Here is a 56,637-nt window from a genome sequence, read left to right on the forward strand (position 1 = left end):
GGGCGCATTAAACCGTAAAGGGCCGTTGGCGTCAACGGGTTTCAGCGAAATAAGTGATAAAAACGCGTTAACTGCATGCTTTTCGCGCAAAGTGCCTGAAAAGAGCACACTCAGGTGAGTGCGCCACCCTGACGACACTGAGCAAAGCGCAGGATATCTTCTGCAAGACGATGCGCCGTATCGACATCTACCTGGCTACGATTCACCAGCATCCGGCTGAGGCAGCCTTCCAGTACCAGTTCCATCTGTTTTGCCACCATCGCTGGGTCATCGACTTCCAGTTGGGTTAGCAGCTCATGACTGAACGTATATGCCGCTTGCTTCTGTTGATCCGCCAGTTGATGGATCGGGTGATCCGGGTCCGGATAAAACGTACAGGCGGCGATGAACAGGCAGCCTGGATAACGCTGATTACTGACGCAGTCCGTCAGGGCGTTATAGCGCGCCAGCAATTTTTGCTCAGCGCTCAGTTCATCGTCCAGCATCAGTTGGCGGCGCCAGATATCCACCTGCTGACTGAGATAACGTAAGGCGTCATAAAGCAGGGCCTCGCTGTCCGGCCAGTAACGTCTCAGCTCGTCGAGCGGACGATCGACACGTTCAGCAACCATCTCAAGCGTAGTGCTGGCTATCCCTCTGATCTCAAGTAAATGCAGGGCTTCTCCCAGGACATCTTCACGTTGCACAGTGTTCTCCTTCGTTCCCAACGGTTTTTCCCGTCTAAAGTGTTGTCTACGGTTGGCGATCGCGCAAATGCGCATTGAATGCGGCAGCATCCATAAAGCCGGTTACCCGTTGTGTTGGCTGTTCCTGCCCCTCTTTATCGAAAAAGAGGATGGTGGGCAGGCCCAGTACGTTTAAATGTTTCAGCAATGCGGTATTCTGTGCGCTGTTGGCGGTGACATCCGCCTGCAACAATACCGTGTTGCTCAGCGCCTGTTGAACCTGCGGATCGCTGAATGTGTATTTCTCAAACTCTTTGCAGGCCACGCACCAATCGGCGTAAAGATCTAACATCACCGGCCGACCTTTGGCTTTCGCCAGCGCCTGGCTGAGTTCTTCGACGCTGCTAACTTTTGTAAAGTTCAGGTGCGATCGTTCCTGTGCGACTGCCGTGCTGCCGAAGGCCCAGTCCTGTAACGGGCGTACGCTGATTAACGCGGCGGCAAGCAGGATAATCTGCCCAAGCCGCATCCACGGCTTTTGCGCGCCAAGGCTGGTGATAAAGGCCCAGCCAAAGAAGGCGACGCCGAGCAGCGACCACAAACGTAGCCCCCAGACGTCACCAATAACGCGTTCCAGCAGGAATACCGGTAATGCGAGGATCACAAAGCCAAATGCTGTTTTGACATGCGCCATCCATGGCCCACTTTTCGGCAACAGACGGTTGCCAAAGACAGTGACCAGAATCAGCGGCAAACCCATCCCCAACGCATACAGATAAAGCGTACCGCCCCCCAGCAGAAGCTTGCCACTTTGCGCGATGTAAAGCAGGATGGCGCTCAGCGGCGCCGTGGTGCACGGCGAGCAGATGAGCCCGGCTATTGCGCCCATTGCGAAAACACCGCCCAGAGAACCGCCCTGCTGGCGGTTACTCATCAGTGTTAATCGCGTCTGTACAGACGATGGCAGTTGCAGAGAGAACGCACCAAACATTGATAACGCCAGCAGGATAAACACCACAGAGAGGCCAATCAACACGTACGGATGCTGCAACGCGGCCTGGAACTGCATACCTGCGGCGGCGACAACCAGCCCCAGCGCGGTATAGGTCAGCGCCATCCCCTGGACGTAGATAAACGCCAGCAGCAGCGCGCGCGCCGTGGAGAGGCGCTGTTTACCACCCAACACAATTCCTGAAATTAACGGATACATCGGCAGCACGCAGGGCGTGAACGCAATGCCTATACCGATAAGCAGCGCCCAGAGCGCGGAGAAGGGCAAATTCGCGCTGGCGGGTGCAGATGTTGCGGCAGGGGCGGACGTCGCTGCTACGGCACTCAGGGGGACGGTTCGGGTTTCTGGTGGGTAACAGAATCCAGCGTCGGCACAGCCCTGATACGTTACCGTCAGTGTCGCTCCCTGGGACGCCTGATTAATCGTCACCGGGACAGTCAACTGTTTACGATAGATTTCGCTCTTGCCGTAAAATTCATCTTCATGCCACTGCCCCGCAGGCAGCACCAGCGGCGATGTTTGCGCCTGATTAGGAACGACTTTAATTTGCTGGCGATAGAGGTAGTAGCCCTCTTTTACCTGCCAGGTGAGGTTAAGATCCTGTTGGTTCTGCTGAAAATCGAAAGCGAACGCCTGGTCCGCCGGAACAAAATTAGTGCGGCCAGGGGTGTCGAACAGACCGGCAAAGGCGGATGTGCTGCACAGCAGCAGAATCAGCGTAAGGATGCGTTGAGCCATGAGAGATAATCGCTGTCTCCGTGAGTAACGGGTAAAACCAATAATTCGGGGGTCTGATACGGGTGGTGAGACTTCAGGCAATCAAGCAGCGCCTGCTGATGCATCAGGTTGGTTTTGAGGACCATCTGCACTTCGTACTCCTGCTCCAGCTTTCCTTCCCAGTAATAAAGCGACGTCGCGCCGGGAATAATCGTTGCGCAGGCGGCAAGTTTTTCCGCCAGCACTTTGGCCGCTAAATCCTGGGCAGTTGCTTCATCCGGGGCAGTACAGAGAACAACAACAGCGTCGGTAGTGCTCATCATCAACCTCGTATCGGTGAAAGAGGCAACTATAGCACGGTGTGGAGGAGGGAAGGCGCGAATCGGGCCGCAGAGCGGCCCGGGTTTAAGGTTTTTTACTTACAGCATGATCCCGCCGAAGATGAAACCTAAGATAACGCACAGGGCGATGGCGATGACGCCAGGCACCAGGAAGGCATGGTTAAAGACGTATTTGCCGATACGTGTCGAGCCGGTGTCATCCATTTCCACCGCAGCAAGCAGGGTTGGGTAGGTTGGCAGAACGAACAGCGCAGAAACCGCAGCAAAAGACGCAATTGCCGTCAGCGGGGTAACACCCAGCATCAGAGCGGCAGGCATCAGCGCTTTAGTGGTTGCCGCCTGGGAGTAGAGCAGGGTCGCGGCAAAGAACAGAACCACAGCCAGCAGCCATGGATAGTTGTGCAGCAGGTCACCCGCTACTTCCTGAATATCGGTGATGTGCGCTTTCACGAAAGTATCACCCAGCCAGGCCACACCCAGTACGCAGACGCAGGCGCTCATACCGGATTTAAAGGTGCTGGCATTAAGGATTTCGCCCGTATCAATTTTGCAGGTAAAGCAAATCAGCGTGGCGATAGTCAGCATGAAGACCACAATCGCTTCGTTACGCGGCAGAACCGGGTTCTGAATCAGGCCAACCGTGTCGCTGATGGCGGTGGCGTAGAACATCACGGCGACGATACCGATCAGGAACAGCAGAACGGAGCGTTTCGCGTGTGGTTTCAGTTTGAAAACCTGGCTTCCGCGCAGTTTCACTTCGCCTTTAGCCAGACGTTCCTGATAAACCGGGTCGTCTTTCAGCTCGCAGCCCAGGAAGTTACACACGCAGGCGGTGATCATGACGGCAATCAGCGTAACCGGAATACAGATAGCCAGCAGTGTCAGATAGCTTACGCCCATCGGCTCCAGAATACCGGCAAAGAAAACGACGGCAGCGGAGATAGGGGACGCGGTGATCGCAATCTGTGAGGCGACAACGGCGATAGAGAGCGGACGAGATGGGCGAATACCCTGTTCCTTCGCCACTTCGGTGATAACCGGCAGCGTGGAGAACGCGGTATGCCCGGTCCCGGCCAGAATGGTCATAAACCAGGTGACCAGCGGGGCCAGAAAGGTAATGTACTTCGGATGACGGCGCAGCATACGCTCCGCCAGGCTCACGAGGTAATCCATCCCCCCGGCAACCTGCATAGCGGCGATAGCCGCGATAACCGCCATGATGATTTCAATAACATCGAACGGGATAGCTCCCGGGTTAATCTGGAAAATAAGGGTGAGGATAAGAACGCCGAAACCACCGGCAAAACCAATGCCGATACCGCCGAGTCTTGCGCCGAGATAGATCGCGAGCAGGACAATAACGAGCTCTGCACCAAACATATTAGCCTTCCTTGTGTTTACAAGTTGATATTAGAATGTTGTAGGTTGGTAAATCATAAAAAGCAAAAAGGGCATGTCATTGCTGACATGCCCCTTGTATATTAACCGCTACTGTTACTGTTCGCTTTCATCGGTATAGCGTTTCGCTTTGTAAGCCGGATGCATCAGGTTTTGTGCCGAGAAAATATCGTCCAGCTCAGCTTCTGTGAGCAAGCCGCGCTCCAGAACGACCTCACGTACACTCTTGCCGGTTTCAGCACAAATCTTACCGACGATATCGCCGTTATGGTGGCCGATGAACGGGTTCAGGTAGGTTACAATCCCGATGGAGTTGTAGACGTAACCTTCGCAAACCGCTTTGTTGGCAGTGATGCCATCAATGCATTTTTCCAGCAAGTTGTAGCAGGCGTTGGTCAGAATATGGATAGATTCAAACATCGCCTGGCCAATCACTGGCTCCATCACGTTCAACTGCAGCTGACCAGCTTCAGAGGCCATGGTAACCGTAATATCGTTACCGATGACTTTGAAGCACACCTGGTTAACGACTTCCGGAATGACCGGGTTGACTTTGGCTGGCATGATTGAAGAACCCGCCTGCAGTTCCGGCAGGTTGATTTCGTTCAAACCAGCGCGCGGGCCTGAAGAGAGCAGGCGCAAGTCGTTACAGATTTTGGACATCTTCACAGCCAGGCGCTTGAGCGAGCTGTGAACCATCACGTAAGCGCCGCAGTCAGACGTCGCTTCAATCAGGTCTTCCGCCGGAACCACCGCCAGGTTGCTGACTTCCGCCAGTTTCTGTACAGCCAGTTGCTGGTAGCCATCCGGGGTGTTCAGGCGCGTACCGATAGCCGTTGCACCGAGGTTAACTTCCAGCAGTAATTCTGCGGTGCGCAGCAGGTTTTTGGTTTCTTCATTAAGAAGCACGTTGAACGCGTGGAATTCCTGGCCGAGGGTCATCGGTACCGCATCCTGCAACTGGGTACGACCCATTTTCAGGATATCCTGGAACTCAACCGCTTTACGCTGGAAGCCTTCGCCCAACTGATGAATTGCATCCACCAGTTTTACAATGGAGGTGTACACCGCAATGCGGAAACCGGTCGGGTAAGCATCGTTGGTGGACTGACATTTGTTAACATGATCGTTCGGATTCAGATACTGATATTCGCCTTTCTGATGTCCCATCAGTTCAAGGCCAATGTTCGCCAGCACTTCGTTGGTGTTCATGTTAACGGATGTGCCCGCGCCGCCCTGGTAGACGTCAATCGGGAATTGATCCATGCATTTGCCGTTGTTCAGGACTTCATCACATGCCGCAATAATCGCGTTAGCAACGCCTTTTGGAATGGTCTGGAGTTCTTTGTTTGCCAGCGCAGCGGCTTTCTTCACCATCACCATACCGCGAACAAACTCAGGGATATCACTGATTTTACTGTTGCTGATGTAGAAGTTTTCAATCGCTCTCAGAGTATGAACGCCATAGTATGCGTCCGCAGGGACTTCCCTTGTACCTAACAGGTCTTCTTCGATACGAATGTTGTTTAACATGTGAACCTTCTTTTGCAATCTGCCAATGAATTCACCAAATACGCAGAATTTACGAGGTAATGCGTATTTTCTGGCCGACGATTATGTCCTTAATCGACCCGGTGCCCGTGATCATATGCTGATGATAGCGAATTACAGTAATCTTGATCACTTATTACGAGGCGATTCTTATAAGATTTATTGATTTGTGAAATAGGTCACCGCTTGACCATCACTGACAAAAATTTCTCGACTGTCTGATTGAAAAATGACAGGCCGCCACCATCTACACTGGGTGACAGCAGCAAAATTTTTACGTGGAGGCGACTGCCTCCGCGATTAACAGGAGAAGCCAGTGCGCTGGATACCGTTTATTGCTATTTTTCTCTATGTTTATATAGAGATATCGATTTTTATTCAGGTCGCCCATGTCTTTGGCGTCCTGCTCACATTAGTTTTGGTCATCTTTACTTCCGTGATTGGTATGTCGCTGGTGCGTAACCAGGGCTTCAAGAATTTCGTGCTGATGCAGCAGAAAATGGAAGCAGGAGAAAGCCCGGCAGCAGAGATGGTGAAAAGCGTTTCTCTGATTCTGGCAGGTTTACTGCTGTTGTTGCCTGGCTTCTTCACCGACTTCCTCGGCCTGCTGCTTCTGCTGCCGCCAGTGCAGAAACATCTGACCATGAAACTGTTGCCGCATCTGCACTTCTCGCGTATGCCGGGTGGTGGGTTCCGCGCCAGCAACGATGGCGGGCAGACGTTTGATGGTGAATATCAGCGTAAAGATGAAGAGCGCGACCGTCTGGATCACAAAGACGATCGCTAGTCGTTTCTGATGTGGCGCGGTTTACGCGCCACTGCTTTTTGGCAGGAACAGCCAGAACACCGCCAGCATCACCAGCGCGTACAAACACTTCCATCCCACCATCGCCAGCAAAACGACGCAAAGCAGTGCGCCCGTCACCGCCAGCGCTTTATAACGCCCCTTCAGCAAGCGGCATCCCGCCAGCATGCACAGCAAATAGATAACAATGAAGATGCCGTTAGCGTAGACGATCAGCGCATCAAGGTTAATATCGAGCCAGAAAATTGCCAGCGTGCTGATCACACAGCAGCCTAATACCGCGTTCAGCGCATTAACGGGAAGCTGCTTTTTCGACAGGCGTGAAAGCGGGCTCTGCGGCTTATTTTGCGCCTGTGTCCAGACCAGACGCGCGAAGCTCTGGATATAGATGTTCAGGCTGGCAAAGCAGGCGAGATAGCCTATCACGCAGGCAACCCACAACGCCTGAACGCCAAAGAGTTGCACCACGATAGTGGGCAGTGAGGCGGCGGCCGCCAGTTCGCTGTTATAGGCGTTGAAGTGCAGCACCACCACTGTACAGGCCCAGTAAACCGTACCCGCGAGCAGCAGGCCTATCATCAGTGCGCGCGGGAAATCGCGCTCAGGATTTTTAAATTCAGAGGCCAGATGGGCGAACGCTTCCAGCCCGACGAAGCACCAGAACATCACGGAGAGCGCTGAGAACAAATGGTCGGGTGCAATTTGCGTGACGGGCGGGAAGGGGATTGCGCCCAGACGAATATCACCAAACCACCAGATGGCGGCAATGAGCGCCACGATGAGTACTGCAACCAGCGTTTGCAGGTTAGCGCTGGAACTGGCCCCACGCGAGCCCAGCCACCAGACAATCGCCAGCGTGCCAATCTCCGCCAGCAACAACTGGCTGTCGTGCCAGCCAAACAGCGCCTGGCCAAAACCGGTGGCGATGTGCAACGCCGCAGGGAGACCCACGGGGATAACCGAAAGGAACATCCAGCCGGTCACGCGCGCCAGCCGCGGGCCAAACGCCCTGTCGACAAAGTGCGCCACGCCGCCCGCGCTGGGGAAATGACGGCCCAGAATGGCGAAAACAATGGCGATGGGAAAGACAAGAATAATCAGAACGGGCCACGCCCACAGGCTATCTCCCCCGGCAACTAACGCTGCCAGCGCAGGAACCGCAAAGACGCCGGTTCCCAATAATGAAGTTGAAAGTAAACCCACACCCTGAGCCAACCCCAGCTCTTGTTTCAGACCACTCATGACCGCGTCCTGGCATTCGTAAAGAAACGGATAGTATCACACCCCTTATTGGCTGAAACGCAAGCGATTTACCCTGATTTTCGTCGGGCTACACCGTTTCGCAGCGATCGCAATTTTTTCTGAAATTTTTTTCGATTTGCCCCTTGAAGGGCAGAGAGCCCATCCCCATCTCTCTGGTCACTAGCCGGAAAACCGATTGCGGCCCGGCGTCACCCATAACTGATAAAGACTTTCTCAAAGGAGAGCTATCAATGAGTATTCGTCCGTTACATGATCGTGTGATCGTCAAACGTAAAGAAGTTGAAACGAAATCTGCTGGCGGCATCGTTCTGACCGGTTCTGCAGCAGCAAAATCAACTCGTGGCGAAATCATCGCTGTCGGTAAGGGTCGCATCCTGGAAAACGGGACTGTGCAGCCGCTGGACGTTAAAGTTGGTGACATCGTTATTTTCAACGATGGCTACGGCGTAAAATCCGAGAAGATCGACAACGAAGAAGTGTTGATCATGTCCGAAAGCGACATTCTGGCAATTGTTGAAGCGTAATCCGCGAACGACACTGAACATACGAATTTAAGGAATAAAGATAATGGCAGCTAAAGACGTAAAATTCGGTAACGACGCTCGTGTGAAAATGCTGCGCGGCGTAAACGTACTGGCAGACGCAGTTAAAGTAACCCTGGGCCCGAAAGGCCGTAACGTGGTTCTCGACAAATCCTTCGGTGCGCCGACCATCACCAAAGATGGTGTTTCCGTCGCGCGTGAAATCGAGCTGGAAGACAAATTCGAAAACATGGGCGCGCAGATGGTGAAAGAAGTTGCCTCTAAAGCGAATGACGCTGCAGGCGACGGTACCACCACCGCGACCGTACTGGCCCAATCCATCATCACTGAAGGCCTGAAAGCTGTTGCTGCAGGCATGAACCCGATGGACCTGAAACGCGGTATCGATAAAGCGGTTCAGGCTGCTGTTGAAGAGCTGAAAGCGCTGTCCGTACCGTGCTCTGACTCTAAAGCGATTGCTCAGGTTGGTACCATCTCCGCTAACTCCGACGAAACCGTAGGTAAACTGATCGCGGAAGCGATGGATAAAGTCGGTAAAGAAGGCGTTATCACCGTTGAAGACGGCACTGGTCTGGAAGATGAGCTGGACGTGGTTGAAGGTATGCAGTTCGACCGCGGCTACCTGTCTCCGTACTTCATCAACAAACCGGACACCGGTGCTGTTGAGCTGGAAAGCCCGTTCATCCTGCTGGCTGACAAAAAAATCTCCAACATCCGCGAAATGCTGCCAGTTCTGGAAGCCGTTGCGAAAGCAGGCAAACCGCTGGTTATCATCGCTGAAGACGTTGAAGGCGAAGCGCTGGCGACGCTGGTGGTTAACACCATGCGTGGCATCGTGAAAGTGGCTGCTGTTAAAGCACCGGGCTTCGGCGACCGTCGTAAAGCTATGCTGCAGGACATCGCAACCCTGACTGGCGGTACCGTTATCTCTGAAGAGATCGGTATGGAGCTGGAAAAAACGACTCTGGAAGATCTGGGTCAGGCGAAACGCGTTGTTATCAACAAAGACACCACCACCATCATTGATGGCGTGGGTGAAGAAGATGCCATTCAGGGCCGTGTTGCTCAGATCCGCAAACAGATCGAAGAAGCGACCTCTGACTACGATCGTGAAAAACTGCAGGAACGTGTTGCTAAACTGGCAGGCGGCGTTGCAGTGATCAAAGTCGGTGCTGCTACCGAAGTTGAAATGAAAGAGAAAAAAGCACGCGTTGACGATGCCCTGCACGCGACCCGTGCTGCGGTAGAAGAAGGCGTGGTTGCTGGTGGTGGTGTGGCGCTGGTTCGCGTTGCAGCGAAACTGGCTGGCCTGACTGCTCAGAACGAAGACCAGAACGTGGGTATCAAAGTTGCGCTGCGCGCAATGGAAGCGCCGCTGCGTCAGATCGTCCTGAACGCCGGTGAGGAACCGTCTGTTGTTGCTAACGCAGTTAAAGCGGGCGAAGGTAACTACGGTTACAACGCAGCAACTGAAGAATACGGCAACATGATCGACTTCGGTATCCTGGACCCAACGAAAGTTACCCGTTCTGCTCTGCAGTACGCGGCATCCGTTGCTGGCCTGATGATCACCACCGAGTGCATGGTGACCGACCTGCCGAAAGGCGATGCGCCTGACTTAGGTGCTGCTGGTGGTATGGGCGGCATGGGTGGTATGGGCGGCATGATGTAATCGTGCGCTATACCCCATAGCAACAAAGAAACCCCCGGTCAGAAATGACCGGGGGTTTTTCTTTTGGTCATCTTTTTAGTATAAGGTTTACACACGGACGACATGCGTCCAGCTCATTGATTATGGGGAATAACATGCAGGTAAAATATTTAGCAGGGATCGTTGGCGCCGCGCTGCTGTTAGCTGGCTGTAGTTCCAGCAACGAATTAAGCGCGGGCGGGCAGAATGTTCGCTTCGTTGAAGATAAGCCGGGCGCAGAATGCCAGCTGTTAGGTACTGCTACAGGTAAACAGGGAAACTGGCTTTCTGGCCAGACGGGCGAAGAGGGTGGCTCAATGCGCGGTGCGGCGAATGCGCTGCGTAACCATGCGGCGGAGATGGGCGGCAACGTGATCTACGGTGTCAGCAGCCCAACTCAAGGCATGCTTTCAAGCTTTGTGCCGACCGATACCGAAATGAACGGCCAGGTTTATAAGTGTCCGAACTGATTTTTCAGGGGGACTAATCGCCGGATGGCGACGTTATCGCCGCCATCCGACGCCATCAGGCTGCCGTTTTCACCGACTGTACGCGTAAATGATACAGCGCGCGTAAACACTGTTCTTGCGTCAGCTGCTGGCCGTTATTCGCGTTTAAGGTTCTGACATATACCCGGCAAGGCGTCCCGGCCAGTTTTTTCAGTCGTGGGCTGAAATCGAGTAAACGGCGAGAAACCGCCTGCGCTTCTTTACTGCCCGACGGCGTGCGAGTTTTAACGATACTGCCGCTAAAGCACTCTTTACCGTCTTTATCGGTAAAGCGATAAAGTACCGCCAGATAATGATTGAACAGATCGTGTTTCCACTGCGGCTGGTCATAAAAATCATATTCCAGACTGCCTTTTTCCTGGCAATCCGCATCATACAGTGGCAGGAAGTCCAGCAGTGAAGAAATACGCAGTGCCAGTTCTTTCATTCCTGCATTATTAATGGAGTGAATAATAGCTTTGACCAGCAGGTCAATCTGTAATTCATTAATGGTCAGTTCAACGCTTTCCCCGCGATGCAGTTTTAGCGTAATAGTTAACTCATCTTTACCATTTTTAGACAGTTCCAGCCCATCGACGCGGAAATTGATATCGGCATGACGTAACTCATCTTCCAGAAGCGCAGGTACGCTTTCCAGCATCTTTTTACCGGCTTTATCGCGTGCTTTCTCGTACTTCTGCTTTTCATCGCCTTGCTGCTGGTGCAGCGCTGCGAGACGGCTTTCCAGGGCGATAAGGAGGTCTCTGAGTACCAGAGCAGGGAAAAAGAAGAGAGATTCTTTGTTTTTAGGTTCTTTGATTTTTAAGGCCAATGCGACAAATGCATTTCCCTGACGAATAACACCGGTATTAACGCTTTTAATATTCAACGCCATGTTGGTTCTCCATAACCATATATCTTGTAAATGCTTATTTGGAAAATATAGATATATATTATTAATTAGGGCCGTATCAGATGGTGAAGTAAAATATCACAGCTATTACTGATGTCCAGATAAACTCAGTTCAATAACTATTATTAAGTTAATAAATATATTTTAATCGAATAATAATGCCCTCATAATAGAGGGCAGATGAATCAATGTTGGCGAAGTTGCAGATCTAATGGCGTTTTACTGGGCTCGCCGCCAATTTCACGCGCCAGTTTCGGCACCATATAACCGGAAATCAGTGTCAGCAGTTCGCGCATAATTGCACGCGCTTCGTCATCGCTGACCAGGAAGTGGGCTGCGCCCTGCACTTTGTCGAGAACGTGAAGGTAGTAAGGCATCACGCCCGCGTCGAAGAGCGCGTTACTGAGGTCCGCAAGCGTTTGAGCATGATTGTTCACGCCGCTCAGTAGCACACTCTGGTTTAACAGCGTCACACCCGCCTGACGTAATCGCGCCATTGCAGCACGAAATTCATCGTCTATCTCTCTGGCGTGGTTGATGTGATTCACCAGTAGAATTTGCAGCCGACTTTGCGCAAAACGCGCAACCAGCGCATCGGTGATGCGTGCCGGAATAACAATGGGCAAGCGGCTGTGAATGCGCAGACGTTTTACATGCGGGAGGGCTTCAAGGTGCGTGATCAGCCACTCCAGCTCATGATCTTTCGCCATCAACGGGTCGCCGCCGGAGAAAATAATTTCGTCCAGCTCAGGATGCTGCGCGATGTAGTCGAGCGCGGCCTGCCAGTTGCGTTTGTTGCCCTGGTTTTCCGCATACGGAAAGTGACGACGGAAGCAGTAACGGCAGTTCACCGCACACCCGCCCTTCACCAGGAGCAACGCCCGATTATGGTATTTATGCAGTAGCCCCGGCACCACGCTGTGCTGCTCTTCCAGCGGGTCGGTCGAGAAACCGGGTGCGGTGATGAACTCGTCCTGCGCGGTTAAAACCTGACGCAATAACGGGTCATTCGGGTTACCTTTTTCCATCCGGGCGATAAACGCGCGAGGAACGCGAAGCGGGAAAAGACGTTTCGCTTCTCTTCCTGCGAGCAATTTTTCATCAGCGTCTACATTTAAAAGACGTAATAGTTCATCCGGATCGGTCACAACATCGGCAAGTTGCGATAACCAATCTTCTCTGGATGGGGTATTTAGGGTTACAATATGCGCCATTTTGTGGCTAAGCTACCATTTCACAATTTCAGAGGGCCTTATGGCGACTTACTATAGCAACGATTTTCGTGCTGGTCTTAAAATCATGTTGGATGGCGAACCGTATGCGGTTGAAGCCAGTGAATTCGTTAAACCAGGTAAAGGCCAGGCGTTTGCTCGCGTTAAACTGCGCCGCCTGCTGACCGGTACCCGTGTAGAAAAAACCTTCAAGTCTACTGACTCCGCTGAAGGTGCTGACGTTGTCGATATGAACCTGACTTACCTGTATAACGACGGTGAGTTCTGGCACTTCATGAACAACGAAACCTTCGAACAGTTGTCTGCTGACGAAAAAGCGATTGGCGACAACGCTAAATGGCTGCTGGATCAGGCTGAATGCATCGTGACCCTGTGGAACGGTCAGCCTATCTCCGTTACGCCGCCGAACTTCGTAGAACTGGAAATCGTTGAAACTGATCCAGGTCTGAAAGGCGACACCGCAGGTACTGGCGGTAAGCCGGCGACCCTGTCCACTGGCGCAGTGGTTAAAGTTCCGCTGTTCGTTCAGATTGGCGAAGTGATCAAAGTGGATACCCGCTCTGGCGAATATGTATCCCGCGTGAAGTAATCCATGTTATAAATGGATGAATGAGGGCGCAGCACGGCGCTGCGCCTGATGATTTCAGGCAAGGATGATGACTCGTACCGTTAAAACACTTCTACTGCTGATTGTCGCCGGCGCATTGCTGAGCGGATGCAACACCGCCCGTGGTGTTGGGGAAGATATCAAAGATCTCGGTGGCATTATTTCCAACGCCGCCAGCTAACCCTTCATTATTCTTAAATCGTTCTTCTTTTCCGTCGATGTACGGGAATTTGTCTATGCTTAACAGGCTACATGCATAAAACATTGACCATTAAAGGACGATATGATGATTAAGAAAACAATTGCAGCGTTTTTTACCGTGGTAGTGCTTTCATCCGTACTGACGGCGTGTAATACGACACGCGGCGTTGGCGAAGATATTTCTGATGGTGGCAATGCGATTTCCGGTGCGGCCACGAAAGCTCAGCAGTAATTTGCGCCTTTAGCCTTTTAACGGTACGGCGACTTCTCCGTACCGTTCTTCCTGTTTGCCCCTCGCGTTTACGATTGATAAAATAGTCTTTCACCATCGCCTTGCGGGACGACCCGTAAGCGCCTCTTTCATCGGGGACGGCCCCATTTATCTGGAGCCTGTTATGTCCTGGATTATTCTACTTATCGCGGGTTTACTCGAAGTGGTGTGGGCTGTTGGCCTGAAATACACCCATGGGTTCAGCCGCCTGACACCAAGCATCATCACCATCGCGGCCATGATAGTCAGTATGGCGTTACTTTCCTGGGCAATGAAAAGCCTGCCTGTCGGCACGGCCTATGCCGTCTGGACAGGTATTGGCGCGGTGGGCGCCGCCATTACCGGTATTCTCCTGCTGGGTGAATCTGCAAGTCCCATGCGTCTGGCGAGCCTGGGGCTGATTGTTGCGGGGATCATCGGCCTGAAACTCAGCACCCATTAATGGGGTTGTTTGACCCAAATTAGCTTACTCACATCAAACCCCTGCCGGGTTGCGACGGTCAGCATCTGCTGTTTCATCTCATCTGAAATGGTCGGTGTGCGTGAGAGTATCCACAGATAGTCGCGATCCGGCCCGCAAACCAATGCGTGGCGGTACTCTTTATCGAGGGCAATTACGTTATAGCCACCGTAGAACGGGCCGAAGAACGACACTTTTAGGGCTGCGCGGTTTGGATCGCCAGTGAAATACGCTTTCCCCTCGGTTTTCTGCCACATGGCCCGATCCGGGTTATAGCCTTTATTTGTCACGTTCAGACCACCGTCGTCACGCAGACGATAGGTAGCGGTGACTTGTTCCAGCCCGCGTTCAAATCGGTGATCAAAACGGGCAATCTCGTACCATGTGCCAAGGTAGCGAGTTGCATCAAAGGGAGTTACAACAGTAACGCCTTTTGGCGGAGTCGGGGAGCTGCAGGCAACCACCAAAAACGCAGCGGTGACGGCGGCGACAACGGGCAGGATGCGCATAAGAGTTTCCTTACTGGTTTTCTGTTAAGTGTAGATGACAGCAGGAAAATCGCGTGGGAACGGCCTGCCGAAACAGGCCAGAAATCACTTATTTTAGCGAATTCAGAATTTGGTACGCGGCGGCTACGCGTGCAGGGTTGGGGTAGTTCTTATTTGCCAGCATTACAATGCCGAGTTCTTCCTGCGGCACAAAGGCGACGTAGCTACCAAATCCGCCGGTTGCGCCGGTTTTATGCACCCACGATGCGCTTACCGCGGACTCAGGCGGCGTTATCGCTTTCGCGGGCAGGGCGGCGAGGGCGATTTTACTGTCGCTGCCGTTGACGATGGTGTCAGGGTTGACTGGCCAGTTCAGCATTTCCCAACCTAACCCCTGATACATTTCACCAATTTGCCAGTAGCGCGATTGTGCCAGTGAAATACCCTGTCGCAGTGTTTTCTCTTTGATTTTGCTGGCGTTCATATTGAACTGCACCCAGTGCGCCATATCCTGAATACTGGATTTCACACCATAGGCTTCGGCGTCCAGCGGGCCGGGTGAGACGTGCACGGCTTTCCCATCGCGATATCCCCACGCGTAGTGTTTCTGTTCGGCGGCCGGGACGGTGACCCATGTCTGCGTGAGCTTAAGCGGCTGTAACACACGCTCCGTCATTGCTTTCTCAAAGCTCAAACCAGACGGTTTCACCATCATCGCGCCAAAAAGCCCAATGCTGGCGTTGGCATATAAGCGGTGCGTGCCTGGCGCCCATTCTGGCTGCCAGTTTTGATAATAGCGACGCAGTTGCGCATCGGTCGTCACGTCGTCCGGTATCTGTAGCGGTAAACCACCAGCGGTGTAAGTCGCGAGATGCAGTAGCGTAATGCCCTGCCACTGTTTCCCGGTAAGTTCTGGCCAGTATTTTGTCGCCGGGTCGTTCAGGCTAATCTCCCCACGTGCGATAGCGTCGCCGCCCAGTACGCCAGTGAACGTTTTACTGACTGAACCCAGCTCGAACAGGGTCTGTTGCGTGACGGGCTGCTTTTTCGCGACGTCGGCGTCACCCCAGGTAAAGTAATACGGTTTGCCCTGATAGATGACCGCGACGGCCATGCCGGGAATGGCCTGCTCTTTAATGAGCGGCGTAATGGTGCGATTAACGATATCCGTTATCTGTTGTTCAGTGTGAGGGGCGGCAAGTACGGTGCAGGATGCGCCAAGCAGCAGCGCGCAAAGAGACATTTTGAACATGACCAGGCTTCCATACAAAACGGCCCGCCAGTGGCGGGCCGGATTAACATTAGGACTTCATCAGAGGGTGACGATACCAATCAGCGTCACAACCGTCAGAATAGCAGCCAGGCCATAGAAAACCCACTTTCCGTTTGGAACGTGAATTTTCAGATCGTGCATCGCGTGGTGAATACGGTGTAAACCGCACCACAGCGGCAGCACAATCATCAGGAACAGAAATGCGCGGCCAATAAAGCTTTGTGCAAAGGCCAGCACGCGCTCATAGCTCAGCGCATCGCCCGGGAATAGCCCCAACGGAAGCATGATGCCAACCAGCAGGACAATCACCGGCGCGACGATTGCGCCCCACATCCCACCTGCACCAAACAGGCCCCAGAAAACCGGTTCGTCAGAACGTTTTGGATTTGGATTAATCATCCTGGCCTCCTTACCAGAACAGTGCTACAAACAGCACGACCACGGTGACGAGAGCCGTCACAACCCAGAGCCCTTTAATAATTGGCTCTGGCCCCATTTTTGCGTCTTTCACGATAATATTGGCGGCTTTCGGCGCCAGCTCAAACCAGGTTTTGGTATGCAGCAGCGCGCCCGCGAGGGTGATGAGATTCAGGATCACCACAATCGGGTTTTGCAGAAAACCGACAAAATTGGCCCAGGATTCTGGCCCATGTTTCAGCGAAAAAATGCCGCAAATCAGCAAAGCGCTGAACCAGACAACGGTCACCGCCGTTCCTTCACGCAGCATATAGAAGCGATAAAACGGCAGATTTTTCCACCAGGTGGACGGCATTGGCCGCACATAGGGTTTGCGTTTAGTCGTCATGATGCACTCCTTAGCGTGGTTTCAGGGTAGCGATAAGAAAGTCTTTCGAGCTTTCCACTTTACCCTGCTGAATGGCCGCTGCCGGGTCGACGTGTTTCGGGCACACTTCGGAGCAGTAACCGACGAAGGTACAGCTCCAGACACCATTCTGGCCGTTCAGCTGCGCCATACGCTCTTTCTTACCGTGATCGCGGCTGTCTTCGTTATAGCGGTGCGCCAGGGTAATCGCGGCAGGGCCGATAAACTCAGGATTCAGACCAAATTGCGGGCAGGCGGCGTAGCACAGGCCGCAGTTGATGCAGCCGGAGAACTGATGATACTTCGCCATCTGCGCTGGCGTCTGGTTATTCGGGCCCTGATCCGGCGTACGCGAGTTACCGATGATGTACGGCTTAATCGCTTCCAGGCTTTCGATAAAGTGCGTCATATCGACAACCAGATCGCGCTCGATCGGGAAGTTGCCCAGCGCTTCAACCTTAATGCCTTTGGTGTAGTCGCGCAGGAAGGTCTTACAAGCCAGCTTCGGCACCTTGTTGACCATCATGCCGCAGGAACCGCAAATCGCCATACGGCAGGACCAGCGATAGCTCAGGTCTGGTGCAAGGTTATCTTTGATGTAGCCCAACGCATCCAGCAGCGAGGTGGTTTCATCATAAGGCACTTCATAGAATTCGCTGTGCGGCGCGGAGTCCACTTCCGGGTTGTAGCGCACCACTTCGATTTTCAGGTTATGCATCTCAGCCATTCGCTTTCTCCTTTTTATCGGCTGCTTCAGCTTCGCCACCGTAGACACGCTTGGCTGGCGGCAACGTTGTGATTTTCACATCGCTGTAGTCCAGACGCGTGGTGCCGTCGGCATCGCGGAAAGCAAGCGTATGCTTGAGGAAGTTGACGTCATCGCGCTCGGTGCAGCCTTCGTCCAGACGCTGGTGCGCGCCGCGAGACTCTTTACGCGCCATAGCGGAGTGCGCCATACATTCGGCGACGTTCAGGCCGTGGCCCAGCTCAATGGTGTAGAGCAGGTCAGTGTTGAACACGCTGGAAGTATCGGTGATGCGTACGCGTTTGAAGCGTTCCTGCAGCTCGGCCAGCTTATCGATGGTTTTCTGCATCAATTCCGGCGTGCGGTAGATACCGCAACCTTCTTCCATCGACAGACCCATTTCGTCGCGGATCTTCGACCAGTTTTCGCTACCTTCCTGATTAACCAATGCTTTCAGGCGGCTTTCAACGTCAGCAACCTGAGCATCCAGCGCGGCGCTGTTGGCTTCGCCTGCTGTTGCGGCGCGTTCCATTGCCTGTTCACCCGCCATGCGGCCAAAGACCACCAGTTCAGCCAGTGAGTTGGAACCCAGACGGTTTGCGCCATGCAGACCAACGGAGGAACATTCGCCCACCGCAAACAGCCCTTTAATGCGGGTTTCACACTGCTGATCGGTTTCGATGCCACCCATGGTGTAGTGCGCGGTCGGACGAACCGGAATCGGCTCTTTCACCGGATCGACGCCCACGTACGCTTTCGCCAGTTCACAGATGAACGGCAGGCGTTCCAGCAGTTTTTTCTCACCCAGATGACGCAGGTCGAGGTAAACCACATCGCCGCGCGGCGTGGAGATAGTGTTGCCTTTACGCCACTCGTGCCAGAAAGCCTGAGAAACTTTGTCGCGCGGACCCAGTTCCATATATTTGTTTTTCGGCTCGCCCAGTGGAGTTTCCGGACCCATGCCGTAATCCTGCAGATAGCGGTAGCCGTTTTTGTTGACCAGAATACCGCCTTCACCACGGCAGCCTTCCGTCATCAGGATGCCAGAACCTGGCAGGCCGGTTGGGTGATACTGAACGAATTCCATATCACGTAGCGGAATGCCGTGGCTGAGCGCCATACCCATACCATCACCGGTGACGATGCCGCCGTTGGTGTTGTAGCGATATACACGGCCTGCGCCGCCGGTCGCCATCACCACCGCGTTGGCGCGTATCTGCACCAGCGTGCCTTCCATCATATTCATCGCCACCAGGCCGCGAGCCTGGCCGTCATCCACCAGGATATCGAGGACGAAGTGTTCATCGAAGCGTTGAATTTGCGGGAATTGCAGAGAGGTCTGGAAGAGGGTGTGAAGCATGTGGAAGCCGGTTTTATCAGCGGCGAACCACGTACGTTCGATTTTCATCCCACCGAAGCGGCGCACGTTAACACTACCATCCGGACGACGGCTCCACGGGCAACCCCATTGCTCAAGCTGGGTCATCTCTGTCGGGCAGTGATGGACGAAGTAGTCCACGACATCCTGCTCACAGAGCCAGTCCCCGCCGGCTACGGTGTCGTGAAAATGGTATTCAAAGCTATCGTGATCCTGCGCGACGGCAGCGGAGCCACCTTCAGCCGCGACAGTATGGCTACGCATTGGATAAACTTTTGAGATTAAAGCTATTTTGGCGTTTGGATTAGCTTGCGCTGCGGCGATGGCTGCTCGTAGACCAGCTCCGCCAGCACCTATAATGGCAAGATCGGCTTGAAAGGTTTGCACGACATTCCTCCAGATTATTGTTATTCCGCACTCGCTCTAAGCAAAAGGTAGTTCACCTGATTACGACTCGCTTTGGCGGAAACGTTTCCACTGCTCCTTTATGGGTAAAGCAGTATACCCGTAGAAATCTGAGGGAAATTTGATGTGTTCGATTATTTTTGAGTCTGATGGCCTCTAATCATCACTAATTGTGATTAATTTAATTACTAAACTACCCCTCACTACTCCTTTGTACCCACTGACCAGACTAATAATTTCTGCACAAAATTTGTCTCGCTGACGGGTTACGAGTAGACTTCGTGCCCTTGTTTGAATCTGGAGAAAAAACCATGAGCGAGACGGCAACCTGGCAGCCGAGCGCATCCATCCCCAATCTGTTAAAACGCGCGGCTGTTATGACGGAAATTCGTCGATTCTTTGCTGACCGCGGCGTGCTTGAGGTGGAAACGCCCTGTATGAGCCAGGCAACGGTAACCGATGTCCATTTGGTACCGTTTGAGACTCGCTTTGTGGGCCCGGGTCATTCCCAGGGGGTGAATCTCTATCTGATGACCAGCCCGGAATACCACATGAAGCGTCTGCTGGCGGCAGGTTGTGGCCCGGTATTCCAGTTGTGCAGAAGTTTCCGTAATGAAGAAATGGGGCGTCACCACAACCCGGAATTCACCATGCTGGAATGGTATCGTCCGCATTTTGATATGTATCGACTCATCAACGAGGTGGATGATTTACTGCAACAGGTTCTGGAGTGCCAGCCGGCGGAAAGCCTCTCATATCAGCAGGCGTTCCAGCGCTATCTGGAAATTGATCCCCTCTCTGCGGACAAAACGCTGTTGCGTGAAGTGGCTGCGAAACTGGATCTCAGCAACGTTGCCGATGCAGAAGAAGACAGGGACACCCTGTTACAACTGCTGTTTGCCTTTGGCATAGAGCCGCACATTGGTAAAGATCGTCCGACGTTTGTTTACCACTTCCCGGCGAGCCAGGCATCGCTGGCGCAAATCAGCGCCGAAGATCACCGTGTGGCAGAACGTTTCGAGGTCTATTTCAAAGGCATGGAGCTGGCGAACGGTTTCCATGAACTGACCGACGCGCGTGAACAGCAGCAGCGTTTCGAGCAGGATAACCGCAAGCGCGCCGCGCGTGGTCTGCCGCAGCAGCCTATTGATCAGAACCTGCTGGACGCATTGGCCGCAGGCCTGCCCGATTGTTCCGGCGTGGCACTGGGCGTCGATCGTTTGGTGATGCTGGCGCTGGACGCGGAGCAAATTGCCGACGTTATCGCCTTCACGGTCGATCGCGCCTGATTGTCATCGCGCGGCGCATATTGATGAAATATAGCCGCGCGTTATTTAAAAGAATCATAATATTCACGTTACTTAGATGATGTGACCACTTCACCTGTTATTTACAGTCTTTCATTCGTCATTCGCCAATATTGTCACAATAATAGTCTGGTTTTTTGCTACTATCCGCGCTTTCGCCCCTGCCGCCCGGCGTGGGGTAACGTTATTTGAGTTAAGACTCTTTTTGGAACGGCAAGATGAACCAGTCTCTAAAAAAGATGAGCCTCACTGGGCTTATTCTGATGATCTTTACGTCGGTGTTTGGCTTTGCCAATAGCCCGTCGGCATTCTATTTAATGGGCTACAGCGCGGCCCCTTTTTATATTCTCTCAGCACTCTTCTTCTTCATTCCTTTCGCCTTAATGATGGCGGAAATGGGATCGGCATACCGCAAAGAAGAGGGCGGCATCTATTCGTGGATGAATAATAGCGTTGGGCCACGCTTCGCTTTTATCGGCACCTTTATGTGGTTCTCATCCTATGTTATCTGGATGGTCAGTACCGCGGCGAAAGTGTGGGTGCCGTTTTCCACCTTTTTGTGCGGTTCGGATCAAACGCAGGTGTGGGCTTTCGCTGGTCTGACCCCCACGCAGGCTGTCGGTATTCTGGCGGTATGCTGGATGCTGCTGGTGACGTTTGTCGCTTCCCGTGGGATCAACAAAATCGCCAAAATTACCGCAGTGGGCGGGATTTCGGTAATGTGCCTGAACCTGGTATTGCTGGTGGTGAGCATCACCATTCTGGCGCTGAACGGCGGGAATTTTGCAGAGCCGATTAACCTTGTCGCGTCGCCAAATCCGGGCTACCAGTCTGGCCTGGCGATGCTGTCGTTTGTGGTATTTGCTATCTTTGCCTATGGCGGCATCGAAGCGGTCGGCGGTCTGGTGGATAAAACCGAAAACCCGGAGAAGAACTTTGCGAAAGGCATTATCTTCGCGGCGATCGTTATCTCCATCGGTTACGCGCTGGCGATCGTTCTGTGGGGAGTGAGCACAAACTGGCAGGCGGTGCTGAGCAATCGCGCAACTAATCTCGGGAATATCACCTACATCTTGATGCACAGTCTGGGCGAAACGCTGGGGCATGCGCTGGGATTATCGCCTGAAGCGACCACCTCGCTTGGCATATGGTTTGCGCGCATTACCGGCCTGTCGATGTTCCTCGCTTATACCGGCGCGTTCTTCACCCTCATCTACTCGCCGCTGAAAGCCATTGTGCAGGGTACGCCAAAAGCGCTGTGGCCGACGTCCGTCACGCGCCTGAATGCCAGTGGTATGCCGGAAACCGCAATGTGGGCGCAGTGTGGCCTGGTGTGTCTGTTTATTCTGCTGGTATCGTTTGGCGGTGATACGGCTTCCGCGTTTTATAACAAACTGACGCTAATGGCGAACGTCTCAATGACGCTGCCGTATCTTTTCCTTGCGCTGGCGTTCCCGTTCTTCAAAGCGAAAACCAATCTGGAAAGGCCGTTTGTTATCTTTAAAACGCGCGCTTCTGCGCTGGTCGCCACTGCGGTGGTGGTGCTGATTGTCTCGTTCGCAAACATCTTCACCGTTATCCAACCGGTGATTGAAGCGAATGACTGGAGCAGCGCCCTGTGGATGATTGGCGGGCCAATCTTCTTCTCGCTGATGGCGATGGGGATATATGAGAACTATCGCCGCCGGACAGCGAATGCGCCTGAGCTGGCGATGGAGTAAGAAAGAGGATCGGTAGGCCTGATAAGCGAAGCGCCATCAGGCAGTGGCGGGGGCGCTACGCTTGCCCGCCCTACCGAACCTTTACATGTTTTACAAACTTCCCGCCTTACGTCCACGCCCAGCGGACGTTAACGTTCTTCCCGCTGGCGTTTTTGTTCCCCCCAGGCTTTCCAGACGCATCTGGAACGGTGGGAATGGCATATCGATACCGTGCTCGCGGAAGCCGGCAAGAATCAGCTGGTGGATTTCATGGCGTAGTGGCATACGGTGGCCCATCTCCGCTGCGTAGATACGCAGTTCAAAGATTTGAATCCCCTGTTGCAGGTCGACCAGGAAAGCCTCCGGTGCCGGGTTATCAATGACCAGTGAACAACGTTGTGCCGCGGTCAGCAGGATCTGCGTAACCTCTTCGCTATTAGCGTCCGACGGTGCCGGAATGCTCAACACCACGCGGGTAACCGAATCCGACAGCGACCAGTTGATGAACTGCTCGGTGATAAAGGCTTTATTCGGCACGATAATCTCTTTGCGGTCCCAGTCGCTAATGGTAGTGGCGCGGGTGTTGATTTTGGTGACGCTCCCGGTCAAATCGCGAATGGTGACCGTATCGCCGATACGAATCGGCTTCTCAAACAGGATAATCAGGCCAGAGATAAAGTTGGCGAAAATTTCCTGTAAGCCGAAACCTAATCCGACACCGAGTGCCGCAACCAGCCACTGTAATTTCGACCACTCAATCCCAATCATCGAGAAGCCAATCAGCCCGCCAAATAGCATCAGCAGGTACTTGGTGATGGTGGTAATCGCGTACCCGGTACCAGGCGTCAGATTAAGATGTTGCAGCAGCGCCAGTTCAAGCAGTGCGGGCAAATTGCGTACCAGTTGGGTGGTGATGATAAACACCAGGATCGCAATCAGCACCGCGCCGAGCGTAATGGGCTCAATACTTTCCACACCCTGCACGGTCGAGGAGACATCCCACAGTGAGATATTTTCCAGGAAGCCGAAAGCGGAGTGAATTTCGGACCACAGCACAATCACCGAAACTAACGCAATCAACATCAGAATCGAGCGTACCAGACGCAATGACTGGGCGCTGATGGTGTCGAGATCGACTTCGCTGACCTCGGCTTCCACCGATCCTTCAAGGCTGGTGGAGTGCGTCTCTTCTTCGCCTCTGGCGCGGTTAGCCAGCATCTCTGCGCGTCGATGTTTGGCACGGTCAAACGCCAGACGACGGCGCTGTATCAACATCCAGCGGCGGATGACGTGGTAGATCACCAGCAACAGGAACCAGATGGCGACCGAGGTTTCCAGACGTGCGAGCAATGCCTGTGATGTTGCCAGATAACCGACGGCCGCCGCGAGAATTGCGACCATTGGTGCACCGGAAAGCAGGTTCCACAGCAGGCGGTTGACCATGTTATCGCCATCGCCCTCTTTATCGAGCCAGAGGGGAATACCTGCGCGTTTCAGGCTGAGCGTGACCACCGCCAGCGCGCCGCAAATCAGGATGAAACACAGCCTGCCTAATGAGGCGGAAAACTCGCGATCGTTGAGATTATCGAACATGATCAGCGCCATAATCAGCGGCACGATAAGACCGATACTCATCAGATAATAACGCATCGCCCGCAGCACGCGGTTGCGCGGCCAGCCGAAGTGTACGATGAACAAGCCGTTCGGACGGGCAAAGGCAGCGCAGATCATCACTACCCACAGCAGCGGCACGGTGGCGGTTACGCCATCGCCAATCGCCACGGCAAGCGGATAAGGCCAGGCCTCCTGAAGGCCATAACCCAGCGTTGCCCACAGCACGGGCAGGGGAGATGCCACCAGAATCGACCAGAAAACGGTACGCATGGTCAGCCAGAAATGATCCTGGGTGACTTTGCCCACGCGCGCGCTGGAACGTTCCAGAAAACGGGTGAAGTGTTTGCGCGAACTGATACTGAAGCCCACCAGAATTAGCGCCGCAAAGAGCGGTAGCAGCGTCTGCTTGCTGGTGAGCATCATCGCGGTGGCTTTACCTAGCTGGCTGAAGGTATCCAGCGAGATTAAGCGGCGCAGATCCTGCACCACTTCCAGCGGCCAGCTGAAGTCCATTGGCCGCACGTCTGAGGTCCAGAACAGATACCGGTGGGTGGCTTCATTCACCTCTTTTAACGCGTCTTCCAGTTGGCTATTGGAAACTTTCAGTTTGGTAAGTTCCAGAATCAGCGTGTCTCCACCCTGCAACAGCGAGTTGAGGAGTTCACGCTGAGTGCGAAGCTGCGCTTCCAGTATACGATTTTGCTCTGCGGTAAGCGGTTTGCCATCGGCCTGCTGGATCTGGCGCAGTTGCGGCTGCTTATTGAGTAAATCTTCATAGCGCAGCCGATGCACGCGCAGCTGCGCCATTTCGGTATCAAGCTGCTGGGGCTTGGGCATTTCCGGCAGGCGAGCAACCTGCGCGCGTAACGCTTCGCCTAACAGATTAGAGGAACCCAGCCACTGCGACTGCTCGCGCAGCGTGTTCAGCGCCTGACGAACCTGCAAGGTTTGGCTTGTCGCCTGGCGCTGCTGTGAGGCCACCAGGTCCATACGCTGAGCCTGCTGATTGAGCGCCTGAGAAAGCTCACGGTTAACTTTGAACTGATTAACAATCCCGACGGGCAGGTTAGCGCTGTTTTCGGCAAGCAGTTCGGTGCTTTCCAGCGCCCGTTCCGCTTCGCGCTGGCGCTGGCTGTTAAGCTGATTGCGCAGCGCCTGAAGATACGCATCCAGCTGTTCGCCCTGTTTCTGCGCCAGTTCTGAACGCATGCGTGACAGCTCCTGGCGATTGTTTGCCGAAAGCTGCGCCAGTTCCAGTTCATCAACCAGTGCCTTCAGACGCGCAGAATCGGCCTGTAACGCCAGGTTTTGCGCCTGCGCCTGTGGTGTGTTGGCCGTTTGCGTGCCGACGCGGCGTTCCACTTCATTCAACTGGCGACGGGCATCGGTTTGCTGTTGCGGCAACTGATTCAGGGAGTCGGCGATTTCCCGCGCGCGCTCCTGCTCCTGCTGCGCCAGGCGGCTTTTTTCCAGCAACTGGCTGCTGACCTGAAGAATTTCCTGACTTAGCGCGTCAGCGCTCATGCCTTCAGGAACCTCGCGCGGCTCTTCCCGCAGGTTATTCAGTTGGGTGCGTAATGTTTGGGAAAGTTTAGGAAAGTTGTCGATTACATGCTGATACTGCGTGGCGCGCTCAAGGGAGCCTTTTCGCTCCTCGAGCGCGTTCAGCGCACCCTGCAAGGTTTCAACGGTTTCGGGCTGGGCAGGTTTGGCGGATTTAGCCTGCTCCAGCTCCTGAGCTATCTGTTTGCTATCGGGGGCCGTCGCTGCGTACGCCCCCAGGCTGAGGCACCAGGCCATCAGGAAAGTGATAATCAGGCGCACGTCAGAACCCTTTTTGAAGTTAGCTTTCGTCTTTCTTGTCTTCAACCAGCGGGCTGGCTGCAATTTCAGCCGCCACTTCTTCCTCTGGCAGGACTTCCGGCTCTGGAACGACAACGGCTTCGGTTGAGACTGCCAGTGGTTGGCCCAACTTCGTCACAGAGAGGCTTTTCAGCTCTTCAATCAACTGGACTTTACCTGGCGCGAAGAGGTTGATGACCGTGGAGCCCAGTTTGAAGCGACCCATCTCCTGGCCTTTCAGCAGGGCAACGGAGCCTTCGTTGTCGCCAGCCGGCCAGGTCCAGCGTTTAATGACGCCTTCACGTGGCGGCGTGATCGTACCTGCCCATACGGTTTCGATACTGCCAACGATGGTTGCACCGACCAGAATCTGCGCCATCGGGCCAAATTCGGTATCGAACAGGCAAATAACGCGTTCGTTACGGGCAAACAGGTTAGGTACGTTCTGCGCGGTCAGGTGGTTCACGGAGAAGAGATCGCCCGGCACGTAGATCATTTCGCGCAGGATACCGTTGCACGGCATATGGACGCGGTGATAGTCACGTGGCGACAGGTAGGTAGTGGCGAAAGTCCCGTTGCGGAAAAGATCTGCCATCAGGTAGTTACCTGCCAGCAGCGCTTCCAGCGAATAGTCGTGGCCTTTGGCCTGCAAAATTTTGTCTTCTTCGATACGGCCTAACTGGCTGATCACACCGTCGGCAGGCATCACCAGCACGTTAGGGTCGGTATTCAGCGGGCGCACTTCATCGCGCAATGGACGGACGAAGAAATCGTTGAAGGTACGATAGCTGGCGGTATCTGGTTTCTGCGCCTCTTGCATATCGACCTTGTAGTATTTCACAAACAGATCGATAACCAGCTTGGTCAGCCATCCTGCTCGCTTGCTCGCACCCCAGCCTGCGAGGCGGGTAAGCCACAGTTTAGGCAGAATGTATTGCAGTGAAAGTTTAAGATCGTTTAACAAAGTAGCCTCCAGGCCATGATGTGTCGTTCCTGAACCCGCATCAGGCGCGGGTCCCAAAAGAAAAGGTGGCGATTTTAACGACGCACGCGATAAATGTCAGTCGCTAAAGCATAATTCTCAGTTATCACCATCAGAAAAGTTTTTACGCGTTTTTACCTGCGACATACTTTCCAGAATGCGGTGATAATTTTCGAATCGCGTCTCGGCAATTTTACCTTCTTCAACGGCTTCGCGGATGGCGCAACCGGGATCGGTGTCATGTTTGCAGTCGCGGTATTTGCACAAACCCAGATAATCATGGAATTCGACAAAGCCGTTGGTGATTTGTTCCGCCTCAAGATGCCAGAGGCCAAATTCTCGAACGCCAGGAGAATCAATCACATCGCCGCCATGCGGGAAGTGATACAGGCGTGCGGCGGTCGTGGTGTGCTGGCCTAAACCGGAGTTATCGGAAACATCATTGGTGAGGATCCGTTCTTCATTCAGCCCCAGCAACGCATTCAACAGGCTCGATTTCCCGACGCCAGACTGCCCGGCAAAAATACTGATGCGGTCGGTCAGCGCTTCTTCCAGCGGTTTCAAACCATCCTGTGTATGGCTGGAAACCATCAGCACGCGATAGCCAATGTTGCGGTAGATATCCATCTGCTCATTCACGAAAGCCATGCTTTCGTCGTCCAGCAGATCGATTTTATTCAGCACGATGAGCGGTTCGACGTCCAGCGTTTCGCAGGCGACGAGATAACGGTCGATAATATTCAGCGACAGTTCCGGCAGAATGGCCGAGACGATAACGATTTGATCGATATTGGCGGCAATCGGTTTTACGCCGTCGTAAAAGTCCGGGCGCGTCAGCACCGAGGTACGCTCATGTACCGCTTCCACGATGCCTTTGACGTTCACGCCTTCGGCTGCCGCTTTACCCGGACGCCAGACAACGCGATCGCCGGTAACCAGCGAACGAATGGTGCGGCGGATGTTGCAGCGGTGCGTCTCGCCGTCGGCGGATTCAACGTCAGCATGCATGCCAAAACGGCTGATAACGGTGCCTTCAGCGGTTTCACCAAACAGATTGTCATCGTAGTCGGGCTTCTCCGCAGTCGTTTTAAGACGGCGCTGGTGGTTAGCCGACACGCGACGCTGTTGACCTTTGGAGAGTTTATTTTTACTCAATCGTACAGACTCCTGGTCGCCCATAATGGGCAAAAGATCTATGATACACGCTATTTTAGATGAATATAGTCACGCGATAAGGGTGGAAAATAACATGAGTGCAGATGAAAACAACCTGATTTGGATCGATCTGGAGATGACCGGTCTCGATCCCGAGCGCGATCGCATTATTGAAATCGCCACCCTGGTGACTGATGCGAATCTGAACATTCTGGCTGAAGGCCCGACCATTGCGGTGCATCAGTCCGATGAACAACTGGCGCTGATGGATGAGTGGAACGTGCGCACGCATACCGGCAGCGGGCTGGTCGAACGCGTGAAAGCAAGCACCCTTGACGACCGCGCGGCGGAACTGGCGACGCTTGAATTCCTTAAGCAGTGGGTTCCGGAAGGGAAATCGCCAATCTGCGGCAACAGCATCGGCCAGGACCGTCGTTTCCTGTTTAAGTATATGCCGGAACTGGAATCCTACTTCCACTATCGTTATCTGGACGTGAGCACACTCAAAGAGCTGGCGCGTCGCTGGAAGCCAGAAATTCTCGATGGCTTTAAGAAGCAGGGCACGCACCAGGCAATGGATGATATCCGTGAGTCAGTGGCTGAACTGGCCTACTATCGCGAAAACTTTATTAAGCTCTGATCCTCGTCTTTGCCGGATGGCGCTTGCCATTCGGCGTAAAAAGCACCAGGATGATGAATTATTCGGCACTTAAACGAGATTTCAAAAAAAACGCTTCAGGGGGGGTTGCAGCAAAACGGATTTCTCGTATAATGCGCCTCCCGTAACGACAGAGAAATCAACGTTACGACAGCGTCAAATTAATCACCGGATTTCAGGTTTAGAGCTTAGAAATCATGATGATGCGGGAATAGCTCAGTTGGTAGAGCACGACCTTGCCAAGGTCGGGGTCGCGAGTTCGAGTCTCGTTTCCCGCTCCAAAATTTGAAAGATGCTTTCTAAGCATGCACCACCCAAGCGGGAATAGCTCAGTTGGTAGAGCACGACCTTGCCAAGGTCGGGGTCGCGAGTTCGAGTCTCGTTTCCCGCTCCAAAATTTGAAAAGTGCTTTCTAAGCACGCACCACCCAAGCGGGAATAGCTCAGTTGGTAGAGCACGACCTTGCCAAGGTCGGGGTCGCGAGTTCGAGTCTCGTTTCCCGCTCCAAATTTTCTTTCTGATTTATCAAAACCCACAGTGAAGTTGATTCGCTGAGGCGATTTTTCGTTTCTGAAATACTCTTGTGAACAGAGTTATCCACAGGTTCAGGCACTTTTCCTGGAATGCAAAAATCTTCGAACGGTGAATAGTATCTTTATATCTTATTGATAAACATTGAAAAAATAACATTTCAAAATGTTAATTCGATCACTTGACCTCTCTGTGTGCTTTGAATCCCTTTGCTTTTTTATTTTTATTCACAGCCTGTGAATGTTTTACGCGTCCCGCGGTAATCCTTTCTCAATCACTCTCACCAGACGCTGTTTCTTCGGTAACTGCACCTCGACTACGCAGGCATTTCGTTTCTCAATTTGCTGCGCAATCGCCCATTCTATGTGTTCATCGAGAAGTGGGTGCTCACCTCGGCGCGTCTCAAGCGCCTGAATAACCGCTTCACTCCACGGCGCATTGCCCAGCGCAACGGCGATATTACGCAGCCAGCGAAGATGGCCGATACGGCGAATAGGCGAACCTTCAGTGACTTTCAGGAACCAGGCTTCATCCCAGGCAAAGAGTTCAATCAATTCCGGGGCATGCAGCGCCTTACGCGGGCTAAAGTCTGCTTCGTCTGTCAGTTGTGAAAAACGATTCCACGGACAAATCAGCTGGCAATCGTCACAGCCGTAGATGCGGTTACCCATCAGTGGGCGAAATTCTTCCGGGATGGCGCCTTCCAGCTCAATGGTGAGATAGGAGATACAGCGTCGCGCATCAACGGTGTAAGGCTCCACGATAGCGCCGGTCGGGCAGATGGTCATGCAGGCCACGCAGCGTCCGCACGCTTCCTCTACCGGTTCATCGATGGGTAGGGGCAGGTCAATCAGTAACTCACCGAGGAAAAAGAACGACCCGGCATCGCGGTTGAGGATAAGTGAGTGCTTACCTGTCCAGCCAATCCCGGCTTTTTCGGCGAGCGGGCGCTCAAGAATGGGCGCGGAATCGACAAAAGGTCTAAAATTCAGCGAGACGCATTGTTCCTGAATCATCTCGCCCAATTTTTTAAGGCGATTACGCAGAAGCTTATGATAATCGCGCCCGAGCGCGTAGCGGCTAATGTAACCGAGATCGGGATTTTTCAGGGTGCTGGCAAAGGCCGCATTGGCGGGCAGATAGTTCATTCGCACGCTGATGACGCGCAACGTGCCGGGCTGAAGCTCGTGAGGGCGGGCACGCATCATACCGTGGCGGGCCATCCACTCCATCTCGCCGTGGTACTGTTTGTCGAGCCATGCCTGTAATTTGGGCTCAGAGGCGCTGAGATCGGTATCGGTGATACCCACCTGCTGAAAGCCCAGTTCAGTGCCCCATTGTTTGATTTGTTGCGCTAACTGATTGAGATTGAGGGGCTGTGACATGACGGACCATACATTGATGAGAAACCCTGCAAGTATACCACACTCCGTGTGGGCTGCGGATGACCTGCGTCGCGCAGAAAAAGAGGCGGCGGATAGCCTTGGCATGACGCTGTTTGAACTGATGCTGCGCGCGGGCGACGCCGCGTTTACGCTGGCGCGTGCCACGTACCCAACAGCCACAAACTGGCTGATTCTCTGCGGCCACGGCAATAACGGCGGCGATGGCTACGTGGTGGCGCGTCTGGCGCAGGCGGCGGGCATCAACGTTACCCTGCTGGCGCAGGAGAGCGATAAACCGCTGCCGGAAGAGGCCCAAGCCGCGCGCCAGGCCTGGTTGAATGCGGGCGGTGTGATTCACTCGCCGCAAACCGTGTGGCCGGAAGAGACCGACCTTATCATCGACGCGCTGCTCGGCACGGGCTTACAGAGCGCGCCGCGCGAGAATATTGCTCGCCTGATAGAGCTGGCGAATCGGCATTCCGCGCCCATTTTCGCTCTCGATATTCCCTCTGGCCTGAACGCGCAAACCGGCACCACGCCGTGTGCAGTGATTCACGCCACGCATACCCTCACGTTTATTGCCCTGAAGCCTGGCTTATTAACCGGCAAGGCGCGAGACGTCGTGGGGCGTTTGCATCATCATGCGTTAGGTCTGGAATGCTGGCTTGACGCGCAGACGACCGATATCAGCCGTGCCGATGCGTCACAACTCACCGCGTGGTTCCCGCCGCGTCGCCCGACGTCGCATAAAGGGGACCACGGCAAACTGGTGATTATCGGCGGCGATCACGGTACCGCTGGCGCGATACGCATGACCGGTGAAGCCGCGTTGCGCGCGGGGGCAGGATTAGTGCGAGTGCTTACTCGCATTGAGAACGTTGCACCGATTATTACCGCCAGGCCGGAGTTGATGGTGCATGAACTGACGCCTGAAATTCTTGATGAGAGTCTGCAATGGGCGGATGCGGTAGTCATTGGCCCCGGGCTTGGGCAAAGCGCGTGGGGAAAACAGGCGCTGAGAAAGGTAGAAAACGTCAATAAACCGATGCTCTGGGACGCCGACGCGTTGAACCTGCTGGCAATCAATCCCGATAAACGTCACAATCGTGTGTTAACCCCGCATCCCGGCGAAGCCGCGCGGTTACTGAACTGTCGCGTGTCAGAAATTGAAGACGATCGCTTACTTTCTGCGCAGCGTCTGGTAAAACGGTATGGCGGCGTGGTGGTGCTGAAAGGCGCGGGCACGGTAGTGGCCTGTGAAGCGGGGGCAATAACGCTAATTGACGCCGGAAATGCCGGGATGGCCAGCGGCGGAATGGGTGATGTGCTCTCCGGCATCATTGGCGCATTGCTGGGGCAGGCCTTCTCGCTTTATGATGCTGCCTGTGCGGGCTGTGTCGCGCACGGTGCGGCGGCAGATGAACTCGCGGCGCGTTTCGGTACCCGCGGTATGCTGGCCACCGATCTCTTTTCCACGCTGCGGCGTGTTGTTAACCCGGATGTGATTGACGTAGACCATGATTAATCGAGTGATTCCCTTACCCGACGAGCAGGCGACCTTAAACCTTGGCGACCGTGTGGCGAAAGCCTGCGATGGCGCGACGGTTATCTATCTGTACGGCGATCTCGGCGCCGGTAAAACCACCTTCAGCCGTGGCTTCCTGCAAGCGCTGGGACACCGCGGCAACGTCAAAAGTCCAACCTATACGCTGGTCGAACCGTATACCCTCGATAAACTGATGGTTTACCATTTCGATCTCTACCGTCTTGCCGATCCCGAGGAGCTCGAATTTATGGGGATCCGCGATTATTTTTCTAATGATTCCATCTGCCTGGTGGAATGGCCGCAACAGGGCGCGGGTGTACTGCCTGAACCGGATATCGAAATACACTTAGATTACCAGGCGCAAGGGCGTGAGGCGCGCATAACCGCTGTCTCCTCATTGGGTGAGTCTCTGCTGGCGCGGTTTGCCGGTTAATTTTAGGGATCACGGGATGATTTTACGCGCAAAAGGTTGGCTGGCTGCGGCGCTGATGCTGTTCAGCGTCGGCGCAACAGCGGCCACGTTATCCGATATTCAGGTTTCAAATGGCGATCAGCAGGCGCGCATTACCTTCAGTTTTATGGGCGATCCTGAGTACGCATTCAGCCAGGATGGCCCGCGCAGCGTGGCGCTGGATATCAAACAGACGGGCGTGATTCAGGGGCTGCCGCTGCGTTTTAGCGGCAATAATTTGGTGAAAGCAATTCACTCCGGTACGCCAAAAGACGATCAGTCATTACGTTTGGTGGTCGATCTCACGCAAAAGGGTAAAACCCAGGCGGTGAAAAAGCAAAACGGAGCCAGCTATGTGGTGGTGTTTACCATCGATGCTGATGTTCCGCCGCCACCGCCGCCACCTCCTGCGCCGGTAGTGGTCAAACCGGTAGAAGCGCCAGTGGTGGCGCCTGCGCCGCGTCCGGTGGAACCTGCGCGTAATCCGTTTAAAACGCAAAACGATCGCATCACGGCGGTGACCAATACCGATACGGCGATTTCGCGCCCTGCCAGCCGCACACGCGTAGCCTCGGGCGACAAAGTGATTATTGCCATTGATGCGGGGCATGGTGGTCAGGACCCAGGCGCTATCGGTCCTGGCGGCACGCGTGAGAAGAACGTGACGATTTCCATTGCCCGTAAGCTGCGCACGTTGCTCAATGACGACCCGATGTTTAAAGGTGTGCTCACCCGCGACGGCGATTACTTTATTTCGGTGATGGGGCGTTCAGATGTGGCGCGTAAACAAAACGCACACTTCCTGGTGTCGATTCATGCCGATGCCGCGCCAAGCCGCTCAGCAAGCGGCGCGTCCGTATGGGTACTCTCTAACCGTCGCGCCAACAGCGAAATGGCGGGTTGGCTGGAGCAGCACGAGAAACAATCCGAGCTGCTGGGCGGCGCGGGCGATGTGCTGGCAAATAGCCAGGCCGACCCGTACCTGAGCCAGGCGGTGCTCGACTTGCAGTTCGGCCACTCCCAGCGCGTAGGCTATGACGTCGCCACCAATGTGATAAGCCAGCTACAGCGCGTGGGTAATATCCACAAGCGTCGCCCGGAACACGCCAGCCTTGGCGTACTGCGCTCGCCAGATATCCCGTCGATTCTGGTCGAAACTGGTTTTATCAGTAATACATCGGAAGAACGCCTGCTGGCCAGCGACGACTATCAGCAGAAACTGGCGGAAGCGATTTACAACGGGTTGCGTAACTATTTCCAGGCGCATCCGATCCAGTCTGGCCCGAGAGAAGATCAGGCCCAGACTGCCAGCGCCAACGCATCAACCGGAACGTTGATTAACTAAGGAGTCTTCATGCCGATTCAGGTTCTGCCGCCACAGCTCGCGAACCAGATTGCCGCTGGCGAGGTGGTAGAGCGACCTGCGTCGGTGGTGAAAGAACTGGTGGAAAACAGCCTCGATGCGGGGGCAACCCGCATCGATATTGATATCGAACGCGGCGGCGCGAAGCTTATCCGCATTCGCGATAACGGCTGCGGTATCAAAAAAGACGAGCTGGCGCTGGCGCTGGCTCGTCACGCCACCAGTAAAATTGCCTCGCTCGACGATCTGGAAGCCATTATCAGCCTCGGCTTTCGCGGCGAAGCGCTGGCCAGTATCAGCTCCGTCGCCCGTTTAACGCTTACTTCCCGCACGGCGGAACAGCCCGAAGCCTGGCAGGCTTACGCGGAAGGGCGCGACCAGGACGTGACGGTGAAACCCGCCGCGCATCCGGTTGGTACCACGCTGGAAGTGTTGGATCTCTTCTACAACACCCCGGCGCGGCGCAAATTTATGCGCACCGAAAAAACCGAATTTAATCATATTGATGAGATCATCCGACGCATTGCGCTGGCGCGTTTCGACGTGGCGATCACCCTTAATCACAACGGTAAGATGATCCGTCAGTACCGCGCGGTTGCGCAGGGCTCACCGCGTGAACGTCGTCTTGGCGCGATTTGCGGCACCGCGTTTCTTGAACACGCACTGGCAATTGAGTGGCAGCATGGCGATTTAACCCTGCACGGCTGGGTTGCGGACCCGAACCATACCACTCCGGCATTAGCGGAAATTCAATACTGCTACGTGAATGGCCGCATGATGCGCGACCGCCTGATTAATCACGCGATTCGCCAGGCCTGTGAAGATAAACTGGGCGCCGATCAGCAGCCGGCATTTGTGCTTTACCTGGAGATAGACCCGCATCAGGTGGATGTCAACGTGCATCCGGCGAAGCATGAAGTGCGTTTCCACCAATCGCGGCTGGTCCACGATTTTATCTACCAGGGCGTGCTGAGTGTGCTGCAACAGCAGCTGGAATCGCCGCTAGCACTCGATGAAGACGATGACGAGCTCGCGCCGCGCTCCATTCCGGAAAACCGTGCGGCGGCGGGGCGCAATCAGTTCGCCGAACCTGCGGCGGCGCGTGAGCCTGACGCCCCGCGTTTTAATGCACCGTCTTCGGGCGTGAGCACGCGTGGCGGCGCAAGCTGGCCGAACGCGCAGCCGGGATACCAAAAGCAGCAGGGTGCGCTCTATCGCCAGTTGCTCGATACCCCGAAAACGCCGGAGAAACCGCAGCCATCGACGCCGGAGTCTCTCGCCGGGCACAGTCAGAGCTTTGGTCGTGTTTTAACTATTGTGCCACCGTGTTATGCGTTACTGGAACGCGGCGGCAAACTTAGCCTGCTGGCGTTGCCCGTGGCGGAACGCTGGCTGCGCCTGGCGCAGTTGACGCCCGGTGAAACGCCGATTTGCGCGCAGCCGCTGTTGATTCCGCTGCGCCTGAAAGCGAGCGATGTCGAAAGCCAGACGTTGCAAACGGCGCAGCCGCAACTCGCCTCGTTAGGCATTGATATTCTGGCAGAAGGCCAGCACGTGACCGTTCGCGCTGTGCCTTTACCCTTACGCCAACAAAATTTACAAAACTTGATTCCTGAACTGATAGGCTATCTGGTGCAACAAAGTCAGGTTGAGGCGGGTGATATTGCCCAATGGCTGGCCCGTAACCTGGCGAGCGAGCATGTTCAATGGAACATGTCTCAGGCTATCGCGATGCTGGCGGATGTTGAACGACTCTGCCCACAGCTGGTCAAAGCACCTCCAGGTGGTCTGTTACAACCTGTTGATTTAGATTCTGCGATGAACGCCCTGAGAAATGAGTGACGTGACCGAGGCTCGCCTGCCAAAGGCAATTTTTTTAATGGGGCCAACCGCTTCCGGTAAAACGGCGTTGGCTATCGAATTACGTAAAGTTTTACCTGTAGAGTTGATTAGTGTTGATTCCGCCCTCATTTATCGAGGGATGGATATCGGGACGGCCAAGCCGAACGCGCAGGAATTGTCAGCCGCGCCGCACCGATTGTTAGACATTCTCGACCCGGCACAGGCGTACTCTGCCGCGGATTTCCGCCGCGATGCGTTGGCCGAAATGGCTGAGATTACCGCTGCAGGGCGTATCCCGCTTCTGGTTGGCGGAACGATGTTGTATTTCAAGGCGTTGCTTGAAGGGTTGTCGCCGTTACCATCGGCAGTTCCCGAGGTCAGAGCGCGAATTGAGCAACAGGCAGCAGAGCAGGGGTGGACAGCGCTGCACGAGCAACTTAAGTCAATTGACCCGGTTGCCGCTGCACGGATTCATCCAAATGATCCGCAAAGACTTTCCCGGGCACTGGAAGTTTTTTTCATTTCGGGTAAAACTTTAACGGAACTGACGCAAACGTCAGGAGACGCTCTGCCCTACAAGGTGCATCAGTTCGCCATCGCCCCGGCGAGCCGTGAACTGCTCCATCAGCGCATTGAGCAGCGTTTTCATCAGATGTTAGCTTCAGGTTTTGAAGCAGAAGTGCGGGCGCTTTTTGCCCGTGGAGATTTGCATACGGATATGCCTTCCATTCGTTGTGTTGGATATCGCCAGATGTGGTCATACCTCGAAGGCGAGATCTCGTACGATGAAATGGTTTATCGAGGAGTTTGCGCCACGAGACAGTTAGCCAAGCGCCAGGTGACCTGGTTGCGCGGTTGGGATGGGGTTCACTGGTTAGATAGCGAACAACCTGAACAGGCGTTCAACGAAGTAATACAGGTAGTTGGTGATTGTGTAGACTGAATGTGTACAATTGAACCGTATTCGTGCGCAATTTTAAGGACCTGTGGGTTCTAAGTACAAATAAGCATATAAGGAAAAGAGAGAATGGCTAAGGGGCAATCTTTACAAGACCCGTTCCTGAACGCACTACGTCGGGAGCGTGTTCCGGTTTCTATTTATTTGGTGAATGGTATTAAGCTGCAAGGTCAAATTGAGTCTTTCGACCAGTTCGTGATCCTGTTGAAAAACACGGTCAGCCAGATGGTCTATAAGCACGCAATTTCCACTGTTGTTCCGTCCCGTCCGGTATCTCATCACAGCAATAACGCTGGCGGCGGCACCAGCAGTAACTACCATCATGGTAGCAACGCGCAGGGTTCTACCACTGCGCAGCAAGACAGCGACGACACAGAATAAGTTAACGCTGTTTCCCGGTCGGGGAGCCTGGTTTACCCGGTTCCCCGCTGGTATTTTATGAGGATTTACGCTTGTTTGACCGTTATGATGCCGGTGAGCAGGCGGTGCTGGTACACATCTATTTTTCGCAAGACAAAGATATGGAAGACCTCCAGGAGTTTGAATCTCTGGTCTCTTCCGCCGGTGTCGAAGCAATGCAGGTGATTACTGGTAGCCGTAAAGCACCGCACCCAAAGTATTTTGTTGGTGAAGGTAAGGCTGTCGAAATTGCGGAAGCCGTAAAAGCGACAGGCGCTTCTGTCGTACTCTTTGACCATGCATTAAGCCCAGCCCAGGAACGTAACCTGGAACAGCTGTGTGAATGCAGGGTGATCGACCGTACCGGTCTGATTTTAGATATTTTCGCCCAGCGTGCGCGCACCCATGAGGGTAAGCTGCAGGTTGAGCTGGCGCAGTTGCGCCATCTGGCGACGCGCCTGGTGCGTGGCTGGACCCACCTTGAACGGCAGAAAGGCGGGATTGGTTTGCGTGGCCCGGGTGAAACCCAGCTCGAAACTGACCGTCGTTTACTGCGTAACCGAATTATGCAAATCCTCTCGCGGCTTGAGAAAGTAGAAAAGCAGCGTGAGCAGGGACGTCGTTCCCGTACGAAAGCTGATGTCCCGACGGTATCGCTGGTGGGTTACACCAACGCCGGGAAATCGACGCTGTTTAACCAGATAACCGAAGCGAAGGTTTACGCGGCAGACCAACTGTTTGCGACGCTGGACCCAACGCTGCGCCGTATTGATGTCGCTGACGTTGGCGAGACAGTGCTGGCGGACACGGTAGGCTTTATTCGCCACCTGCCGCATGACCTGGTGGCGGCGTTCAAAGCAACATTGCAGGAAACCCGTCAGGCGACGCTGCTGCTGCATGTTATTGATGCAGCGGATGTTCGCGTGCAGGAAAATATAGAGGCCGTAAATACAGTGCTGGAGGAGATCGACTCGCTTGAGATCCCGACGCTGTTGGTCATGAACAAAATCGACGTGTTGGACGATTTCGAACCGCGCATCGATCGTGATGAAGAAAACAAACCTGTCCGGGTCTGGCTTTCCGCGCAGACCGGGTTGGGTGTGCCACTGCTTTTCCAGGCTTTAACCGAACGGCTTTCCGGGGAAGTCGCGCAGCATACTCTGCGTCTACCACCTGAGGAAGGGCGTTTAAGAAGCCGGTTTTATCAGCTTCAGGCGATAGAAAAAGAGTGGATGGAGGAAGACGGCAGTGTCAGTCTGCAAGTTCGTATGCCGATTGTTGACTGGCGTCGCCTCTGTAAACAAGAACCGGCGTTGACCGATTACGTGGTCTAGCCGGCAGCTTGCCTGGAGCATGGAGTCATTTCGCCTGTCCCCTGCCGTCGCAAGACATTGGGGATCACCGCATAACAAATATGGAGCACATACATGGCGTGGAATCAGCCCGGTAATAACGGACAAGACCGCGACCCGTGGGGAAGCAGCAAACCTGGCGGCAACTCTGAGGGAAATGGAAACAAAGGTGGTCGCGAACAGGGGCCGCCCGATCTGGATGATATCTTCCGCAAACTGAGCAAAAAGCTTGGTGGCCTCGGCGGCGGTAAGAGTGGTTCTGGCGGCGGTACAACCCAGGGGCCTCGTGCGCCAATGGGTGGTCGCATCGTCGGTATCGCAGCGGCAGCCGTCGTCATTATCTGGGCAGCCAGCGGATTCTATACCATTAAAGAAGCCGAACGTGGCGTGGTTACGCGCTTTGGTAAGTTCAGCCATCTGGTTGAGCCGGGCCTGAACTGGAAGCCGACGTTTATCGACGAAGTGACGCCGGTGAACGTGGAGGCCGTGCGTGAACTGGCCGCTTCCGGCGTGATGCTGACCTCTGACGAAAACGTGGTGCGCGTTGAGATGAACGTGCAGTACCGCGTGACCGATCCGCAGCGCTATCTGTTTAGCGTCACCAGCGCCGACGACAGTCTGCGTCAGGCGACCGACAGCGCCCTGCGTGGTGTCATCGGTAAATACACCATGGACCGCATTTTGACGGAAGGTCGTACCGTTATTCGTAGCGATACCCAGCGCGAGCTGGAAGAAACCATTCGTCCGTACAACATGGGTATCACCCTGCTGGACGTCAACTTCCAGGCTGCTCGTCCGCCGGAAGAAGTGAAGTCTTCCTTCGATGATGCGATTGCCGCACGTGAAAACGAGCAGCAATACATTCGTGAAGCGGAAGCGTACACCAACGAAGTTCAGCCGCGTGCAAACGGTCAGGCGCAACGTATTCTGGAAGAGGCGCGCGCCTATAAGACGCAAACCGTTCTGGAAGCACAGGGTGAAGTGGCTCGCTTTGCTAAGATCCTGCCGGAGTATAAAGCTGCACCGCAGATCACCCGTGAGCGTCTCTACATCGAGACCATGGAAAAAGTCCTGAGCCATACGCGTAAAGTGCTGGTTAACGATAATAAAGGTGGCAACCTGATGGTTCTGCCGCTCGACCAGATGCTGAAAGGCGGGAACACTTCCGGTGCAAAGAACGATAACAGCGGGGCCAACAACCTGCTGCGTCTGCCGCCGGCGTCTTCCTCCAGCAACAGCGGAGCGAGCAACTCATCGTCCACCAGTCAGGGCGACATTATGGACCAACGCCGCGCTAACGCGCAGCGTAACGACTACCAGCGTCAGGGGGAATAACGATGCGTAAGTCAGTTATCGCGATTATCATCATCGTGCTGGTAGTGCTTTACACCTCTATCTTTGTGGTTAAAGAAGGTGAGCGTGGGATCAAGTTCCAGTTCAGCAGCGTCGTGCGTGACGGCGACAAAAAACCGTTGATTTATGAGCCGGGCCTGCACTTTAAAGTCCCGTTCATTCAGTCGGTTAAAATGCTGGATGCACGTATTCAGACCATGGACAACCAGGCCGATCGCTTTGTGACCAAAGAGAAAAAAGACCTGATCGTTGACTCCTATATCAAATGGCGCATCAGCGATTTCAGCCGCTACTTCCTGGCAACAGGCGGTGGTGACGTTTCTCAGGCAGAAGTGCTGCTGAAACGTAAGTTCTCTGACCGTCTGCGTTCTGAAATTGGTCGTCTGGATGTGAAAGACATCGTCACCGATTCCCGTGGTCGTCTGACCCTGGAAGTGCGTGATGCGCTGAACTCCGGTTCTGCGGGTACCGAAGACGAAGTGGAAACGCCAGCCGCGGATAACGCGATTGCCGAAGCCGCTGAGCGCGTCACCGCTGAAACCAACGGGAAAGTGCCGGTCATCAACCCGAACAGTATGGCGGCGTTAGGTATTGAAGTGGTCGACGTGCGTATCAAGCAGATCAACCTGCCGACCGAAGTGTCCGAAGCGATTTACAACCGTATGCGTGCTGAGCGTGAAGCGGTTGCCCGTCGCCACCGTTCACAAGGTCAGGAGGAGGCTGAAAAGCTGCGCGCGGCGGCTGACTATGAAGTCACCAAAACGCTGGCGGAAGCTGAGCGTCAGGGCCGTATCCTGCGCGGTGAAGGCGATGCCGAAGCGGCTAAACTGTTTGCTGACGCATTCAGTCAGGATCCAGACTTCTATGCCTTTATCCGTAGCCTGCGTGCCTATGAAAGCAGCTTCCAGAGCAACCAGGACGTAATGGTTCTGAGCCCGGACAGCGATTTCTTCCGCTACATGAAAACGCCGAACGCTACGGCGCGTTAATCGCCCGCTTACAGCGTGATTGTTAAAAACCACCGCATCTTCGGATGCCGGTGGTTTTCTTTTATAAGGACGAAAAATGAACTCCACAATCTGGCTCGCGCTGGCGTTAGTTTTGGTGCTGGAAGGCCTTGGCCCGATGCTTTATCCGAAGGCCTGGCGCAAAATGATCGCTACGATGACCCAATTACCCGATACGATGTTGCGCCGATTTGGCGGCGGTCTTGTGGTTGCGGGCATTGTGATCTACTACATGTTGACGAAATCGATTAGCTGAACAAAAAACGGCCATTTCAGCATGATTTCGAATATAAAAAGTGCTGTATATCTGAAAAAGCGATGGTAGAATCCATTTTTAAGCAAACGGTGATTTTGAAAAATGGGTAACAACGTCGTCGTACTGGGCACCCAATGGGGTGACGAAGGTAAAGGGAAGATCGTCGATCTCCTGACAGAACGGGCTAAATATGTGGTACGCTACCAGGGCGGTCACAATGCAGGCCATACTCTCGTAATCAACGGTGAAAAAACCGTCCTCCATCTTATTCCATCAGGTATTCTTCGCGAAAACGTCACCAGCATCATCGGTAACGGCGTAGTGCTGTCTCCTGCCGCGCTGATGAAAGAGATGAAAGAACTGGAAGACCGTGGTATCCCGGTTCGTGAACGTCTGCTGCTCTCTGAAGCATGCCCGCTGATCCTCGACTATCACGTTGCGCTGGATAACGCACGTGAGAAAGCGCGTGGCGCGAAAGCGATCGGTACTACCGGTCGTGGTATCGGCCCGGCTTATGAAGATAAAGTCGCGCGTCGCGGTCTGCGTGTTGGCGATCTGTTCGACAAAGAAACCTTCGCTGAAAAACTGAAAGAAGTGATGGAATATCACAACTTCCAGTTGGTGAATTACTACAAAGTCGACGCAGTTGACTACCAGAAAGTGCTGGACGATGTCATGGCGGTTGCCGACATCCTGACCGGTATGGTTGTTGATGTGTCTGACCTGCTGGACCAGGCGCGCAAACGTGGCGATTTCGTCATGTTCGAAGGCGCGCAGGGTACGCTGCTGGATATCGACCACGGTACCTATCCGTACGTAACATCTTCCAACACCACTGCGGGTGGCGTGGCGACCGGCTCCGGCCTGGGCCCGCGTTATGTTGACTACGTACTGGGTATCATCAAAGCTTACTCCACTCGCGTGGGTGCGGGTCCGTTCCCGACTGAGCTGTTTGATGACACAGGCGAATTCCTGTGCAAACAGGGTAACGAATACGGTGCAACCACCGGTCGTCGCCGTCGTACCGGTTGGCTGGATACCGTTGCGGTTCGCCGCGCGGTGCAGATCAACTCCCTGTCTGGCTTCTGCCTGACCAAACTGGACGTACTGGACGGCCTGAAAGAGGTTAAACTCTGCGTGGCTTACCGTATGCCGGATGGTCGTGAAGTTACCACCACTCCGCTGGCAGCAGACGACTGGGAAGGTATCGAACCGATTTACGAAACCATGCCTGGCTGGTCTGAATCCACTTTCGGCGTGAAAGACCGTAGCGGCCTGCCACAGGCAGCGCTGAACTACATCAAACGTATCGAAGAAGTGACCGGTGTGCCGATTGATATTATCTCTACCGGCCCGGACCGTACCGAAACCATGATTCTGCGCGACCCGTTCGACGCATAATGAATGGAAATGCCCGGTAACGAGAGTCACCGGGCCTGTAGGCCGGATAACGCGCATTGCGCTGTATCCGGCTTAATATCTTGCAAGATCCGCGCTTTTTTCCTTCCCGCACCGAAAAAATTAGCGACCTGGCTGGTGGCTGGTTTATCATCAATATAAATATTCGAAATTATTCTTCCCGAGTTCCTGTTCCCCTGAGGTTGATGTGCAGTTAACAAGCTTTACCGATTATGGATTACGTGCGCTTATCTACATGGCGTCGTTGCCAAATGGCAAGATGACCAGTATCTCTGAAGTGACAGAGGTCTACGGCGTGTCACGTAACCATATGGTGAAAATCATCAACCAGCTAAGCCGCGCGGGGTACGTGACGGCAGTGCGGGGGAAAAATGGCGGGATCCGGCTGGGCAAGCCGGCGGAGACGATTCGCGTAGGCGACGTTGTCCGCGAACTGGAACCTCTCTCGCTGGTGAATTGCAGCAGTGAGTTCTGCCACATCACACCAGCCTGTCGATTGAAACAGGCACTTTCTCAAGCCGTGCAAAGTTTTCTCAAGGAACTGGATAACTACACACTGGCCGATTTGGTTGAAGAGAATCAACCGCTTTATAAATTATTGATGGTGGAGTGACGAAAATCTCTGCCAAAGATGACAACGGAGGAACCGATATGTCACAAGACCCTTTCCTGGACCGCGAAGCTGAAAAATACGCCAATCCTATCCCGAGCCGGGAATTTATCCTCGATCATTTAACAAAACGTGAAAAACCTGCCAATCGTGAAGAGCTGGCGGTTGAACTGAACATTGAAGGCGAAGAGCAGATAGAAGCGCTTCGCCGTCGCCTGCGCGCCATGGAGCGTGATGGGCAACTCGTTTTTACCCGCCGCCAGTGCTATGCGCTGCCGGAACGCCTCGACCTGCTGAAAGGCATGGTTATCGGTCATCGTGATGGCTATGGCTTCCTGCGCGTAGAGGGGCGTAAAGACGACCTGTATCTCTCCAGCGAGCAGATGAAAGTCTGCATGCATGGTGACCAGGTGCTGGCGCAACCGCTGGGCGCGGATCGTAAGGGCCGTCGCGAAGCGCGTATTGTGCGCGTGCTGGAGCCGAGAACCGGGCAAATCGTTGGCCGCTACTTCACCGATGCGGGCGTCGGTTTTGTCGTGCCCGACGACAGTCGCCTGAGCTTTGATATTCTCATCCCGCCAGAAGCGGTGATGGGGGCGCGTATGGGCTTTGTGGTGGTGGTCGAACTGACCCAGCGCCCAACCCGTCGCACCAAGGCGATTGGTAAAATTGTCGAAGTGCTCGGCGATAACATGGGCACCGGCATGGCCGTTGACATGGCGCTGCGTACGCATGAAATCCCTTACGTTTGGCCACCAGCGGTAGAAGCGCAGGTTGCCGGGCTGAAAGAGCTGGTGCCGGAAGACGCGAAAATTGGCCGCGTCGATCTGCGTGATTTACCGCTGGTGACTATCGACGGTGAAGACGCCCGTGACTTTGACGATGCGGTTTACTGCGAGAAAAAACGCGGTGGCGGCTGGCGTCTGTGGGTGGCGATTGCCGACGTAAGCTATTACGTTCGTCCTCCAACCCCGCTGGACAAAGAGGCGCGCAACCGTGGTACGTCCGTTTACTTCCCGTCGCAGGTTGTACCGATGCTGCCGGAAGTGCTCTCTAACGGCCTGTGTTCGCTGAATCCGCAGGTTGACCGCCTGTGTATGGTCTGCGAAATGACCGTCTCATCCAAAGGCCGCTTAACGGGTTATAAATTCTATGAAGCCGTGATGAGCTCGCACGCGCGTCTGACCTACACCAAAGTGTGGCATATGCTGCAGGGCGATCAGGATCTGCGTGAGCAGTATGCGCCGCTGGTTAAGCACATCGAAGAGCTGCATAACCTCTATAAAGTGCTGGATCAGGCACGTGCTGAACGCGGCGGTATCTCGTTCGAAAGCGAAGAAGCGAAGTTTATCTTCAACGCAGAACGTCGTATCGAACGCATTGAGCAGACGCAGCGTAATGATGCGCACAAACTGATTGAAGAGTGCATGATTCTGGCGAACATCTCGGCGGCGCGTTTCGTTGAGAAAGCGAAAGAACCGGCGCTATTCCGTATTCACGATAAGCCAACGACGGAAGCGATTACCGCATTCCGTTCGGTTCTGTCGGAGCTGGGTCTGGAACTGCCTGGCGGTAATAAGCCGGAGCCGCGCGATTACGCCGAGCTGCTGGAATCCGTCGCTGACCGTCCTGACGCCGAAATGCTGCAAACCATGCTGCTGCGTTCGATGAAGCAGGCGATTTACGACCCGGAAAACCGGGGTCACTTCGGTCTGGCGTTGCAGTCGTACGCGCACTTTACCTCGCCGATCCGTCGTTATCCTGATCTGTTGCTGCACCGCGCCATCAAGTATCTGCTGGCGAAAGAGCAGGGCCATAAAGGCAACACCACGGAGACCGGTGGCTATCACTACTCGATGGAAGAGATGCTGCAACTCGGTCAGCACTGTTCTATGGCCGAACGCCGCGCTGATGAAGCCACGCGTGACGTCGCGGATTGGCTGAAGTGTGACTTCATGCAGGATCAGGTGGGTAACGTCTTTAAAGGCGTGATTGCCAGCGTGACCGGCTTCGGCTTCTTTGTCCGTCTTGATGAGCTGTTTATTGATGGCCTGGTCCACGTTTCATCGCTGGATAACGATTACTATCGTTTTGACCAGATTGGTCAGCGTTTGATTGGTGAATCCGGCGGGCAGACCTATCGTCTGGGCGACCGCGTAGAAGTTCGCGTGGAAGCGGTAAACATGGACGAGCGTAAGATTGACTTCTCGCTGATTTCCAGCGAACGCGCGCCGCGTAATGTCGGCAAAACTGAACGCGAAAAAGCGAAGAAAGGCCCGGCGAATAAAAACGGCAGTCGCCGTCGTCAGGTTGGCAAGAAAGTGAATTTCGAGCCGGACAGCGCATTCCGCGGTGAGAAAAAGCAGAAACCTAAAGCCGCGAAAAAAGACGCGAGAAAAGCGAAGAAGCCATCGGCGAAAACGCAAAAAATCGCCGCTGCGACGAAAGCAAAACGCGCAGCGAAGAAGAAAGTGGCGGAGTAAAATTCGCCCCTCACCCTAACCCTCTCCCAAAGGGAGAGGGAACCGATCGAGCCGATGTTTGGTCCGGCGCCGGTTTTCCCCCTCTCCCTCAGGGAGAGGGCGGGGTGAGGGTGACCTGATAACAAAGTTAACAACGAGTCCATCAATGAGTGAAATGATTTACGGTATCCACGCAGTCCAGGCCCTGCTGGAGCGCGCTCCTGAACGTTTTCAGGAAGTCTTTATTTTAAAAGGCCGCGAAGATAAACGTTTGTTGCCGCTGATCCACGCGCTGGAAGCGCAGGGTGTGGTTATCCAGTTGGCCAACCGCCAGTATCTGGATGAGAAAAGCGAAGGTGCCGTGCATCAGGGCATTATTGCGCGCGTGAAGCCGGGCCGTCAGTATCAGGAAAACGATCTGCCGGATCTGATCGCTTCGTTGGAAAACCCGTTCCTGTTGATCCTCGATGGCGTCACCGATCCGCACAACCTCGGCGCCTGCCTGCGTAGCGCCGATGCGGCGGGCGTGCATGCGGTGATTGTTCCGCGCGACCGCTCTGCACAGCTTAACGCGACCGCGAAGAAAGTGGCCTGTGGTGCGGCGGAAAACGTACCGCTGATCCGCGTGACCAACCTGGCGCGCACCATGCGTCTGCTGCAGGAAGAAAACATCTGGATCGTAGGTACCGCTGGCGAAGCGGATCACACCCTCTATCAGAGCAAAATGACCGGCCGTATGGCGCTGGTGATGGGCGCAGAAGGCGAAGGTATGCGCCGTTTGACCCGTGAGCACTGCGATGAGCTGATCAGTATTCCAATGGCGGGCAGCGTCTCCTCACTGAACGTTTCCGTCGCAACGGGCATCTGCCTGTTTGAAGCGGTACGCCAGCGCGGTTAATGCATCATGCGTTGAAATCAAGCCATCCCACGGGATGGCTTTTTTGTGACCGCCATCCGGCGCCAAATCCTTACCTCTGTCCATACTTAAAGCACTGCCACTTGACGGAGGGAGACACATGTCCTGGCAAACGCACACCGTTTTTAATCAGCCTGGCCCGTTAAATAACAGCAATCTGTTTTTGTCCGATGGCGCATTGCGCGAGGCGCTGGTCCGCGAAGGCGCAGGCTGGGACAGCGATCTGCTGGCCAGTATTGGTCAGCAACTGGGTACCGCCGAATCGCTGGAGCTTGGGCGGCTCGCCAACACCAATCCCCCTGAGCTTCTGCGCTACGACGCCACCGGCACGCGTCTGGACGACGTTCGTTTTCATCCCGCGTGGCATCTGCTGATGCAGGGGCTGTGCGCCAACCGCGTACACAACCTGCCGTGGGAAGAGGATGCTCGCGCGGGTTCGTTTGTTGCTCGCGCCGCGCGTTTTATGCTGCATGCGCAGGTAGAAGCCGGAACGCTGTGCCCGATTACCATGACATTTGCGGCCACTCCCTTGCTGCAACAGGCGCTGCCAGGTGAGTTTAAAGCGTGGCTCACGCCGCTTCTGAGCGATCGCTACGACCCGCATTTGTTGCCCGGCGGGCAAAAACGCGGGTTGCTGATTGGGATGGGGATGACGGAAAAGCAGGGTGGTTCGGATGTGTTAAGCAATACCACGCGTGCGGAGCGTCTGGCGGACGGCAGCTATCGGCTGGTGGGTCACAAATGGTTTTTCTCAGTGCCGCAAAGCGATGCGCACCTGGTGCTGGCGCAGGCAAAAGGCGGGCTTTCCTGCTTCTTTATGCCGCGCTTATTGCCCGATGGGCAGCGCAACGCCATTCGCACCGAACGCCTGAAAGATAAGCTCGGTAACCGTTCTAACGCCAGCAGTGAGGTTGAATTTCAGGACGCGATCGGATGGCTGCTGGGTGAAGAGGGCGAGGGCGTGCGGCAAATTCTGCGCATGGGTGGCCTGACACGTTTTGATTGCGCATTGGGCAGCCATAGCATGATGCGCCGGGCACTGTCGGTGGCGCTTTATCATGCCCTCCAGCGTCAGGCGTTTGGCAAGAATCTGGTCGATTTACCGCTGATGCGCCAGGTGCTGGGGCGAATGGCATTACAGCTTGAAGGACAAACGGCGTTTCTGTTTCGCCTTGCTGGCGCATGGGGACGGCAGTCACATGAAGCTGAGCGCCTTTGGGCGCGGTTGTTTACGCCAACGGCGAAATTCGCTATCTGCAAGGCGGGTATGCCGTTTGTGGCTGAGGCAATGGAAGTGCTGGGCGGTTCCGGGTATTGCGAGGAGAGCGAACTGCCGCGTCTCTATCGCGAAATGCCGGTGAACAGTATCTGGGAAGGCTCCGGGAATATCATGTGCCTGGATGTGCTGCGCGTGCTGATAAAGCAGCCGGATGCGCTGGAACTGCTGGCGGAGATGTGCGGCGACGTGAAAGGCCAGGATCTCCACTACGATCGCCAGTGGCGGCAGTTGCAACAGCGTTTACGCAAGCCGTCGGAAGCACAGGGGCGCGAAATTGCGATGCAAATCTATTTACTGGGTACGGGCGCGCAGATGCTGAAATATGCGTCACCACCGATGGCGCAGGCCTGGTGTCGAATGATGCTGGATACGCGCGGCGGCGTAATGCTTAACGAACAGGTTATCAGTGATGTACTGCTGAGGGCGACAGGAGGCGTGTGAGGAAAAGGCGACGTCGTGGAAGAGCGGCTTTCTGCCGGTTACTCTTCCACGCGTTTTATTGTCTCAGGCATAGATAATCGCCTGTGCTCGCCAGTTGTCCGGTTGCTGCTCTTCGTACATCTGAACAATGCGATACCAGGAAGCACCTTGTTCATCCGCTTTCTGGGCGATGGCATCTTCGACATCTTGCTGGCTACCGGAAATATTGTTCACGGAAATCAGCCCGATTTCATTCAGCCCGGTAACGCAATCCGCGCTGGCAAATTCAGCCGATTGCGCCGCGCTGGTGTTGGCACCGCCAGAAAAGAGCAGGGTAGATAAGGTAAGAGATCGTTTCATCGTCAGCTCCATATACAAAACCCAATTGGGCAGTCCATAGCAGACGTCAGGGCATTCTTTCATTCGCTCCTTCGAATGAATTATTGGTGACGCCATATTGCATCAGGGAAACGTGAATAAGGTACAAACCTGTGTAAATATGATTCAACAATGTTGTTCATTATTTACGGTAAAGGATGGCCTGCGAATACCACTGCCCCGGAACCACCGTGCTGTCATCAATCATTATGATGACGTAGTAATCCGCTTTGGCCGCAGTCGCTTTGGCTTTCAGTGCGGCTTCGACATCCATTGGGGAGCCATATATCATGACGCTGATGGTGCCCATCCGCTGCAAACCTTCCGTCTGGTTACGACGAATTTCTTGTGGAGTATCCGTTGCCGCTGGAGGGGCCGTAGGTGTACCTTCCAGAATGCTGCAACTGCTCAACAGTAACGCCAGTAACAGAGGAGTAAAGCGACGCATAACCATATCCCGTTTCCTGATATTCACAGTGTAGTGGTATAAGGAAATTCCCATTAGGGGAATGTTCCCGATTTGTTATCTCAAGCGCTATTTTCGAATGAAAATCTCACGAAAGTGCAACTGGGTTCTCAATGTTAAAAATCAGACAAAGGATCATCTGCTAAAGCCCCACTGCTTTGCCTGATATTCAGTATGCCGGAAGGAGGCAACCGATGATTGAACTGGAAATGCGCATGCTCGCGGGGAATGAAATCCTGCATGCGTTCCCGAAAGGCTGCGCTGAACAGCCGCTGCCATGCATCGTGTTTTATCATGGATTTACCTCCTCAAACCTGGTTTACAGCTATTTTGCCGTCGCGCTGGCGCAAGCCGGTTTTCGCGTGGTGATGCCGAGCGCGGCCGAACACGGAGCGCGCTTTAACGGTGACGAGCAGCAACGGTTACAGCACTTCTGGCAGATTCTACTGCAAAACTTTCATGAGTTTCCGGCATTGCAGGAAGCGCTATACCGTGAGCGACTGGTGAGCGAGGGGCGTCTTGCGGTGGCAGGGGCCTCGATGGGCGGAATGACGGCACTGGGGATCATGACGCATCATCCTGAGCTTAAATGCGTGGCCAGCCTGATGGGATCGGGCTATTTCAGTTCGCTGTCCACAACGCTATTCCCACCCGCGAAAGCGCAGCGTGCTGGCCTTGCGCCGCTGCTGGCCGAGTGGGATGTCAGCCAGCAACTCGCCCGTGTCGCAGACAGGCCACTGCTGCTTTGGCACGGTGATGCTGACGATGTGGTGCCGCCTGATGAAACATTTCGACTGCAGCAGGCGTTAAAGCGCGACCAACTGGACGCTAATCTGACCTGTGTCTGGCAAGCTGGCGTGCGTCATCGCATTACGCCAGAAGCCTTAACCCGCACCGTGGATTTCTTTACGCGCCATCTCTAAACGCGCAGCACCTGCACGCCTTGTGCTTCCAGCGCTTTGAGGATATCCGGGTCAGCCTGCTTGCCGGTGATAACCATATCGATTTCATCGGCGCGGCTGAACAGCATGCCTGCTCGCTCGCCGATTTTGCTGCTATCGACCAGTACGGCGAGTTTACCGACAACATTGAGCATCTTTTGCTCGGCCATCGCGGTGAGCATGTCGGTTTTATACAACCCTTCGGCGGTAAGACCCTTACCGCTGGTGAACATCCAGTGGCCTGCGTAAAGGCTGTTTTCGCTGCCCTGAGGGCTGAGCGTAATCGCATGGCTGCGGTTGTATTGCCCGCCCATGATGATCACGCTGTCATGTTCCTGCTCAATCAGATAGTTCGCCAGCGGCAAATAGTTAGTGATGATTTGCACCGGTTTTCCGCAGATTTCCTGCCCCAGCAGAAAAGCGGTTGACCCGCAGTTAATGACCACGCTTTCACCGGGCATCACCAGCTGGGATGCGGCTCTGGCGATACGCACTTTCTCATCATGATTCTGCGCCTGATGAATATTCATCGGTGACCAGCGCGGGCGCGGTTGATTGATAGCTTCGGCACCGTTGCGCACTTTTTTCAGTTTGCCGCTTTCATCAAGCTTGTTGATGTCCCGGCGGGCGGTGGCCGGTGAAATTCCCAGTCGGGTCATCACCTGTTCTACGGTGACAAAGCCTGTCTGCGCCAGCAGTTCGAGTAAAATTTGATGCCTTTGCGCTTCCGTCATGAGCTAATCCGATAAAAAATGATGAGCAAAGATGATATTTGAAATGTCACGAAAATACTATGTCAGGAGAGTGCCGGATAGGATCTATCCGGCAAAGGAGAGCGTTGCGAGCCGGATACGTGAAGGGTATCCGGCAGAACAAGTGCTTACAGGAACGATTTGAACGGCAAATCGGGTTCAATGGTGAAGCAATCGTCAAAACCACGCGGATAATGGTACTCAAAATTGTCTTTATCCAGCGGCCAGGTGAATTTGCCGCCAACCTGCCAGATAAACGGCTTAAAGCCATACTTCAGACGATCTTTTTTCATCTCCCACAGCACGCGGATCTCTTGCGGATCGGCCTGGAAGTTTGACCAGATATCATGGTGGAACGGGATCACCACTTTCGTATTCAGCGCTTCTGCCATACGCAGGATATCAGCGCTGGTCATTTTGTCGGTGATACCACGTGGGTTTTCACCGTATGAACCTAATGCCACGTCGATCTGATGCTCGTTACCGTGCTTCGCATAGTAGTTAGAGTAGTGGGAATCGCCACTGTGATATAGGGTACCGCCCGGCGTTTTGAACAGATAGTTTACCGCGCGCTCGTCCATGCCGTCAGGCAGTACGCCTTCCGCTTTTTGATCGGCTGGCAGAGTGATTAACGCCGTGCGGTCGAATGCATCAAGCGCATGAATTTCGATATCTTTTACTTTCACCACATCGCCCGGTTTAACCACGATGCAGCGCTCTTTCGGCACTCCCCAGCCGATCCATAAATCCACGCAGGTTTTCGGCCCAATAAACGGGACATCATCAGCGCAGTTTTGCATAACCGCGGCGGCGACGTTGACGTCGATGTGATCGTTATGATCATGAGTGGCGAGTACGGCGTCGATCTGGCGAATGGCGAACGGATCAAGAACAAATGGGGTGGTGCGCAGGTTAGGCTGCAGTTTTTTCACGCCTGCCATACGCTGCATCTGGTGACCTTGCTTCATAAGTGGGTTGCCGTGACTCTGCTTGCCAGTCCCGCACCAGAAATCGACGCAGATATTGGTATTACCCTCAGATTTCAACCAGATACCGGTACATCCCAGCCACCACATCGCAAATGTTCCCGGTGCGACTTTCTCCTGCTCGATTTCTTCATTCAGCCAACTGCCCCATTCCGGGAAGGTGCTCAGGATCCAGGATTCACGCGTGATGGTTTCGACTTTACTCATGATTTATCCCTCTTTCTGTTCTCAAAATACGTCATTAGGTGATTTATTGTGATTGATAATGACGCTGTTTTTTCAAGAAAGCAACGGACTTTGATCACAAGATGTGCAGGAAACGACGTCCCTTTGTGATTTTTGTAACGGTTTGAATCAAAGTGTTTTATTTGTATTTTCATGATTTTAAAGAGATTATCTTATCGATAATCAGAATCATTTATCTCCATTTTTTGATGGTGGTTATTATTGCGGCGCAAGTCACATTTAATCAAATTAAATCTTGTTGTGATTACTTTTGATTATTAGAGTGAGCGTACAAAACAGACAGACGCACGCTGACCGCTGCGCCTTCAATCCCGGAGAGCGTTATGGATATCCTCTACAACATCTTTACCGTCTTTTTTAATCAGGTAATGACCAATGCCCCGCTGTTGCTGGGGATTGTGACTTGCCTGGGTTACATCCTGCTGCGTAAAAGCGTCAGCGTGATTATCAAAGGCACCATCAAAACGATTATCGGTTTTATGCTGCTGCAGGCCGGGTCCGGCATCCTGACCAGCACCTTCAAACCGGTGGTGGCGAAAATGTCGGAGGTTTATGGCATCAATGGTGCGATTTCCGATACTTACGCATCCATGATGGCTACCATCGAGCGTATGGGCGATGCCTATAGCTGGGTGGGCTACGCGGTGCTGTTGGCACTGGCGCTGAACATCTCTTACGTGCTGCTACGTCGCATTACCGGTATTCGCACCATCATGCTGACGGGTCACATCATGTTCCAGCAGGCCGGGTTGATTGCCGTTACGCTGTTTATCTTCGGTTACTCCATGTGGACGACCATTATCTGCACCGCGATTCTGGTTTCGCTCTACTGGGGTATTACCTCTAACATGATGTACAAGCCGACTCAGGAAGTGACGGACGGCTGTGGTTTCTCCATCGGTCACCAACAACAGTTTGCATCATGGATTGCTTATAAAGTTGCGCCTTTCCTCGGCAAAAAAGAGGAGAGCGTTGAAGACCTCAAACTGCCAGGCTGGCTGAACATTTTCCACGACAACATCGTCTCCACGGCGATTGTCATGACCATCTTCTTTGGTGCCATTTTGCTCTCCTTCGGGATCGACACCGTGCAGGCGATGGCAGGTAAAGTGAACTGGACGGTGTACATCCTGCAAACCGGTTTCTCCTTTGCGGTGGCGATCTTCATCATCACTCAGGGCGTGCGCATGTTTGTGGCGGAACTCTCTGAAGCGTTTAACGGTATCTCCCAGCGCCTGATCCCCGGTGCGGTTCTGGCGATTGACTGTGCGGCCATCTATAGCTTCGCGCCGAACGCTGTGGTCTGGGGCTTTATGTGGGGCACCATCGGTCAACTGATTGCAGTTGGCATTCTGGTCGCCTGCGGCTCTTCCATTCTGATTATCCCTGGCTTTATCCCGATGTTCTTCTCTAACGCCACTATCGGCGTGTTTGCTAACCACTTCGGTGGTTGGCGCGCGGCGCTGAAGATTTGTCTGGTGATGGGGATGATTGAAATCTTTGGTTGCGTCTGGGCGGTGAAACTTACCGGTATGAGCGCCTGGATGGGCATGGCGGACTGGTCGATTCTGGCACCGCCGATGATGCAGGGCTTCTTCTCCATCGGCATCGCCTTTATGGCCGTCATCATTGTCATTGCACTGGCTTATATGTTCTTCGCTGGTCGCGCACTGCGCGCAGAAGAAGATGCAGAAAAACAACTGGCAGAACAGTCTGCTTAATAAGGAGTTTTGATTATGACCGTACGTATTCTGGCTGTGTGTGGTAACGGACAAGGCAGTTCCATGATCATGAAAATGAAAGTGGACCAGTTTTTAACCCAGTCGAACATCGACCATACGGTAAACAGCTGCGCGGTTGGCGAATACAAAAGCGAGTTGAGCGGCGCGGATATCATCATCGCTTCTACGCACATCGCGGGCGAGATCACCGTGACCGGCAACAAATATGTCGTTGGCGTGCGCAACATGCTCTCTCCTGCTGACTTTGGCCCGAAACTGCTGGAAGTGATCAAAGAACATTTCCCGCAGGACGTGAAGTAAGGGCGCCCTATGAAATTACGTGATTCGCTGGCGGAGAATAAATCTATCCGTCTGCAGGCTGAAGCTGAGACATGGCAGGACGCAGTGAAAATCGGCGTTGACCTGCTGGTGGCGGCAGATGTGGTAGAGCCGCGTTACTACCAGGCGATTCTGGATGCGGTTGAACAGCACGGCCCGTACTTTGTGCTCGCACCGGGCCTGGCAATGCCGCATGGTCGCCCGGAAGAGGGCGTTAAGAAAACCGGTTTTGCACTGGTGACGCTGAAAAAGCCGCTGGAGTTCAACCACGAAGATAACGACCCGGTGGATATCCTCATCACGATGGCGGCGGTCGATGCCAACACGCATCAGGAAGTGGGCATCATGCAGATCGTCAACCTGTTTGAAGATGAAGAGAATTTCGACCGTTTACGCGCCTGCCGTACCGAGCAGGAAGTCCTGGATCTCATTGACCGCACCAACGCGGCTGCTTAAGAAGGAATTGAAAATGTCATTACCGATGTTGCAAGTCGCGCTGGACAACCAGACTATGGCTAGCGCCTACGAAACCACTCGCCTGATTGCCGAAGAAGTCGACATTATCGAAGTGGGCACCATTCTGTGCGTGGGCGAAGGCGTGCGTGCGGTTCGCGATTTGAAAGCGCTTTATCCGCACAAAATCGTGCTGGCAGACGCCAAAATCGCCGATGCGGGCAAAATCCTTTCTCGTATGTGCTTCGAAGCCAACGCTGACTGGGTGACCGTAATTTGCTGTGCAGATATCAACACCGCCAAAGGCGCGCTGGACGTGGCAAAAGAGTTTAATGGCGACGTGCAGATCGAACTGACCGGTTACTGGACCTGGGAACAGGCGCAGCAGTGGCGCGACGCAGGTATCCAGCAGGTGGTTTATCACCGCAGCCGTGACGCGCAGGCCGCAGGCGTGGCGTGGGGCGAAGCGGATATCACCGCGATCAAACGTCTTTCCGATATGGGCTTCAAAGTCACCGTCACCGGTGGCCTGGCGCTGGAAGACCTGCCGCTGTTCAAAGGCATTCCGATTCATGTGTTTATCGCTGGGCGTAGTATCCGTGATGCCGCCTCTCCGGTTGAAGCCGCGCGTCAGTTCAAACGTTCCATCGCCGAACTGTGGGGCTAAGGAGCGGATATGTTGTCCAAACAAATCCCGCTTGGCATCTACGAAAAAGCGCTCCCCGCCGGGGAGTGCTGGCTGGAACGGCTGCAACTGGCAAAAGCGTTAGGCTTCGATTTTGTCGAGATGTCGGTAGATGAAACGGACGATCGCCTCTCGCGCCTTGACTGGAGCCGCGAGCAGCGTCTGGCGCTGGTGAACGCGATTGTTGAAACCGGCGTGCGCGTGCCGTCCATGTGCCTTTCTGCTCATCGTCGTTTCCCGCTGGGCAGCGAAGATGACGCAGTGCGGGCGCAGGGGCTGGAGATTATGCGCAAAGCTATCCAGTTCGCCCAGGATGTCGGTATTCGCGTGATCCAACTGGCGGGCTACGACGTTTACTATCAGGAAGCCAATAACGAAACGCGTCGTCGTTTCCGTGACGGCCTGAAAGAGAGCGTTGAGATGGCGAGCCGCGCGCAGGTGACGCTGGCAATGGAGATCATGGATTACCCGTTGATGAACTCCATCAGCAAGGCGCTGGGTTACGCGCACTATCTTAACAACCCGTGGTTCCAGCTCTACCCGGATATCGGCAACTTGTCGGCGTGGGACAACGACGTGCAGATGGAGTTGCAGGCCGGAATCGGGCATATCGTCGCGGTGCATGTGAAAGACACCAAACCAGGCATCTTCAAAAACGTCCCGTTTGGCGAAGGTGTAGTGGATTTCGAACGTTGCTTCGAAACGCTCAAACAGAGTGGCTATTGCGGGCCGTACCTGATTGAGATGTGGAGCGAAACGGCGGAAGACCCGGCGGCAGAAGTGGCGAAAGCGCGTGATTGGGTGAAAGCGCGCATGGCTAAAGCAGGCATGGTGGAGGCGGCATAATGCAAAAGCTGAAACAGCAGGTATTTGAAGCCAACATGGATCTGCCGCGTTACGGGCTGGTGACCTTTACCTGGGGTAACGTCAGCGCCATTGACCGCGAACGCGGGCTGGTGGTGATCAAGCCCAGCGGTGTCGCCTACGAAACCATGAAAGCAGACGATATGGTGGTGGTTGATATTAGCGGCAAGGTGGTGGAAGGGGAGTATCGTCCGTCTTCCGACACTGCGACGCATCTTGAACTCTACCGCCGTTATCCGTCGCTTGGCGGCATTGTCCATACCCACTCCACGCATGCCACCGCATGGGCGCAGGCGGGGCTGGCGATCCCGGCATTAGGCACCACGCACGCTGACTACTTCTTTGGCGATATCCCGTGTACGCGCGGGTTAAGCGAAGAAGAAGTGCAGGGCGAATACGAGCTAAACACTGGCAAAGTGATTATCGAAACGTTGGGTGACGTTGAGCCGCTGCATACGCCGGGAATTGTGGTGTATCAGCACGGGCCATTCGCCTGGGGGAAAGATGCTCACGATGCGGTGCATAACGCGGTGGTGATGGAAGAAGTGGCGAAAATGGCTTGGATAGCCCGCGGCATTAACCCGCAACTGAATCACATCGACAGCTATCTCATGAATAAACACTTCATGCGTAAGCACGGTCCTAACGCCTATTACGGGCAGAAGTAACTAAGCGCCCCGTTGCCGAATCTCCTCAGGGATGTCATCGGTCAGGCGACGGGGCCTTTCTCT

Annotated in this window: 55 protein-coding genes and 3 tRNA genes; 36 read left to right on the plus strand and 22 right to left on the minus strand. The window is 54.2% G+C overall.

The genetic code is table 11. The annotated features are described in order from the left end of the window. Positions 1-110: 110 nt before the first annotated feature. The 5 genes from NMC31_RS13620 to aspA form a co-directional block, all read right to left on the minus strand. Entirely contained in the window at positions 111-686 is a 576-nt protein-coding gene (locus NMC31_RS13620; protein ID WP_015966245.1) for a transcriptional regulator, read from the minus strand. Positions 687-732: 46 nt separating this feature from the next. Next, complete coding sequence (locus NMC31_RS13625) at positions 733-2,415, minus strand: protein-disulfide reductase DsbD (RefSeq protein ID WP_253898267.1); 1,683 nt, start codon at positions 2,413-2,415, stop codon at positions 733-735. Continuing rightward, positions 2,391-2,714 (minus strand): divalent cation tolerance protein CutA, encoded by a 324-nt coding sequence (gene cutA / locus NMC31_RS13630; protein ID WP_253898340.1) that lies wholly within the window; start codon positions 2,712-2,714, stop codon positions 2,391-2,393. The genes NMC31_RS13625 and cutA overlap by 25 nt, the downstream gene beginning before the upstream one ends. Before the next feature lie 99 nt (positions 2,715-2,813). After that, the gene (locus NMC31_RS13635) at positions 2,814-4,115 is read right to left on the minus strand and encodes an anaerobic C4-dicarboxylate transporter (protein WP_149465086.1); all 1,302 of its coding nucleotides are present in this window, start codon (positions 4,113-4,115) and stop codon (positions 2,814-2,816) included. A 114-nt stretch (positions 4,116-4,229) separates the two neighbouring features. Continuing rightward, entirely contained in the window at positions 4,230-5,666 is a 1,437-nt protein-coding gene (aspA, locus tag NMC31_RS13640; RefSeq protein ID WP_149465085.1) for an aspartate ammonia-lyase, read from the minus strand. Between the two features lie 334 nt (positions 5,667-6,000). Between aspA and NMC31_RS13645 the strand changes: the two genes are divergently transcribed. Then, positions 6,001-6,471: an FxsA family protein gene (locus tag NMC31_RS13645; RefSeq protein ID WP_253898268.1), complete on the plus strand. Its 471-nt coding sequence runs from the start codon at positions 6,001-6,003 to the stop codon at positions 6,469-6,471. A gap of 21 nt (positions 6,472-6,492) precedes the next feature. Here NMC31_RS13645 and yjeH read toward each other — a convergent pair whose 3' ends face one another. Next, a complete protein-coding gene (gene yjeH, locus NMC31_RS13650) occupies positions 6,493-7,731 on the minus strand; it encodes an L-methionine/branched-chain amino acid transporter (protein WP_253898269.1) in 1,239 nt (412 codons plus the stop codon). A 251-nt stretch (positions 7,732-7,982) separates the two neighbouring features. Here yjeH and NMC31_RS13655 point away from each other — a divergent pair, with 251 nt between their 5' ends. From NMC31_RS13655 to NMC31_RS13665, 3 genes are all read left to right on the plus strand, one after another. Continuing rightward, positions 7,983-8,276, plus strand: coding sequence for a co-chaperone GroES (locus NMC31_RS13655; RefSeq protein ID WP_003855929.1), 294 nt, complete (start codon positions 7,983-7,985; stop codon positions 8,274-8,276). A 43-nt stretch (positions 8,277-8,319) separates the two neighbouring features. Beyond that, positions 8,320-9,966: a chaperonin GroEL gene (groL, locus tag NMC31_RS13660; protein ID WP_253898270.1), complete on the plus strand. Its 1,647-nt coding sequence runs from the start codon at positions 8,320-8,322 to the stop codon at positions 9,964-9,966. Positions 9,967-10,100: 134 nt separating this feature from the next. Then, complete coding sequence (locus NMC31_RS13665; protein WP_015966237.1) at positions 10,101-10,454, plus strand: DUF4156 domain-containing protein; 354 nt, start codon at positions 10,101-10,103, stop codon at positions 10,452-10,454. Positions 10,455-10,509: 55 nt separating this feature from the next. Here the strand turns inward: NMC31_RS13665 and yjeJ are convergent, their stop codons facing one another. Beyond that, positions 10,510-11,367 (minus strand): YjeJ family protein, encoded by an 858-nt coding sequence (yjeJ, locus tag NMC31_RS13670; RefSeq protein ID WP_253898271.1) that lies wholly within the window; start codon positions 11,365-11,367, stop codon positions 10,510-10,512. 203 nt (positions 11,368-11,570) lie between these two features. Beyond that, positions 11,571-12,599, minus strand: coding sequence for an EF-P beta-lysylation protein EpmB (gene epmB, locus NMC31_RS13675; protein ID WP_253898272.1), 1,029 nt, complete (start codon positions 12,597-12,599; stop codon positions 11,571-11,573). A gap of 40 nt (positions 12,600-12,639) precedes the next feature. On the opposite strand from epmB, the gene efp reads away from it, so the two are divergent. The 4 genes from efp (at position 12,640) to sugE (ending at position 14,138) form a co-directional block, all read left to right on the plus strand. Continuing rightward, on the plus strand, positions 12,640-13,206 hold the full coding sequence (gene efp / locus NMC31_RS13680; RefSeq protein WP_149465080.1) for an elongation factor P: 567 nt from the start codon (positions 12,640-12,642) through the stop codon (positions 13,204-13,206). Positions 13,207-13,273: 67 nt separating this feature from the next. Further along, complete coding sequence (locus NMC31_RS13685; RefSeq protein WP_149465088.1) at positions 13,274-13,405, plus strand: entericidin A/B family lipoprotein; 132 nt, start codon at positions 13,274-13,276, stop codon at positions 13,403-13,405. A 105-nt stretch (positions 13,406-13,510) separates the two neighbouring features. Then, positions 13,511-13,657, plus strand: a complete 147-nt coding sequence (gene ecnB / locus NMC31_RS13690) for a lipoprotein toxin entericidin B (protein WP_015966233.1) — start codon at positions 13,511-13,513, stop codon at positions 13,655-13,657. A gap of 163 nt (positions 13,658-13,820) precedes the next feature. Beyond that, positions 13,821-14,138 (plus strand): quaternary ammonium compound efflux SMR transporter SugE, encoded by a 318-nt coding sequence (sugE, locus tag NMC31_RS13695; protein ID WP_149465079.1) that lies wholly within the window; start codon positions 13,821-13,823, stop codon positions 14,136-14,138. On the opposite strand, the gene NMC31_RS13700 is transcribed toward sugE, so the two are convergent. The 6 genes from NMC31_RS13700 to frdA all read right to left on the minus strand — a co-directional run bounded on the left by NMC31_RS13700 (position 14,135) and on the right by frdA (position 19,250). Next, positions 14,135-14,665: a lipocalin family protein gene (locus tag NMC31_RS13700; protein ID WP_253898273.1), complete on the minus strand. Its 531-nt coding sequence runs from the start codon at positions 14,663-14,665 to the stop codon at positions 14,135-14,137. The two genes, sugE and NMC31_RS13700, sit on opposite strands and share 4 nt — an antisense overlap. A gap of 88 nt (positions 14,666-14,753) precedes the next feature. Next, the gene (gene ampC, locus NMC31_RS13705; protein ID WP_253898274.1) at positions 14,754-15,896 is read right to left on the minus strand and encodes a CMY2/MIR/ACT/EC family class C beta-lactamase; all 1,143 of its coding nucleotides are present in this window, start codon (positions 15,894-15,896) and stop codon (positions 14,754-14,756) included. 60 nt (positions 15,897-15,956) lie between these two features. Further along, positions 15,957-16,316, minus strand: coding sequence for a fumarate reductase subunit FrdD (frdD, locus tag NMC31_RS13710; protein WP_149465076.1), 360 nt, complete (start codon positions 16,314-16,316; stop codon positions 15,957-15,959). A 10-nt stretch (positions 16,317-16,326) separates the two neighbouring features. Next, positions 16,327-16,722: a fumarate reductase subunit FrdC gene (gene frdC / locus NMC31_RS13715; RefSeq protein ID WP_253898275.1), complete on the minus strand. Its 396-nt coding sequence runs from the start codon at positions 16,720-16,722 to the stop codon at positions 16,327-16,329. 10 nt (positions 16,723-16,732) lie between these two features. Beyond that, the gene (gene frdB / locus NMC31_RS13720; RefSeq protein WP_149465074.1) at positions 16,733-17,467 is read right to left on the minus strand and encodes a fumarate reductase iron-sulfur protein; all 735 of its coding nucleotides are present in this window, start codon (positions 17,465-17,467) and stop codon (positions 16,733-16,735) included. Continuing rightward, positions 17,460-19,250, minus strand: a complete 1,791-nt coding sequence (gene frdA, locus NMC31_RS13725; protein WP_015966226.1) for a fumarate reductase (quinol) flavoprotein subunit — start codon at positions 19,248-19,250, stop codon at positions 17,460-17,462. The genes frdB and frdA overlap by 8 nt, the downstream gene beginning before the upstream one ends. 329 nt (positions 19,251-19,579) lie before the next feature. Here frdA and epmA point away from each other — a divergent pair, with 329 nt between their 5' ends. Next, a complete protein-coding gene (epmA, locus tag NMC31_RS13730) occupies positions 19,580-20,557 on the plus strand; it encodes an elongation factor P--(R)-beta-lysine ligase (RefSeq protein ID WP_253898276.1) in 978 nt (325 codons plus the stop codon). Positions 20,558-20,793: 236 nt separating this feature from the next. Further along, positions 20,794-22,296: a glutamate/gamma-aminobutyrate family transporter YjeM gene (gene yjeM / locus NMC31_RS13735; protein WP_149465071.1), complete on the plus strand. Its 1,503-nt coding sequence runs from the start codon at positions 20,794-20,796 to the stop codon at positions 22,294-22,296. A gap of 90 nt (positions 22,297-22,386) precedes the next feature. Here the strand turns inward: yjeM and mscM are convergent, their stop codons facing one another. The 3 genes from mscM to rsgA form a co-directional block, all read right to left on the minus strand. Then, positions 22,387-25,713, minus strand: coding sequence for a miniconductance mechanosensitive channel MscM (gene mscM, locus NMC31_RS13740; RefSeq protein WP_149465070.1), 3,327 nt, complete (start codon positions 25,711-25,713; stop codon positions 22,387-22,389). Positions 25,714-25,732: 19 nt separating this feature from the next. Continuing rightward, complete coding sequence (gene asd / locus NMC31_RS13745; protein ID WP_253898277.1) at positions 25,733-26,695, minus strand: archaetidylserine decarboxylase; 963 nt, start codon at positions 26,693-26,695, stop codon at positions 25,733-25,735. A 117-nt stretch (positions 26,696-26,812) separates the two neighbouring features. Further along, positions 26,813-27,868: a small ribosomal subunit biogenesis GTPase RsgA gene (rsgA, locus tag NMC31_RS13750; protein ID WP_253898278.1), complete on the minus strand. Its 1,056-nt coding sequence runs from the start codon at positions 27,866-27,868 to the stop codon at positions 26,813-26,815. A gap of 94 nt (positions 27,869-27,962) precedes the next feature. Here rsgA and orn point away from each other — a divergent pair, with 94 nt between their 5' ends. The 4 genes from orn (at position 27,963) to NMC31_RS13770 (ending at position 29,033) form a co-directional block, all read left to right on the plus strand. Beyond that, positions 27,963-28,508: an oligoribonuclease gene (gene orn, locus NMC31_RS13755; protein ID WP_149465068.1), complete on the plus strand. Its 546-nt coding sequence runs from the start codon at positions 27,963-27,965 to the stop codon at positions 28,506-28,508. 223 nt (positions 28,509-28,731) lie between these two features. Further along, positions 28,732-28,807 (plus strand) — tRNA-Gly (locus NMC31_RS13760). A gap of 37 nt (positions 28,808-28,844) precedes the next feature. Continuing rightward, positions 28,845-28,920 (plus strand) — tRNA-Gly (locus tag NMC31_RS13765). A 37-nt stretch (positions 28,921-28,957) separates the two neighbouring features. After that, positions 28,958-29,033, plus strand: a tRNA-Gly gene (locus NMC31_RS13770). A gap of 269 nt (positions 29,034-29,302) precedes the next feature. Here NMC31_RS13770 and queG read toward each other — a convergent pair. Further along, complete coding sequence (gene queG, locus NMC31_RS13775) at positions 29,303-30,442, minus strand: tRNA epoxyqueuosine(34) reductase QueG (protein ID WP_253898279.1); 1,140 nt, start codon at positions 30,440-30,442, stop codon at positions 29,303-29,305. Here queG and nnr point away from each other — a divergent pair. The 15 genes from nnr (at position 30,441) to NMC31_RS13850 (ending at position 48,096) form a co-directional block, all read left to right on the plus strand. Then, positions 30,441-31,967, plus strand: a complete 1,527-nt coding sequence (gene nnr / locus NMC31_RS13780) for a bifunctional ADP-dependent NAD(P)H-hydrate dehydratase/NAD(P)H-hydrate epimerase (RefSeq protein WP_253898280.1) — start codon at positions 30,441-30,443, stop codon at positions 31,965-31,967. The two genes, queG and nnr, sit on opposite strands and share 2 nt — an antisense overlap. After that, positions 31,960-32,421 (plus strand): tRNA (adenosine(37)-N6)-threonylcarbamoyltransferase complex ATPase subunit type 1 TsaE, encoded by a 462-nt coding sequence (gene tsaE, locus NMC31_RS13785; RefSeq protein WP_149464976.1) that lies wholly within the window; start codon positions 31,960-31,962, stop codon positions 32,419-32,421. The genes nnr and tsaE overlap by 8 nt, the downstream gene beginning before the upstream one ends. Positions 32,422-32,437: 16 nt before the next feature. After that, complete coding sequence (gene amiB, locus NMC31_RS13790; protein ID WP_253898281.1) at positions 32,438-33,784, plus strand: N-acetylmuramoyl-L-alanine amidase AmiB; 1,347 nt, start codon at positions 32,438-32,440, stop codon at positions 33,782-33,784. Between the two features lie 9 nt (positions 33,785-33,793). Then, complete coding sequence (mutL, locus tag NMC31_RS13795) at positions 33,794-35,644, plus strand: DNA mismatch repair endonuclease MutL (RefSeq protein ID WP_253898282.1); 1,851 nt, start codon at positions 33,794-33,796, stop codon at positions 35,642-35,644. After that, positions 35,637-36,587, plus strand: coding sequence for a tRNA (adenosine(37)-N6)-dimethylallyltransferase MiaA (gene miaA, locus NMC31_RS13800; protein WP_253898283.1), 951 nt, complete (start codon positions 35,637-35,639; stop codon positions 36,585-36,587). The genes mutL and miaA overlap by 8 nt, the downstream gene beginning before the upstream one ends. Before the next feature lie 84 nt (positions 36,588-36,671). Continuing rightward, entirely contained in the window at positions 36,672-36,983 is a 312-nt protein-coding gene (gene hfq, locus NMC31_RS13805; protein ID WP_015966213.1) for an RNA chaperone Hfq, read from the plus strand. A gap of 71 nt (positions 36,984-37,054) precedes the next feature. After that, positions 37,055-38,335 (plus strand): ribosome rescue GTPase HflX, encoded by a 1,281-nt coding sequence (gene hflX / locus NMC31_RS13810; RefSeq protein ID WP_149464973.1) that lies wholly within the window; start codon positions 37,055-37,057, stop codon positions 38,333-38,335. A gap of 93 nt (positions 38,336-38,428) precedes the next feature. Continuing rightward, the gene (gene hflK, locus NMC31_RS13815; protein WP_253898284.1) at positions 38,429-39,688 is read left to right on the plus strand and encodes an FtsH protease activity modulator HflK; all 1,260 of its coding nucleotides are present in this window, start codon (positions 38,429-38,431) and stop codon (positions 39,686-39,688) included. Positions 39,689-39,690: 2 nt separating this feature from the next. Beyond that, positions 39,691-40,695 (plus strand): protease modulator HflC, encoded by a 1,005-nt coding sequence (gene hflC, locus NMC31_RS13820; RefSeq protein ID WP_149464971.1) that lies wholly within the window; start codon positions 39,691-39,693, stop codon positions 40,693-40,695. 76 nt (positions 40,696-40,771) lie between these two features. After that, positions 40,772-40,969: a DUF2065 domain-containing protein gene (locus NMC31_RS13825; RefSeq protein WP_253898285.1), complete on the plus strand. Its 198-nt coding sequence runs from the start codon at positions 40,772-40,774 to the stop codon at positions 40,967-40,969. A 102-nt stretch (positions 40,970-41,071) separates the two neighbouring features. Further along, on the plus strand, positions 41,072-42,370 hold the full coding sequence (gene purA / locus NMC31_RS13830) for an adenylosuccinate synthase (RefSeq protein ID WP_253898286.1): 1,299 nt from the start codon (positions 41,072-41,074) through the stop codon (positions 42,368-42,370). Between the two features lie 205 nt (positions 42,371-42,575). Further along, positions 42,576-43,001 (plus strand): nitric oxide-sensing transcriptional repressor NsrR, encoded by a 426-nt coding sequence (gene nsrR, locus NMC31_RS13835; RefSeq protein WP_253898287.1) that lies wholly within the window; start codon positions 42,576-42,578, stop codon positions 42,999-43,001. A 38-nt stretch (positions 43,002-43,039) separates the two neighbouring features. Further along, a complete protein-coding gene (rnr, locus tag NMC31_RS13840) occupies positions 43,040-45,481 on the plus strand; it encodes a ribonuclease R (protein ID WP_253898288.1) in 2,442 nt (813 codons plus the stop codon). Between the two features lie 145 nt (positions 45,482-45,626). Continuing rightward, the gene (rlmB, locus tag NMC31_RS13845) at positions 45,627-46,358 is read left to right on the plus strand and encodes a 23S rRNA (guanosine(2251)-2'-O)-methyltransferase RlmB (RefSeq protein ID WP_253898289.1); all 732 of its coding nucleotides are present in this window, start codon (positions 45,627-45,629) and stop codon (positions 46,356-46,358) included. Positions 46,359-46,476: 118 nt separating this feature from the next. Continuing rightward, positions 46,477-48,096 carry an isovaleryl-CoA dehydrogenase gene (locus NMC31_RS13850; protein ID WP_253898290.1) on the plus strand — a complete coding sequence of 540 codons (1,620 nt, stop codon included), beginning with the start codon at positions 46,477-46,479 and terminating at the stop codon, positions 48,094-48,096. A gap of 63 nt (positions 48,097-48,159) precedes the next feature. On the opposite strand, the gene yjfN is transcribed toward NMC31_RS13850, so the two are convergent. Together yjfN and bsmA are read right to left on the minus strand one after the other, a co-directional pair. After that, positions 48,160-48,435 (minus strand): DUF1471 family protease activator YjfN, encoded by a 276-nt coding sequence (gene yjfN, locus NMC31_RS13855; protein ID WP_015966203.1) that lies wholly within the window; start codon positions 48,433-48,435, stop codon positions 48,160-48,162. A gap of 160 nt (positions 48,436-48,595) precedes the next feature. Further along, the gene (gene bsmA, locus NMC31_RS13860) at positions 48,596-48,907 is read right to left on the minus strand and encodes a biofilm peroxide resistance protein BsmA (RefSeq protein ID WP_149464966.1); all 312 of its coding nucleotides are present in this window, start codon (positions 48,905-48,907) and stop codon (positions 48,596-48,598) included. Positions 48,908-49,113: 206 nt separating this feature from the next. On the opposite strand from bsmA, the gene yjfP reads away from it, so the two are divergent. Beyond that, positions 49,114-49,842, plus strand: a complete 729-nt coding sequence (yjfP, locus tag NMC31_RS13865) for an esterase (RefSeq protein ID WP_253898291.1) — start codon at positions 49,114-49,116, stop codon at positions 49,840-49,842. Here the strand turns inward: yjfP and ulaR are convergent. Both ulaR and ulaG read right to left on the minus strand, forming a co-directional pair. Beyond that, positions 49,839-50,594, minus strand: coding sequence for an HTH-type transcriptional regulator UlaR (gene ulaR / locus NMC31_RS13870; RefSeq protein WP_149464964.1), 756 nt, complete (start codon positions 50,592-50,594; stop codon positions 49,839-49,841). The two genes, yjfP and ulaR, sit on opposite strands and share 4 nt — an antisense overlap. 146 nt (positions 50,595-50,740) lie before the next feature. Continuing rightward, entirely contained in the window at positions 50,741-51,805 is a 1,065-nt protein-coding gene (gene ulaG, locus NMC31_RS13875; RefSeq protein WP_253898292.1) for an L-ascorbate 6-phosphate lactonase, read from the minus strand. A 362-nt stretch (positions 51,806-52,167) separates the two neighbouring features. Between ulaG and ulaA the strand changes: the two genes are divergently transcribed. Genes ulaA through ulaF form a run of 6 tightly spaced genes read left to right on the plus strand, consistent with a single transcriptional unit; the run spans position 52,168 to position 56,574 of the window. Beyond that, complete coding sequence (gene ulaA, locus NMC31_RS13880) at positions 52,168-53,565, plus strand: PTS ascorbate transporter subunit IIC (protein WP_253898293.1); 1,398 nt, start codon at positions 52,168-52,170, stop codon at positions 53,563-53,565. A 15-nt stretch (positions 53,566-53,580) separates the two neighbouring features. Continuing rightward, positions 53,581-53,886, plus strand: coding sequence for a PTS ascorbate transporter subunit IIB (ulaB, locus tag NMC31_RS13885; protein ID WP_000218362.1), 306 nt, complete (start codon positions 53,581-53,583; stop codon positions 53,884-53,886). Between the two features lie 9 nt (positions 53,887-53,895). Then, the gene (ulaC, locus tag NMC31_RS13890) at positions 53,896-54,360 is read left to right on the plus strand and encodes a PTS ascorbate transporter subunit IIA (RefSeq protein ID WP_000776505.1); all 465 of its coding nucleotides are present in this window, start codon (positions 53,896-53,898) and stop codon (positions 54,358-54,360) included. Positions 54,361-54,373: 13 nt separating this feature from the next. Beyond that, positions 54,374-55,024 carry a 3-keto-L-gulonate-6-phosphate decarboxylase UlaD gene (ulaD, locus tag NMC31_RS13895; protein WP_000056740.1) on the plus strand — a complete coding sequence of 217 codons (651 nt, stop codon included), beginning with the start codon at positions 54,374-54,376 and terminating at the stop codon, positions 55,022-55,024. A gap of 9 nt (positions 55,025-55,033) precedes the next feature. Beyond that, entirely contained in the window at positions 55,034-55,888 is an 855-nt protein-coding gene (gene ulaE, locus NMC31_RS13900; protein ID WP_253898294.1) for an L-ribulose-5-phosphate 3-epimerase UlaE, read from the plus strand. Then, on the plus strand, positions 55,888-56,574 hold the full coding sequence (gene ulaF, locus NMC31_RS13905; protein WP_253898295.1) for an L-ribulose-5-phosphate 4-epimerase UlaF: 687 nt from the start codon (positions 55,888-55,890) through the stop codon (positions 56,572-56,574). Before ulaE ends, ulaF begins: the two co-directional genes overlap by 1 nt. Positions 56,575-56,637 lie beyond the last annotated feature (63 nt).

Origin of the sequence: Pseudocitrobacter vendiensis (genome assembly GCF_943590815.1) — a bacterium.
Taxonomy (GTDB): domain Bacteria; phylum Pseudomonadota; class Gammaproteobacteria; order Enterobacterales; family Enterobacteriaceae; genus Pseudocitrobacter; species Pseudocitrobacter vendiensis.

What these genes read in the sequence shown, in the direction of transcription:
- NMC31_RS13625 (WP_253898267.1), bottom strand. Translation starts at nt 2,415, where the DNA reads ATGGCTCAACGCATCCTTACGCTGATTCTGCTGCTGTGCAGCACATCC.
- cutA (WP_253898340.1), bottom strand. Translation starts at nt 2,714, where the DNA reads ATGAGCACTACCGACGCTGTTGTTGTTCTCTGTACTGCCCCGGATGAA.
- NMC31_RS13635 (WP_149465086.1), bottom strand. Translation starts at nt 4,115, where the DNA reads ATGTTTGGTGCAGAGCTCGTTATTGTCCTGCTCGCGATCTATCTCGGC.
- aspA (WP_149465085.1), bottom strand. Translation starts at nt 5,666, where the DNA reads ATGTTAAACAACATTCGTATCGAAGAAGACCTGTTAGGTACAAGGGAA.
- yjeH (WP_253898269.1), bottom strand. Translation starts at nt 7,731, where the DNA reads ATGAGTGGTCTGAAACAAGAGCTGGGGTTGGCTCAGGGTGTGGGTTTA.
- NMC31_RS13655 (WP_003855929.1), top strand. Translation starts at nt 7,983, where the DNA reads ATGAGTATTCGTCCGTTACATGATCGTGTGATCGTCAAACGTAAAGAA.
- groL (WP_253898270.1), top strand. Translation starts at nt 8,320, where the DNA reads ATGGCAGCTAAAGACGTAAAATTCGGTAACGACGCTCGTGTGAAAATG.
- NMC31_RS13665 (WP_015966237.1), top strand. Translation starts at nt 10,101, where the DNA reads ATGCAGGTAAAATATTTAGCAGGGATCGTTGGCGCCGCGCTGCTGTTA.
- yjeJ (WP_253898271.1), bottom strand. Translation starts at nt 11,367, where the DNA reads ATGGCGTTGAATATTAAAAGCGTTAATACCGGTGTTATTCGTCAGGGA.
- epmB (WP_253898272.1), bottom strand. Translation starts at nt 12,599, where the DNA reads ATGGCGCATATTGTAACCCTAAATACCCCATCCAGAGAAGATTGGTTA.
- efp (WP_149465080.1), top strand. Translation starts at nt 12,640, where the DNA reads ATGGCGACTTACTATAGCAACGATTTTCGTGCTGGTCTTAAAATCATG.
- NMC31_RS13685 (WP_149465088.1), top strand. Translation starts at nt 13,274, where the DNA reads ATGACTCGTACCGTTAAAACACTTCTACTGCTGATTGTCGCCGGCGCA.
- ecnB (WP_015966233.1), top strand. Translation starts at nt 13,511, where the DNA reads ATGATTAAGAAAACAATTGCAGCGTTTTTTACCGTGGTAGTGCTTTCA.
- sugE (WP_149465079.1), top strand. Translation starts at nt 13,821, where the DNA reads ATGTCCTGGATTATTCTACTTATCGCGGGTTTACTCGAAGTGGTGTGG.
- NMC31_RS13700 (WP_253898273.1), bottom strand. Translation starts at nt 14,665, where the DNA reads ATGCGCATCCTGCCCGTTGTCGCCGCCGTCACCGCTGCGTTTTTGGTG.
- ampC (WP_253898274.1), bottom strand. Translation starts at nt 15,896, where the DNA reads ATGTTCAAAATGTCTCTTTGCGCGCTGCTGCTTGGCGCATCCTGCACC.
- frdD (WP_149465076.1), bottom strand. Translation starts at nt 16,316, where the DNA reads ATGATTAATCCAAATCCAAAACGTTCTGACGAACCGGTTTTCTGGGGC.
- frdC (WP_253898275.1), bottom strand. Translation starts at nt 16,722, where the DNA reads ATGACGACTAAACGCAAACCCTATGTGCGGCCAATGCCGTCCACCTGG.
- frdB (WP_149465074.1), bottom strand. Translation starts at nt 17,467, where the DNA reads ATGGCTGAGATGCATAACCTGAAAATCGAAGTGGTGCGCTACAACCCG.
- epmA (WP_253898276.1), top strand. Translation starts at nt 19,580, where the DNA reads ATGAGCGAGACGGCAACCTGGCAGCCGAGCGCATCCATCCCCAATCTG.
- yjeM (WP_149465071.1), top strand. Translation starts at nt 20,794, where the DNA reads ATGAACCAGTCTCTAAAAAAGATGAGCCTCACTGGGCTTATTCTGATG.
- orn (WP_149465068.1), top strand. Translation starts at nt 27,963, where the DNA reads ATGAGTGCAGATGAAAACAACCTGATTTGGATCGATCTGGAGATGACC.
- nnr (WP_253898280.1), top strand. Translation starts at nt 30,441, where the DNA reads ATGACGGACCATACATTGATGAGAAACCCTGCAAGTATACCACACTCC.
- queG (WP_253898279.1), bottom strand. Translation starts at nt 30,442, where the DNA reads ATGTCACAGCCCCTCAATCTCAATCAGTTAGCGCAACAAATCAAACAA.
- tsaE (WP_149464976.1), top strand. Translation starts at nt 31,960, where the DNA reads ATGATTAATCGAGTGATTCCCTTACCCGACGAGCAGGCGACCTTAAAC.
- amiB (WP_253898281.1), top strand. Translation starts at nt 32,438, where the DNA reads ATGATTTTACGCGCAAAAGGTTGGCTGGCTGCGGCGCTGATGCTGTTC.
- mutL (WP_253898282.1), top strand. Translation starts at nt 33,794, where the DNA reads ATGCCGATTCAGGTTCTGCCGCCACAGCTCGCGAACCAGATTGCCGCT.
- miaA (WP_253898283.1), top strand. Translation starts at nt 35,637, where the DNA reads ATGAGTGACGTGACCGAGGCTCGCCTGCCAAAGGCAATTTTTTTAATG.
- hfq (WP_015966213.1), top strand. Translation starts at nt 36,672, where the DNA reads ATGGCTAAGGGGCAATCTTTACAAGACCCGTTCCTGAACGCACTACGT.
- hflK (WP_253898284.1), top strand. Translation starts at nt 38,429, where the DNA reads ATGGCGTGGAATCAGCCCGGTAATAACGGACAAGACCGCGACCCGTGG.
- hflC (WP_149464971.1), top strand. Translation starts at nt 39,691, where the DNA reads ATGCGTAAGTCAGTTATCGCGATTATCATCATCGTGCTGGTAGTGCTT.
- NMC31_RS13825 (WP_253898285.1), top strand. Translation starts at nt 40,772, where the DNA reads ATGAACTCCACAATCTGGCTCGCGCTGGCGTTAGTTTTGGTGCTGGAA.
- purA (WP_253898286.1), top strand. Translation starts at nt 41,072, where the DNA reads ATGGGTAACAACGTCGTCGTACTGGGCACCCAATGGGGTGACGAAGGT.
- rnr (WP_253898288.1), top strand. Translation starts at nt 43,040, where the DNA reads ATGTCACAAGACCCTTTCCTGGACCGCGAAGCTGAAAAATACGCCAAT.
- rlmB (WP_253898289.1), top strand. Translation starts at nt 45,627, where the DNA reads ATGAGTGAAATGATTTACGGTATCCACGCAGTCCAGGCCCTGCTGGAG.
- NMC31_RS13850 (WP_253898290.1), top strand. Translation starts at nt 46,477, where the DNA reads ATGTCCTGGCAAACGCACACCGTTTTTAATCAGCCTGGCCCGTTAAAT.
- yjfN (WP_015966203.1), bottom strand. Translation starts at nt 48,435, where the DNA reads ATGAAACGATCTCTTACCTTATCTACCCTGCTCTTTTCTGGCGGTGCC.
- bsmA (WP_149464966.1), bottom strand. Translation starts at nt 48,907, where the DNA reads ATGGTTATGCGTCGCTTTACTCCTCTGTTACTGGCGTTACTGTTGAGC.
- yjfP (WP_253898291.1), top strand. Translation starts at nt 49,114, where the DNA reads ATGATTGAACTGGAAATGCGCATGCTCGCGGGGAATGAAATCCTGCAT.
- ulaR (WP_149464964.1), bottom strand. Translation starts at nt 50,594, where the DNA reads ATGACGGAAGCGCAAAGGCATCAAATTTTACTCGAACTGCTGGCGCAG.
- ulaG (WP_253898292.1), bottom strand. Translation starts at nt 51,805, where the DNA reads ATGAGTAAAGTCGAAACCATCACGCGTGAATCCTGGATCCTGAGCACC.
- ulaA (WP_253898293.1), top strand. Translation starts at nt 52,168, where the DNA reads ATGGATATCCTCTACAACATCTTTACCGTCTTTTTTAATCAGGTAATG.
- ulaB (WP_000218362.1), top strand. Translation starts at nt 53,581, where the DNA reads ATGACCGTACGTATTCTGGCTGTGTGTGGTAACGGACAAGGCAGTTCC.
- ulaC (WP_000776505.1), top strand. Translation starts at nt 53,896, where the DNA reads ATGAAATTACGTGATTCGCTGGCGGAGAATAAATCTATCCGTCTGCAG.
- ulaD (WP_000056740.1), top strand. Translation starts at nt 54,374, where the DNA reads ATGTCATTACCGATGTTGCAAGTCGCGCTGGACAACCAGACTATGGCT.
- ulaE (WP_253898294.1), top strand. Translation starts at nt 55,034, where the DNA reads ATGTTGTCCAAACAAATCCCGCTTGGCATCTACGAAAAAGCGCTCCCC.
- ulaF (WP_253898295.1), top strand. Translation starts at nt 55,888, where the DNA reads ATGCAAAAGCTGAAACAGCAGGTATTTGAAGCCAACATGGATCTGCCG.